Origin of the sequence: Chitinophaga costaii, from assembly GCF_900094705.1 — a bacterium.
Lineage (GTDB): Bacteria > Bacteroidota > Bacteroidia > Chitinophagales > Chitinophagaceae > Chitinophaga > Chitinophaga costaii.
Genome location: NZ_FMAR01000018.1, coordinates 57,672 through 114,825, shown reverse-complemented (window position 1 = coordinate 114,825; position 57,154 = coordinate 57,672). Strand labels below are relative to the sequence as shown.

Genomic DNA, 57,154 nt, shown 5'->3' with positions numbered 1-57,154 from the left:
TATGAATTATGAATTATGAATTATGAATTATGAATTATGAATTATGAATTATGAATTATGAATTATGAATTATGAATTATGAATTATGAATTATGTTTTTAATTATGAATTATGAATTATGAATTTGGTGTATGAATGGCTTTGCATTTTTTTGGCGTGTGGGTGATGGAGTCTGAATGGGTAGATGGCTTAGTAGGTGTCCTTTTGCGTGTATGAGATGGGGTATGTATAGGTAAATGCAAACATCTACACTCCTATAAGTGAGTAGCATTCGCGTTCATTCATAGTTCATAATTAAAAACATAATTCATAATTCATAATTCATAATTCATAATTCATAATTCATAATTCATAATTCATAATTCATAATTCATAATTCATAATTCATAATTAAATTCATAATTCATAATTCATTCAAACCCTTCATCGGTTAGTAAAGGACCATTGTCTGCGGCTTGGGTGGCAAGTTGGTCGCAGCGATTATTGCCTTCGTTGGTGGCGTGGCCTTTTACCCATTGGAAGCGGATCTTATGTTTTTTGAGCAAAGGGATGAGGCGCTCCCAGAGGTCGCGGTTTTTCTTGTCTTTGAAATTGGTGCGTTGCCAATTCCATAACCAACCCTTTTCAATAGCATTTACTACATATTGACTATCTGTATAAAGAACGATATCCAATCCATCACGGGTCAGCGATTCCAGGGCGGCGATAACGCCCATCAGCTCCATCCGGTTATTGGTAGTTTTGCGATAACCCTGTGACAATTCCTTCCGCACCTTACCCCATATCATCACCACTCCATACCCTCCCGGCCCAGGATTCCCCCGCGACGCACCATCCGTATATATAACTAAAGAAGACAAAATAATTATGAATTATGAATTATGAATTATGAATTATGAATTATGAATTATGAATTATGAATTATGAATTATGAATTATGTTTTTAATTATGAATTATGTTTTGGGTTGTGATAGGTTGATTTGATGTATGAAGCTATTTCCATTATGGGTGGGGGCAAAAATAGTGTATTTGCCTATAAATTACGCATTACAAAATATGCTGTAATTAATACAAAGTACATAGCAAAACACCTGCGTCACTATTCACCAGTTCCTTGCACCTAATCAATTCATAATTCATAATTCATAATTCATAATTAAAAACATAATTCATAATTAATCACGTTTGCAGGAGGCCTGTGTTGAAGCGGTCTTGAAGGGGGGATTGGTTGGCGGCGGTGAGGCTTTGGGCGATGACGCGGCGGGTGTCTATGGGGTCTATGATTTCATCTACCCACAGGCGGGCGGCGGCGTAGTAGGGGGAAGTTTGGTCGTTATAGCGTGTAGTGATCTCGGCTAGTAATTGTTTTTCGGCTTGAGGGGTTATTTCTTCGCCTTTGGCTTTAAGGGAGGCTACTTGTATTTGCAGCAGGGTTTTGGCGGCTTGCTCCCCTCCCATCACCGCTATTTTAGCAGTGGGCCAGGCGAAGATAAAGCGGGGATCGTAGGCCTTGCCACACATAGCGTAATTGCCTGCGCCGTAGGAATTACCAAGAATAACGGTGATCTTGGGCACTACCGAATTGGCCACGGCGTTCACCATCTTTGCCCCGTCTTTAATAATGCCGGCGTGTTCGCTGCGGCTGCCCACCATAAAGCCGGTAACATCTTGCAGGAACACGAGGGGGATCTTCTTTTGATTGCAATTCATGATAAAGCGGGCTGCCTTATCGGCGCTATCGTTGTAGATAACACCGCCCATTTGCATTTCGCCTTTTTTATTCTTCACCATCTTGCGTTGGTTGGCCACGATGCCTACTGCCCATCCTTCAATGCGGGCATACCCGCATAGTATCGTTTTGCCATAATCTTCCTTGTATTCATCAAACACAGAACCATCCACGATGCGGGCAATGATGTCATGCATGTCGTAGGCTTTGGAACTATCTGCCGGCATTACGCCGTAAATGCCCTGGATATCTTGCTTGGGTGCTACGGGTGATATGCGGTCAAAGCCGGCATCATCCGGCTTTCCCAGCCGTTGCATAATCTTTTTAATTTGGTCCAGGCAGGCCTCGTCGTTGGGAAATTTATAATCTGCTACGCCGGAAATGCTGGTATGCGTAACCGCGCCGCCCAGTGTTTCAGCGTCTACCTCTTCACCGATGGCGGCTTTTACCAGGTAGGGACCGGCCAGGAAAATAGAGCCGTTACCTTCCACCATCAATACTTCATCGCTCATTACCGGCAGGTAAGCGCCGCCGGCTACGCAACTGCCCATTACGGCAGCGATCTGGCTGATACCCAGGGCGCTCATGCGGGCGTTATTGCGGAATACACGGCCAAAGTGTTCTTTGTCTGCGAAGATTTCATCCTGCATGGGGAGGTATACGCCGGCGCTATCTACCAGGTAAATTACGGGCAGCCTGTTTTCCATGGCTATTTCCTGGAGGCGCAGGTTTTTCTTGCCCGTCATTGGAAACCAGGCGCCAGCTTTCACCGTCATATCATTGGCTACGATCACACATTGGCGACCGCTTACATAACCGATGCCACCCACAGTGCCTGCGGCGGGGCAGCCACCATGTTCGGCGTACATATCGTATGCGGCGAAGGCACCTATTTCCATGAATTCCGAATCGCGATCTATCAGGTATTGGATGCGCTCGCGGGCAGTGAGCTTGCCGCGCTTGCGTACTTTTTCCAACGCTTTTCTTCCCCCACCATGGGCAATCTCGCCCAACTTCACTTTCATAGCACTGGTAGCTAATTTTAAAGCGTCTTCATTTTTATTGAATTCCAATTGCTGTGATTCCATAGCGTGTGATTGTTTTTAAAAATAGACCCTTAAACGACAATTTCCAAAAGACAACTTCCTGTATTCGTTTGTCTCTTGGAAACCGGGTGTTAGCCCTATTAAAAGTCAGTGCTGGCCTTATGGGCTGCTCAACTCCAATAATGGTCCTTATCGTAACGTTGTTCGTAAACATATTTCCCGAAAAGTTGCAGGTACTTCTCTCCGCTTTTGCGGAAACCAGCTTTTTCCAGCATCTCTATCATGGTGGTTTGCTCGTTGGTAACAAATATGTTGATCTTCTGGTAAAGTTTGTCTTTACAGAAATCCAAAGCGTCTTGCAGCATGCGTTTGCCCAGTCCTAAGCCCCGGTAATCGGGGTGTACAAAAAACCAGCGCAATTGTGCCAGGTGGCGGGATTGTGCCAGGATGGCGGCGGCCGCTACAATTTCGCCTTTGTAAGTGGCCATCCAGATGCGGTCTTTTACCGGGTTGTAGGTCTGTAAAAATTCGCTGAACTCCTTGATCACGTATGGTTCGTACGTGTGATTGTACCCCAGTTCGGTGGCCTCAATGCTGCCATGCAGGTAGATCAGGTAGCCCAAGTCGCCGGGTTCCAGGGTATGGCGGAACACAATATCCTGGTGGGCATCGGCGCCAGCACCGGCGGAAAACACATCTTGTATGGTTTTCATAGCCCTTATCAGATGATCGTGCTGGGCTTCCGGCACAGGTTTCAGCAGGTTACTCACCTGCGTGTTCAGGTATTCGGCGGCCAATCCGATCAGTTTTTTACCCTTTCCCGTAAGCTGGATATACTGGGTTCGCGCATCGTTAGGCACTTTGCGGCGGGATACTAACTGGTCATTCTCAAAAGATTTCAGCATACGGCTCAGGTAACCTGGGTCAATGCCCAACTGCTGGATAAGGGTGCTGGACCGGCAGTTTTCCTGTTGATGAATAGCCTGTAATACTTCCAGCTCGGTAGCCGACAGGCGCTGGTCCGGGATGGAATGTTGTAAGGAATTGGATAGTCCGGTAAAAAAACCGTTGAATTGTTTTACGGTTTCGATCAAATCAGGTGTCAAGGGATTCATCTCGTTAATTGTCAGTGAAAAATACAAAATAAGTTGACAACAGCAAATATTTTAATTGACAAAGACAATTTTTCACGAAAATCAGACATTTTATGTGAGGTCATTGCCTCAACAGGATTGAGGCTGAGGGCCTAAGCGCTTGCATCCGACAAATTTGCAGGCCGGCGGTCCCGGCATAGGGATTGCAGGTATTTTGCGGGCAGTTCTCCGTGTGAGCCGCCCCATATTAATAAGACCCTTATGAACGTAAAAGATTATTATAAAATCCTGGGTATCGAGAAATCGGCCACGGAAGACGAGATCAAAAAGGCTTACCGCAAAATGGCCAAAAAATATCACCCGGATAAGAACCCGGGTAATAAGGAGGCTGAAGAAAAATTTAAAGAAGCGAATGAAGCCTATGAAGTACTGAGCGATGCTGAAAAACGTAAAAAGTATGACCAGTTTGGCAGCGACTGGCAGCACTACGAACAAAAAGGTGGCCGACCAGAAGATTTCGACTGGAGCAACTTTGGCGGTGGTGCCTACGGTGGCGGTACGCATAATTATAATTTTGGCGGTGGTGGTGATGAAGAGGGCGGACAATTTTCCGACTTCTTCGAAACCCTTTTTGGGCAGCGATTTGGCGGAGGTGGCCGGCGGACGCAGCAACGTGGTCCGCAAAAAGGCCGTAACCTTAACGCCACTATGGACGTATCGCTGGAAGATGCTTATAAAGGAGGTAGCCGGCAGGTAGAGGTGAACGGATCTCGCCTGAACATTAAACTGAAACCCGGCCTGCACGATGGCCAGGTAATCCGGCTGAAGGGTAAGGGACAGGACAGCCCTAATGGTGGCGAGGCCGGCGACCTGCTGATCACCATACAGCTCACGCCCGATCCCCGTTTTGAATTGCGGGGCCAGGACATCCACACCGAAGCAGCGGTAGACCTGTATGTAGCGGTGCTGGGTGGCAAATCTCAGGTAGCCTTGCCCGGAGGGGCCATCAGCATGACCATCCCTGAGGGTACCGATAGTGGCAAAATATTCCGCCTCAAAGGCAAAGGCATGCCAGACTACCATCACCCTAACCAGGTGGGTGACCTGTACATCAAAGTAATGGTACACATTCCCACGCATCTAACGGACAAAGAAAAAGCGTTGTTTAAACAACTCGCTTCAGAAAGAGGGATTGTGGTGTAAAAGATATACGATAGCCGAAGGTATCGCATTTAAAATAGCTGCATAAAACCTACAAAAGGCGAACATGATTTACATCTTGTTCGCCTTTTGTAGGTAAAGTGTATTATCCGTTAATGTATCATTTCCGGGGCTACTGGTTTTTCCAGCAGGTATTTGTACACAAATTTCATCTTTTCATTTTCAAAATGAACCCTTGCCATACCGGGCCATCCGTGGCGGCCGCCGGGGTAGAACATCATTTCAAAGGGTTTGTTCAACGACTCCAATTTGCGTACGAGTTGTAGGCTGTTTTGCAAATGCACATTATCGTCTATGGTGCCGTGTACGATTTGCAACATGCCTTTGTACTGATTAGCGTAAGTAAGCACAGAGCTGGATTTATAGCCTTCGGGGTTTTCCTGCGGCGTATCCATATAGCGCTCAGTATAATGCGAGTCGTACAGGCTCCAGTCTGTAACGCTGCCACCGGCCATGCCATAATTAAACACGTTTGCATATTTGGTAACGGCCAGGCAGCTCATATAACCGCCATAGCTAAAGCCAGTGATGCAAATCTTCTTAGGGTCTGCATAACCTTTGCTCACCAGGTATTGAACAATGGTGGCATAATCTTTCAGTTCCCAATCACCCAGGTCGCGGTACATGTAGTTTACGCCTGCTTTACCAAACTGACCGCTGGCGCGGTGATCCATGTTTATCTGGATGAGTCCTTCCTTGGCCAGCCATTGTTGATTGGGGCTTACGGAAAATTTATCGTATACCGTGCCTGCATTGGGACCGCCGTAAATGCTGATCAGTACTGGATAACGTTTGCTGCTGTCCATATGCAGTGGCCAGGTGATGATGGCGGGCAGGTCGAACTTCCCGTCGTCGCTTTTTACGCGGATAAGTGTTGTTTTGGTGTAGCTGTATTTATCGTAATCGCTGCCTTTGCTATCTGCGATGGTGGTGATGATTTTGCCGGAATTATCTGCCAGCGCTACCTTCGTAGGGGTGTTAATATTAGAATAGGTAGTAACGAAATATTTGCCGGTAGGCGATACGTTTACATCGTGATAGTAATCGCCAAAGGTGAGACGTTTAAACCCCTTGCCATCCAGGTTCACCCGGTACAGGTCTACCCGTGTGCTATTCTCTTTACGGGCGGTAAAATACACAATGCCGGCCTTTTCGTCGATGCGGGGAACGGCCAGCACGGAGTAATCGCCGGGTGCCAGGCGGCGTATGAGGGCACCGGTCATGTCGTGATAGTACAACTGCATCCAGCCGCTTTTATCGCTGAGATATACATATCCTTTGTTATTGGGCAGGAAATTAAAGCGGTCTACCCGGTCTTCCAGGTCTATCCAGGTTTTTTGTTGTTCGCGGTACAATTCATGTTTGGCGCCAGACTGCAAGGCCACTTCATACAGGTGGTAATCGTCTTGTCCGCGGTTCAGCCACTGCACCCACAGGGCGCTGCCATTGGCATTCCAGTGCGGAGTGCCAAAGTATTGATCCTCTTTATCATTAAAATCGGCCCATACGGTTTGTGCATTACTGATATCGGCGATGCCTATTTTAACCGTAGGGTTTGGGTCGCCGGCTTCCGGGTAACGGGTATTTTCCAGGTAGCCGTGCTGGCCGGTTTCGTCATAGATCGGGAATACCGGTACCAGGCTTTCGTCTGTGCGGAAATAAGCGATGTGCTTACTATCCGGGCTCCACCAATATGCTTTGTACTGGGTGGCACGCCCCAGGATTTCCTCCATGTACACCCAACTGGCGTAGCCATTGAGGATGGTGGCCGTACCGTCTGTAGTAAGTTGGGTTTCCTGACTGGTTTGCAGGTTATACACATACAGGTTATTATCCCTTGTGTAAGCGGCATGCAGGTGATCGGGTGAAAGCGTAGGTACTTTCTCGGCTATGTCGGTATGGGTGAGTTGCTTTTCGCCATTGGCATCTTTGTAAAACACGTCGCCATCTTTCAGGAACACCGATTGTGGGGCGGCAGCAGGTTGCGCTTCCGCCGTGGTGGCGGGGCGGCTTTTGCCGGAGGTGGCGTCATAGATTACGTAGGATGAAGTACCGGCCTTTCGCTGTTCCAACAAAACCTCGTGATCATTAAGCCAGAAACGCGGCAACGGTAGTGGCTGCGTAATGGCAGCGGCCTGTGGGTTGTGGGTGAGTGCATCGGCTGCCAGGGGAAGCTGCGCCTTGGCATCGGATGCCCAAGTCAGCAATACGGCCAGCGATGCTGCTTTGCATATTATTTTTATCATGAAGGATGGAAGGTTTTAGATTTGATGGGGCGTAATTTAATAAAAAAAGATAACGGGTGTATGCGGAGCGCAAAGAGATGTAGCAGCATTGATTAGGAAGGACGGATTTCGCCTGCATTTTGAAAGCCGGAAGCTTTCACTTCTGCACGCGTTTTGGGTAGGCTTTCGGGGTAGTTTTGCTGCACGAAATCGATGAGTTTTTCACGGATGTAACAACGCAGGTCAAAGGCGTTACTAGCGTTGGCTGCGCTCATTAAAGCACGAAGTTCTATGGTATGCTCATTAGTATTAGTCACCTGAATAGCATTCACCCGCTTGTCCCACAGCGGGTTTTCCTGGAGCAGGCGGGTAAATTCTTTGCGTAGGGGCTGGATGGGAATGGAATAATCGAGGTAAAGGAAGGCGGTGCCGAGTATGTCAGCACTATTGTGCGTCCAGTTCTGGAAAGGTTTTTCAATGAAATAATTGATGGGTAAAATAAGGCTACGCTGGTCCCAGATGCTCAACACCACGTAAGTGAGCGTGATCTCCTCTACCCTGCCCCACTCGCCTTCCACCACCAGCACATCGTCTATCCGGATGGGCTGCGTAAAGGCGATTTGAAAACCAGCCAGTAAATTACCCAACGACTTCTGCGCGGCAAAGCCAATGATAATCCCTCCCACGCCCACACCGGTGAGCAAGCCGGTACCCAACTTGCGCAAGTGATCAAAGCTAAGCAGGATGGTGCAGACGGCCAGGACTACAATCACACTGATCAAAAACTTACGGATAAAGATAAGTTGGGTACGGATCTTACGCTCGCGCAGGTTGTCCGATTTTTTCAGGTCATACACATGCGACACATAATCTTCAAACACTTTTACCAGACCTATCAAAAGTGCAGCAAAGGCAGTGGTAAGCAGGATGTCTACCGTTTTATCAAACACGCTCTCATGCTGACGATTCAGCCGAAGATAGGGCTGCATCAGGTTGAGCACCAGAACGGGCAACAGGAAATTTACCGGTTTGCCAAGATAACGCAGTATGGAGCGCAGCAGGGTAAAGCCATCCTTTTTGGGGGCCGTGAGATGGAGAATACCTGTCAGTATAAACTTAATGAGCAGACCTGCGAGGAATGCACTGGCTATTAACAGCAAGTTCCATAGAAAATTGGGTAACCGGTTCAGGGTGTCATAGAGGTGGTCCCACATACTGTGTGCCTTGTTTTTACTTATTGCAACAAAATTTGTTCCATACACTATTTTTCATAGCAACCAGATTGTATTTAAATTCATTTTAGGTAAGGAAGCTGCATCTTTAAAATTAATTACTAGCTTTGCAACGGTTTTGAAACAGTGGTTTGTCATATTATCTGCGGTCATCATAATACTCCAACCTTTTCGGGGTGTGATGGATGCGTTGGCAGTGCGCCAGCAGCATTTTTATGCCGCTTCCAGTCTTACCCTGCATGGCCGTCCGGTGATCTATTGCGGAGATGAGGAATCGCTCCATAAAAAGATGCACAAAGACCAGGACAAGCGTTCTTTACCAGTATCTTCCGATCACCAAAACGGGCCAGTGGCTTTCCCCTTATATTTAGCCGCCTCCGAGCCCTATACTGCTCCCCTTCCGCCTACCATGACCCAACTATTTTCCGCCTTACTGCAAAACAAGCCGGTAAAGGGTTTCCGTGAAATTTTCCATCCTCCCTGTAACGCGTAATAAGGAACGCCGGCGCTCTTTACAGCCGGGTAAATTAATGTGCGCCTGCGATGAGCAGTGGCACCAATGAATCGTATTTCATTATCGCTACCTTATTACTACTTCATGTTTAAATACCCTCTTATCCTCCTGCTATTAGGGGCAGGCCTTGACGCACATGCCCAAACCGTACAAGGGGTGGTGTATGATGCACTAACCCGTGAACCACTGCCCATGGCGGGGGTATGTGATGCGCACCAGCATTGCACCCTCACTGGCGCCAACGGGCATTTTACAATTACTACCTCCGATTCTTTATTATCCTTTAGCATGCATGGTTATCAGTCCATGCGCATACGCCGGACGGCTACTATGGACGTGCCCATGCAGGCCATTTATAAAGACCTGCAAACTGTTGTAGTCTCTGCCAGCCGCACCGCGGAACAACGCAGTGAAGCGCCCGTGGCCATCAGCACCATCAACGCCCAGGCCATTGCCGACACAAAAGCCAACCGCCTGGACCAGCTACTGAACCAGGTGAGTGGCGTGATGATGGTAAACCTGGGCAATGAACAACATGAAATGAGCATTCGACAACCCATGACCACCAAGAGCCTGTTTTTATACCTGGAAGACGGCATTCCTATCCGCAGCACGGGCGTGTACAATCATAACGCCATGCTGGAACTGAACATGGCTGCGGCCCGGCAGATAGAGATCATCAAAGGGCCGGCGTCTGCCCTGTATGGTGCAGAAGCAATTGGGGGCGCGGTTAATATCATCACGGCGGCCCCGCCGGCAATACCTGGCGGTACGCTGAGTGTGCAGGCCAATAACAATGGCTATAAACGCGCCGACCTGCAAGCGGGTGCCAGCCTGGGTAAATGGGGGCTGCTGGTAAGTGGCTACTACGCCAACCGTAAAAATGGCCCGATCGACTACAGCGACTTTCACAAAACTGCCGTAACCCTGCGCGCCGATTACAAAGCCAGCGCCCACACCCTTTGGAGCAACAGCATCACCCTGGTGGATTACTATAGCGATATGACCGGTGCGCTAGACAGCACCCACTTTACGCACAAAGATTATAGTACGCCGTATTCATTTACCTACCGGAAAACATATGCCCTGCGGGCGCGCAGCAGCTTATCCCACCGCTGGAACGAGCATGCGGAAACCCAGGTATCTGCCGTGTTCCGCGACAACTCCGTAAAGCAGAACCCTTCTTATTACATCTACAACGACTATCACAAAACCAATGGCGTATATGTAGGCGATCCACTGCTGGCGCACGGGCAGCTAAACGACAATGCTTTCAGCAGTTACAGTGTGCTTATGCAGCACCAGCAGGGCTTTCATTTCCTGCAAAGTAAGCTCATAGCGGGCCTAAGTGGAGATTTTAGTCCCAGCAATTATTGGGCGAATTACATCCGCATCCAGCGCAGTGCAAAAGGTAACTATATCGGCTACACGAAAACAGATTCCAGTTTAAGTAACTATAGCACCGGTATCAGCAACCTGGCGGCTTATCTGAATTATGAACTAAGCCCGGTACGTGGCTTAAAAGTGGTGGCCGCCCTGCGTTATGACCAATACCGCTATAACTACAAAAACCATTTACCGGCATCTGCCTACTCTGGTGCGCCCTCCACTGTTACCAACTACAGCCGGGTTACCCCCAAATTAGGATTCACCTATAACTACCACCAGGTGGGCGTGTACGGCAATTACAGCCAGGGCTTCGTACCGCCACAGATCACCGATTTGTTTGGCGGGGTGAAGGTACCTTTCCTCGATTCGCAGACCTTTTATAACTACGAAGTGGGCGGATGGCTGTCGCTGTTTCAACAGCGGTTGTATGCAGATATAAGCCTTTACCGTATGAATGGCACACACGAGATCATTTCCGTATTGCAGGACGACGGTACTTTCCGCAACCAGAGCGCCGGCAAGACCCGCCACACGGGCGTAGAATACGGTGTTACCTACCATCCAGCTGCCTCCTGGACCTTCCGCTTAAGCGCTACCAATGCCAAACATACCTTCCAGGATTATACCGATAAGGGTGTGCGTTATGCAGGCAAAGACATGGCAGCTGCGCCGCATTTCACCGCTAACCTGGCAGCTACCTGGAAGCCTGGTTTCCTGAAGGGCCTGCGGCTGGGTGTGGAATGGCAGCACCAGGGCCGCTACTGGATGGACAATGCCAATACCAGCCGCTATGGTGGTTTTGAGGTCATTAATGCGCGAGCCGGTTATCAGTTTAGCCGCTTTGAAGTGTGGACCAATGCACTGAACGTAGGCAATACTTATTACGCCACCATGGCCAGCAGTTCCGGTTACGGTAAGAGCTATAACCTGGGAGACCCAAGAGAATTTAACGTAGGATTTTCCTGTCGTTTTGGTAAATAAAAAAAGCAAGATGGCGGTAAAGCAACAAATATATCAATGGCACCGGCGGTTGAGCCTTATCATCGCCCTGCCCGTATTACTATGGGCTATCAGTGGCCTCATGCACCCTTTCATGACTGCTGTAAAGCCCAAGATAAAACATGGCCCTACCCCACCCAACGTGATAGATACCGGTGAAGTGAAAGTGCCGCTGGCGGTAGTATTGCAGCAACTACATCTCGATTCGGTGCAGCAGGTAAACATTGTGCGCATGCACCAGCAGCCTTTTTACCAGGTGGAGCCAGGCAGCCATTATGTGAGCGCCACAACCGGCCAGGAAATGCCGGACGGCGCTGCGGAATATGCCAGGTCGCTGGCCCAGACTTTCCTGGGCGATCGCAATTGCAACATCAGCCGCGTTACAAGAATCACCGCATTCACCGATCAGTACCGCGATATCAATCGCCTGCTGCCGGTGTACAAAGTAGATTTTGACCGGAGCGACGGCATTTCATTGTACGTAGATGATGCGGGCAGCCGGTTGGCGCTGGCCACCGATCATTTCCGCATTGGCTTCCAGCGGTTTTTTACCCTGGTGCATACCTGGGAGTGGCTGCTTATACTTGGTAAGGGAAGACTGGTAGTAGAAGCAATATTGGCGGGGCTTACTTTCATCACCGCCTTATTGGGCTTATACCTTTTCTTTTGCACCAAGCCACCTAAAGCCCGTAGCAACCAGCGTTTAAAATACCGCGCCCTGCACCGCATCACCTCCATCATTACCGTGTTATTTACGTTGATGTTTAGCTTTAGCGGCGCATTTCACGCACTGGCCAAGTTTAAGGGGGATCATCGCCGCGACTTTTTTGTGGCGCCCTACTTTGCTGCGGGTGATGTGCAGTTGAACCTCCCCCGGCTATTGCATGTGCTGGACCCGAACACGGCCATCAACAGCCTATCCCTGGTAAGCCTGCAGGGCGAAAACTATTGGCGTATAAACCAAACCTGGTTCAACAACACTGCCGATCTGGAGGCCTGCTGCCGCAAGCCCGGGGAGGTAGTGCCGGTAAATGCCCAGCCCAAAGTAACCTACGTGCGTATGAGCGACTACCAGGTTTTGCCTGATGGAGATGCACGGTATGCACGGTACCTGGCCCATACCTTCAGCGGACTTCCCGACCGCGACATACAGGCCACCGATCCGGTAACGGCCTTTGGGGGCGAGTATGAATTTATAGACAAGCGCCTGCCCGTGGTAAAAGTGAGTTATGGGGGCGCAGCGCCAGTGCGGTATTACGTAGAAACCAGTACCGGCGTGCTTTCCGTAGCCGTATCAGACAAAGACCTGGTGGAAGGCTATAGTTTCGCCCTGCTGCACAAGCACCACTTTTGGGACGGGCTGGGTAAAACGGTACGGGATGCCAGCACCATTACGGGTGCGCTGCTGAATGTGCTGGCCGTGGTGATAGGGCTGATATTATATCGCTATACTATTAAAAAGAAAAATAAAAGTTTACGTCACTACTAAATTATTATAAGATGAAAAAAACAATCATTATTTTAAGCGTGTTTTTCCTGCTTTTAATCACGGGTTTCCTGGTGCTGATTGTTCCGAAAATGACGCCACCTTCACAACTGCCCGTACTGGGAAATCCCGGTCATCTCACCGGGAAGTTTTCCTTTACCGATCAGCGGGGTAACACCATTACCGAGCAAACCGTGGCGGGCAAGGTACGCGTAGTGGAATATTTCTTTACCACCTGTAAGGGTATTTGCCCGAAGATGAATGCCAACATGCGCTATGTGTATGATGCTTACCTGCATGACCCCAAGGTGGTTATCCTTTCGCACACCGTAGACCCGGAAACTGATAGTGTGGCGACCATGGCGGCTTACGCAAAAAAATTCAATGCAGACCCGGCGCACTGGATGTTTCTCACCGGCAGTAAAAAAGCACTGTATGCAGTAGCCCGCGAGCAATACCTGCTTTCGGCCGACGAAGCCACGCCCAAGGATACCGCCGGTGACTTCATTCACACCCAGTACTTTGCGCTGGTGGATGGCGAAAACCGCATCCGTGGATTCTATGATGGTACGAACCGCGGGGAAGTAAATCAGCTTATCAGCGATATTAAAACGTTGGAATAGCCTAGCATAGGGTATTTCGTACACTGATGCTATAGAAACTCCTGCATAACTTGTTTGTGCGGGAGTTTTTTATTATCTTAAAGAAAAGAAGCTATTACCCTTGTTGTTTACTTAGCATAAAAACACGTTATGGAAATACTGACTGAAACCACCGCCTATGCCGGTAGTATTCCGGTTAATTACGACCTGTATTTATCATCCCTTCTTTTTGAACCTTATGCGGCAGACATGCTGGACAGATTGAAGCGATTACAACCGGCCTCCTTGCTGGAACTGGCCTGCGGTACGGGCATACTTACCCGGCTGCTCACCGCGGCATTTCCGGATACGCCTATTATTGCATCGGATATTCATCCGGATACTATACAGATAGCACGTCAGAAAACGCGGGAACAAATAAACCTTCGCTGGGAAGTTATGGATGCTGCAAAACTGCCACTGGAAGATGAGCAATTTGGGGTAGTGGTATGCCAGTTTGGGGTCATGTTTTTCAAAGATAAACCGGAAGCTTTCCGGGAAGCACTGCGGGTGCTGAAACCCGGTGGCACTTTGATTTTCAGCGTTTGGGACGATATTAATTTCAATACAGCCTGCAAGCTGGCCAATAATACGGTGGCCAAGTTTTTCCCGGAAAATACGCCCGGCTTCTTCGAGCTACCTTATAGCTATCATGATGACTACATCATAAAACGCTCCCTGTATGCGGCGGGCTTCCGGGAAGTGGATATAGCCGTAGTACCCCTGAGCGGCTTTAGCCCCTCTCCTGCTGATGCGGCCAAGGGATTGCTGGAAGGCACCCCTGCCAATACTGCTATCCTGGAAAGGAACGGACAGGCCTTACCGGCCATGGAGGCCGCACTGGCAGAAGAATTACGCATGCACTTTGGCCAGCACAACCTCCACGTGCCTATGCAGGCTAAACTGGTGACAGCGGTGAAGGCAGGTTATTAACAAAAGGTTAACTATTACTAAATAAATTAGCATAACTTTGCTATTGAAATTAGTAAAGAATAGCTATTTTATTTTTTAACCTTCATTGTTTGACACCATGCAAATGGAACGTTACACCTACGAGGAATTTGCGCATACACCAAATACGCAATACCTCTTTGCTAGCCTTGGCTCCCAGGGGCCTATCAATAAAATGATTACGTTTAGTCATTTTGGGAATGACATTTTTAATATGAGCCTGGAGGACATTGATGAGGATACCGGTGTATTTGACCAGTATGCGGTGACGAATAACGGGGACACGATGAAGATATTGCTTACCGTGGCGGAAATATTGGTTCACTTTACCAGCAAACGACCAGGGGCGCAGATTTTCATTAAGGGCAATACGGTAGTCAGGAACAGGTTATATCGGATTTACATTGCAAAGTTCCTCGACGAGATCCGCCAGTGGTATGAAGTCTACGGGTTGCGGGGGGCGCACTGGGAGGTATTTGAAAGGCAGGGAAAATATGGGGCGTATTTGGTAATCCGGGTAAAATGATATATTTTTGGTTAAATGAAATAAGTAGGTATGAAAGAGTTAAAAATCACTATGGAGCAGCTTTCGCAGAGAAAGTTCATTAGAGATAAAAACATGCCGTATTATGGAAACAGGGCCAGCTTGCAACAAAAAAACGAGGAAGCTAAAGCACTTCTCGATAAGGTAGGTCTTCCAGATTTTGAAAAATTAAGGAAAAAATAATTGAAAGCCGCTACACCAGCGGCTTTTTTACTGTCTGTATATAAGGCTTACCGGGCAACTGGTAAGCTTTTTTTGTTTACGTTCTTACCTGGTTTTTTTCTGTAATGGCGCTGTTACGGGCTATGCCCGGTGCCTTGCCTGCGCCGCTGCGTGTATAACTAAATCTAAGTATTAAAAATTGTGCTGATTCCGGGTAGGACATGACACGTCCTTTGGTTTTAAAAACATCTGTTCCCGTGGCACCTATGTTGGATTTCATGCCCATAAAACGGATAGGATTGATGATGCCGAGCTGCAGGCTGCCCTGGTTGTTGGGCAATATTTTTTTGAAGCCCATGTTTACAGACAGGTAAGGTATATTGCGAATGGACCCGTAATAATTAGTACTGCTGTACCAACCAGAAAGCTCGGCAGCATAGGCTTTGGGGAGCAGAAAGGTTTTCGTGAAATTTAATATGTAACTAAAATAACGCCGGCTGGCCGGCTGGCGAAAACAATCCATTTGCAGGGCGCGCCAGCCTCCTGCAAAATTATAATTCATTTGCCACCAGTGACTCACTTTCAGCGGCACCATAGCCCATACGCCCAGGGCACACTATAGCCTGGCTTATGAAGGAAATGGTTTTCCAGTTGTTACCCTTATACCATGCCGGGGTACAGCAGGCCGGTAATTACAAGGTGCTGGCACGTTGCGCCTGCTGGCGCTGCACGAAATTTTTAAAGAAGTATACTACCAGGCCTAGTGCAATGGCGGTAAGACCGGCAATCATAAACTTTACACCGGTACTGTAGAAAATACCCGCCCAGATAATGATGGCCACGATGATGGGTACGGGATAGAATGGCATATGCCATTTGAAAAAGCTACGCCCTTTCCGTTTACCCAGCAACAACAATCCAATGCCCTGTGCAATAAATTGCACGAGTATGCGCATGGCGATGATGGCTGTAATGACTTCTTCTAATTTGAACGTAAGACTAAAGATAAATGCCAGGGCGCCCAGGAACAATAGTGATACGTAAGGGAAGTGCTTGGTAGGATGCAGGCGGGCAAATATCCTGAAGAAGGCTCCATCCTTTGCCGCAGCGTAAGGTACGCGACTGTAGCCCAGCGTGGCGGAAAATACCGATGCAAACGCCACCCACAAAATCAGTACGGTAACAATGGCCGCCGCCGTATGACCCGATAACTTTTCAGTAAATTCACTCACTACAAATTTGCTCTTTTCTATCTGTGCCAATGGGAGCACCGAAGCCACACTAATATTCATACACAGGTACAACACCGCGATCACCGTAATGGAGATGAACATACTGCGGGGAATGTTGATTTCCGGCTTTTGAATTTCGCCGCCCAGGTGGCATACATTGTAGTACCCCAGGTAGCTATACACGGTTTTTACGCTGGCAAAGCCCAGGGCTGTGGCAAAAGCTGCATTTACCTGCAAGCCGTCGTTGATATGCCTGACTGGTTCCAGAAAATGGCCGTGCACCACCCCACTGCCTATAATCCAGGCCATTGTACCCAACACGCCAATCCACAACGCCACGCTGATCTTTCCAATGGTTTCGATTTTCCGGTAAAGCAATATTATAATAGTGATTACCACGCCCCCGCTTACAAGTTTTTGTGTAAAGGATGTTAATGGGAGCAGAAACTGAACGTATTGTGAAAACCCGATGGCCGCGGAGGCAATTACCAGCGGGGCCATGATCAGCGTTTGCCAGGTGAATAAAAAACTCATCAATTTACCGCCCTTTTCGCCAAAGCCTGCCTTCAGGAAATTATAACTACCACCGGCAGCCGGGAAGGTGGCACCCAGTTCGCTCCAGATCATGGCGTCCATGAAAGATAGCAGGGCACCGGCCAGCCATGCGTATAAAAACCAGGGTCCGTGCATAGTAGCTGCTACTTCGCTCAGCACTACAAAAGGGCCTATACCCACCATGTCTGTTGTATTAATAGCCGTTGCTTGTAATAGGGTAATGCGCCGGGTAAGTTGCTCTTGACTCATATTCCCGGTAAAAATAAATAATTAAGATAGCATTATATGGAGGTAGAAATAAAAAGAAAGCATAAGTTAAACTAAAATGATAATTAAGGATAGGAAAATGAGCCTAAGTAGGTTCGTTGGGGCTTTTAGTTTTTGGGGATGGGGGGACTGGCCTCCATGCCGGTTTGTACATCGTAATTCCTTGCGGCAAAATAATCGACACAACCCAGCGCAAACATCATAGCCACACCAGCCCGCTAAAACAAATCATTGTTGAATTATTGTAGAAATATACATTTTCGAAGAAAACAGTTATCGGGCACTAGCACCTACCGTACCCCTATTGCGATTACCCGTATCCAGCCCGGCTTTCAGTGTCCTAGGCTATTTGGTCGATAATATCTTAAACTATATATTTGTTTACAACAGCCTGGATGTCATATTAAAGAAAGTCTAATGGAACAATTTGAACAAAAAAAGGATGATGGAAGTGCCAAAAAACACCCCAAGGAAACCATTATTATTTTCACCGAAAAACAGATAGGAATACATAAAGAAGTTTTGAATAAACCTTTTCGAGCTGGAGAGGGCGGTTTTTTTATCGTAACCCAGGGCTTTATCCGATTTCAGTGCAACCTGGAAACCATAACCTGTTCAGTAGGACGTTTATACTTTATCCTTCAGCAGTCTGTATATGTAATTGAAGAAATTTCGGAAGACTTTGCCTATACTGGCATTGTGGTTAACATGGACTTTCTTTTGCAAAATGGTATTCATGCCACAGGCAGTGAAATGTTTCTCATTGCAGTTTCAGGTATGGCTCCTCCATATAGCATTAACAAGAGTGAAATGCATGTATTGAGAGATCTGCTTTTAACGATTGAACGTAAACTACAGCCTAATCAATCCCCCTACTTCAAAAAAGAGGTACTTCAACATATGGTCCTCGCTGTAATGTTTGAAGCAACATCTTTGTTCAGGAAATACAATGATATAACCGCTATTAAATTAAACCGCAAAGAGGATCTTACAGGCCGGTTCCTTAATTTATTACAAAAAAATGTTAAAAGCGAACGAGGGCTACAATTTTACGCCACCACATTATCTGTAACAACCGGGCATCTTACCAAGGTAATTAAGCAGGTAATCGGTAAAAATGCAAGTGAGCTGATTGACGCTGCTGTAATAACGGAAGCCAAAATGTTGTTGGGTAATCCGCAATTAGGGGTCACACAGGTGGCCGAAGAATTGCAGTTCAGCGATCAGTCATTTTTTGGTAAATATTTCAAAAAACATACAGGGATGTCCCCCACAGCTTATAAAAAATGGGTTAGAAATGGAGACAATAACCTGTTTTGACCAATTATTCCTGAAATCAGACCTTTCCCAATTTTTATTTTTCAACCAATTTTGCACCATCGGTTTTATCCTTTGATGGGTACTGTAGTGAATGATAGTGTATAATAGCTTAACCAATTATTTTACTGCCAACCGTACCATAATAATTCAGACAAATGGGCCTGAAAGTAGGTATGTTTTCTATTGATCATACAGAACGCCTACGCTAACAAATCATGCTAAAATACTAGGATTTTACTTTCGCCATAAAAATTTGACATGCTCCGATATGGAGCTTGTACCGTATTACCTGAACTATAGACAATGAATAAACGGCTTAATTATATAATAGAATAAAATGAAATATAATATTGCACTAAGAACAGTAACCGCCAGTTACTTTTTGTGTTTTTCTGTATTGGTAGTAATGACAGGGTGTAAAGGGAAAGGCCAAAATGCAACCGCCACCCCACCTCAAAAACTACCGGTAATAACGATAAAACCAGGATCTGCTACCGTTACAAAAGTATATAGCAGCGCATTGGAAGGAGTAACAAATGTAGAAGTAAGACCGCAGGTAGCAGGCAGCCTTCAGAAAATATTTGTGGATGAGGGAGCGTATGTGCGTGCTGGCCAGCAATTGTTTTTTATCGATGACCGGGTATATAGGCAACAGTTGAATACCGCTACTGGTGCATTACATAACGCGGAAGCAAATCTGGAGGCTGCACGTATAAACGTGGCCAAAACGGTACCATTGGTACAGAACAAAGTATCTTCTGAAATCAATCTGCAAACCGCCCAAATGGCTTATGCTGCCGCGAAAGCAACGGTAGAACAGGCACAGGCTGCCGTGGAAAGTGCGCGTATCAACGTTGCGTATTGCACCATTACAGCACCGGTAAACGGATACATTGGCCGTATTCCTTTTAAATTGGGAAGCCTGGTATCTTCTGCAGGTGCACAACCATTAACCCTATTATCGGACATACACAATGTAAATGCCTACTTCAGCATGGCTGAAGGAGACTTTGTAAATTTTGAAAAACAGTATCCCGGCAATACAACTGAACAGATGCTGAAGAAAACGCCTCCTGTTTCACTACAATTGGCCGAAGGCAGCATTTATCAGGAAAAAGGAAAGATTACAGCAATAGAAGGCCAGTTTGATAAAACAACCGGTTCTATCACATTGCGGGCTACTTTTCCCAATGCCAAATCTATGCTCCGCTCTGGCAATACCGGGAAAATTTTGATTGATCAGCAGTTTGATAATGTGATATTATTCCCTATCGCTTCTTCTATAGAAGTACAGGATAAAATATATGCTTTTACCGTTGATGATAGCAATAAGGTAAAACAGGTGATGTTACAAACGGCTGGCAAAACAGGTACAGACTATATTGTAACAGCAGGACTGCAACCCGGCACCAGAGTAGTTTCAAAAGGATTTGAGCGTTTGCAGGATGGAATGACCATCGTGCCGGATACAACGAAATAAAATTCCCCTTTATAAGGGATAAACATATTCATATTTTATGCTGAGAAGATTTATAACAAGACCAGTACTTGCTACGGTGATCTCGCTGATACTAGTGATATTGGGAGTAGTGGGTATGACTTCGCTTCCGATAACGAAGTTTCCCGACATTGCTCCGCCATGCGTGTCGGTAACGACGGTATACCCGGGTGCCGGTAGCGACGTGATAGCCCGCTCAGTGGCCCCTCCATTAGAGGACGCCATTAACGGTGTGGAAGACATGACGTACATGACCTCAACGTCGAGTAATGACGGCACTTTGACTATTAGTGTATATTTTAAACTGGGGGTAAACCCTGATCAGGCGGCTGTGAATGTACAAAACCGGGTGTCACAGGCCACCAGCCAGCTACCGGCTGAGGTAGTGCAGTATGGTATTACTACTGTAAAACAGCAGAACAGTACCATCATGTTCTTAGGTATCAAAGCAACTGACACTACTTACGATGAGACTTTCTTGCAGAACTATGCCAAAATAAACATCGTTCCGGAGTTGAAGCGTATCCATGGAGTTGGGCAGGCTACCGTATTTGGCAACAAAGACTATTCCATGCGTATCTGGCTAAAACCTCAGATAATGGCCTCTTATGGTATTACACCGCAGGAAGTGGCTGCTGCTATACAGGATCAGAATCTGGAAGCAGCACCGGGCAGATTTGGTCAGAGTTCTGATGAGGCGATGGAGTATGCCATTAAGTATAAGGGTAAGCTAAATAATCCGGAGAGTTATGAAAACATTATCATTAGAGCGGGCACAGATGGAACGGTTTTAAAACTGAAAGATGTAGCACGGGTAGAATTTGGCGCATTTAACTATACGGTAGGCGCTTCATTTAATAAGGACAAATCGGTGATGATGGGCATATATCAGACCGCCGGATCTAATGCCAATGCGATAGAAATTGAGTTGCAGTCAAAGATGAAGGAATTATCAAAATCTTTTCCTCCCGGGATAGCCTATGAAATTCCCTACAGCTCTAAGAAATCTTTGGATGAATCAATAGATCAGGTTGTTCATACACTGATAGAAGCGTTTATACTGGTATTTATTGTAGTATTTATTTTCCTGCAGGATTTTCGTTCCACCCTTATTCCAGCTATTGCCGTACCGGTGTCTATTGTTGGTACATTCTTCTTCATGCAGGTGTTTGGGTTTTCTATTAACATCCTAACCTTATTTGCGCTGGTACTGGCTATCGGCATTGTGGTGGATGATGCTATTGTAGTAGTAGAAGCCGTACATGCCAAAATGGAAAAGCGTAAGCTTCCAGCACGGGCTGCCACCATCTCTGCTATGAGCGAGATTACCGGGGCTATTATATCCATTACACTGGTAATGTCTGCGGTGTTTTTACCGGTAGGTTTTATGGACGGCCCCACAGGCGTATTTTACCGGCAGTTTGCATTAACATTGGCAATAGCCATTCTTATTTCTGCGGTAAACGCACTTACGCTAAGCCCCGCCTTGTGTGCGTTGTTTCTAAAAGACACCCATAGTCATGATGATGGTGATCATCCACAAAAAACCGGGTTTGGCAAACGTTTCTTTGCGGGGTTTAATGCAGGGTTTAATAAACTTACGAACAGGTATGGCTTATCCGTCTTGTTCCTGATTTCCAAAAAATGGATTGCATTTACGGGACTGGCGTTGGTATGCGCCACCCTTATCTATATGGCTAAAACAACACCCACTGGATTTATTCCGGATGAAGACCAGGGATTTCTTATTGCTACCGTAACGCTTCAACCGGGTGCTTCGCTGAAACGTACCACCGAAGCGATGGAGGAAGGTCGCGCAGCACTATCTAAATACCCGTTTGTAAAAAATGTGATCTCAATTTCCGGTTTGAATTTGCTCACCGCCAGTACCACTTCTTCTGCCGGCGTATTAATGATTCAGATGAAAGACCTGAACGATCGCGGTGAAACAAAGGATATTAATCAGATTGTAGGCATGTTGCAAGGCGCGTTGGGAAATATAAAAGAAGCATCATTCTATGTGCTGTCATTACCAACGGTACAAGGGTTTGGCACCACCACTGGTATCGACATGGTAATGCAGGACAGAACTGCAGGTAGTCTTGACAAATTTAACCAGGTAACACAAAGTTTCCTGGGGGAGCTGATGAAACAGCCTGAAGTAGCACTTGCATTTACCACTTTCAATACCGGGTATCCTCAGTATGAAATGGAAATAGATGAAATGAAAGTAAAACAGCTTGGCGTGAATGTGAAGGATCTGATCACTGTAATGCAGGGCTATTATGGCAGCATGCAGGCGTCTGACTTTAACCGCTTCGGTAAGTATTACAGGGTTATGCTGCAATCAGCAGCGGAAGACCGCGCCGATCTTGCTTCACTTGATGGAATAGCTGTATCCAATAAATCAGGCCAGATGGTACCTATCAATACCCTTATTCATATGAAAAAGGTATACGGTACAGAAACCATTGATCACTTTAACCTCTTCAATTCTATCAGCGTAACGGTGATACCTAAACCTGGTTTTAGCACGGGGCAGGCCATTGAGGCTGTGAACAGGGTGAAAGCGGCTAACCTGCCTACCGGTTATACAACAGATTGGAAAGGATTAACGAGAGAAGAACAATCGGTGGGTGGTAAAACAGCCTTTATATTTATCCTATGTTTGATTTTCGTTTACCTGTTACTTTCAGCCCAATACGAAAGTTATATCTTACCATTTGCAGTCATGCTGTCTATCCCAACAGGTTTGATGGGTGTATTTCTGGGCATTAAACTCGGTGGTGTGGACAACAACATTTATGTACAGGTAGCATTGATCATGCTGATAGGCTTGCTTTCCAAGAATGCTATTCTTATTGTAGAATATGCGGTGCAGCGCAGACAGGCCGGTAAAGGATTGGCAGCTTCGGCTATCGATGCTTCAAAAGCCAGGTTAAGGCCTATTATCATGACTTCACTGGCCTTTATTGCAGGTTTGTTACCGTTATTACGTGCCGTTGGGCCATCGGCACTTGGCAACCATTCCATCGGTTGGGCAGCGGTATTTGGCATGTTGAGCGGTGTTGTACTGGGCATCTTTATTATACCTGTTTTGTTCATCGTATTCCAATACATCCAGGAATCAATAAGTGGCATACCTACGCAGTTAGAGGAAGATATGCAAGAGCATGTATAGTCATTTAATTTTAAACATTGGCAGATATGTATAAATATAAGAAAACTGGTTCGTTGCTGTGGGCTATTATGCTTACCTGTTGTACCAGCGCTTGCGTAACAAGCAAGTATAAAACACCGGCATTGGATCTGCCGGACACATACCGGACAGATAGTGCTAGTGTAGATAGCAACTTATCCGACTCCGGTATAGCTACGATTCCTTATCATGATTTTTTTACAGACACTATATTACTGAAGCTTATAGATAGCAGTGTAACAAGAAATTATAACCTGCAGATTGCGTTAAAGCAAATAGCATATGCCCAGCAGGCTTTCAAACAAGCTAAATGGGGGAATGTACCAACCGTGAGCCTTACGGCAGGACAGGCTTCCATTACCCGCTCTTCAGATAACAGCCTAAATGGTTTGACAACCACCACATTTTTAGGGCAGAGTTATATTGAAGATTATAACAGCAATTTCTCCATATCCTGGGAAGCTGATATATGGGGCAAAATTAAGAGCCGGAAAGATGCCGCGCTGGCGAGCTATCTGCAATCCAAAGAAGCGGTTAAAGCTGTAAAAACAAAATTGGTATCTGATGTAACGCAGGGGTATTATAACCTATTGATGCTGGATGCGCAACTGGACATAACGAAAAAAAGCATTTCCCTTTTCGACAGTTCAATCAGGGTTACCACATTTTTACGCGATGCCGGCAACGTAACAACACTGGCTGTAGACCAACTGGAAGCAGCGAAAGAACAAGCGATAGCCTCCTTGCCTTTACTAGAACAACAATTATTGGCACAGGAAAACGCATTATCTTTTCTCACTGGTCAAAATCCACAAAAAATAGAACGGACGGCAACACTTTCATCCATGCAGTTGCATGCTCAACTGCCAGTAGGAATTCCCGTAAACATGGTAAGTCAACGTCCTGATATCCGTGAGTCGGAAATGACGTTGATGCAGGCACATGCTATGGTAAATGTGGCGAGGGCCAGCCTATACCCTACTTTAAGTATTTCAGGCCAAGGTGGCGTAAATGCCTTTGAAGCCAGTAACTGGTTTAAAATACCGGGTTCCTTGTTTGGACTTGCTAGTGGCTCCCTCGTACAGCCTATTTTACAGAACAAACGGCTGCAAACGCAATACCAACAGTCCAAAATAGCCAGAGAGCAAGCTGAGTTACAGTTTAAGCAATCTGTTTTATCCGCTTTAATTGAAGTCTCCAATGCATTGTCACAGATAGATAAGCTAAAAAATCAGGAATTACATATTTCCAAACAGGTAGCTTTTCTTGAGCAGGCAGTGAAAAACTCCGGATTGCTTTATAATAATGGGGATGCCACCTATCTGGATGTACTCACCGCACAAATCAATAAACTCCAGGCAGACCTGAACCTTGCCAGTTTACAACGTCAACGTTTAAGTGCAGAAGTCATATTATATCAATCTCTTGGAGGAGGTTGGAAGTAAAAAATTATTGTTATCGCTTATCATAACAATTGTAGGTTAAGCAATACACCGACCACTCCTGGTTAGTGTTTTTTATTAATATTAATTTGTAATCGAGCCAATGTAGGTTTCATGCTGAACTGGTTATATACTCAATAGCTATAAGTATAAACGTTCCACTAGATTATAATGGGCGTAAAGTAAAAAAGCGCAAGGAATTTAATTCCATTGCGCTTTTCTTTAAAATATTGACATCAGGTTATTCTTCTACGGCTTCGTCGTTAATAGACGATTTGGCCACTGCTGTTAGTGCTTCATCGGTTGCTTTTTCGTTGTCCAGCGTTTGCTGCAGCATTTGCTGTACATCGCTATGACCCATACATTCAGCAAAAGTGCGCAGGGTGCCATAGGTACCTATTTCATAGTGTTCTACTTTCTGTGCAGCCAGGATCAGTCCTGCGTCCCGTACCATGGTGCCTTCTTCGGTATCTTCAATAATGCTGTTAGCTTCTTCCAGTAAACCGGCCATGGCATCGCATTTTTTGGCGGCTGCTTTTTCACCAAGCATTTCAAATACTTTTTCCAGATTGGTTACATGTCCTTTGGTTTCTTCCGTGTGTTTGCGGAAGGCCGCTTTCAGCTCTTCACTGGTGGCAGCTTTTTCTAATTTAGGCAAGGCGGTGGCCAGGTGTTTTTCTGCCCAGTAAATATCTTTTAGTTCATCTATAAAAAACTGATGGAATTCTGAGTTTTCCATTTTACCAGTCTTGCCGGTTTTGGAAGTGGATTTAGTCCGGGTAGTTGTTTTAGTAGTCATAGTATTAATTTTTTGGTGTTGATTTTAATACCATTAATCAACAATGGGGCCACATGAAACCGGGAGATTGAGCGACAGCCAAAACACATACGTATTTCCCGGAAACGTTTCTTTTTTTCTCACCAAACACAGGTACACCCACGTGTCGCTGTGTAGCAAAAGCAATCCGTATATGAATTATAAGCGCAGACATCCGGTTTATAATTTTAACATTCCATAAGCACATAGTATCATAGGAATATTTCTATGTATGTGGAAATATTTGCCAGTTGTACAAGTCACTCCCCAAGTGTGTGGGCGGCGTACTATTTATTTTTTATTTCTATCCACACGGGCGCATGATCGCTTGTTTTTTCCCAGCCCCGGACGTTTTTATCTACGCCTGCTTTTAAGAGGCGGGGTACTACTGGCGGGCTTAGCAGAAAGTGATCTATGCGCAGGCCCGCATTGCGGCCATAGGCATCCCGGAAATAGTCCCAGAAAGTATAGATCTTTTCATCGGGATATAGTGTACGGATAGCGTCTGTCCACCCTTGTTCCACCAATGCTTTAAATGCTGCGCGGGTTTCCGGGCGAAACAGGGCATCCTCCACCCAGCGCTCGGGTTTGTACACATCCAGCTCGGTGGGCATCACATTATAATCGCCGGTAAGTATCACCGGTGTACCGAGGTCCAGTAAAGTTTGCGCATGTGTCTGCAGGCGTTTAAACCAAGCCAATTTGTAATCGAACTTGGGGCCTGGTGCCGGGTTACCGTTGGGCAAATACAAACAGCCAATCACGATACCCGCTACCTGGGCCTCTATATAGCGACTGTGGGCGTCTTCCTCATCGCCGGGTAATACACGGCGCAGTTCTTTAATGGGTGCTTCACGGGAAAGAATGGCTACGCCGTTCCAGCTTTTTTGCCCATGCCAGATGGCTTTGTAACCAGCGGCATTAATGGCTGCTTCCGGGAATTTTTCTTGTGGGGCTTTTAGTTCCTGTAGGCATACCACATCAGGACTGGTTTCCGCTAACCAGCGCAAAAGGACCGGCAGCCGGCCATTTACGCCGTTTACATTGTAGGTAGCTATTCTCATGACGGTTTATTTTTTTGAAGGAATGACAGCATAGACCTGCTTTCCGGATAAACCTCAAAAATGGGATAAATGTGCCGGATAAGCAATTAAAAATAGACTGCTATTACAGACCGTATCATTTTATAGAAGTACAGATTATAAAAAAAGGCCCGCCATCGCGCGCCTGCATGTAAGTAAATGTTATATCTCTGTTTTTACTGCCACCATAACAGGGGTGGCTGGGTAGCGTTACGGGCTGCTTTGAAGGGCTTGTTGTGCGGTGGCGTGGCGGTCATGTAGTGCGGGGGGTGGCCTGCTTGCACTGCCGCAATAACTGCATTAAGTTCACTCAGCTGTTGGTAGTGAATGGTACTATCATCCCGCTTTACCGGGCCATTGCTGTAACAGTTGCTCACCGACAGCATAATGCGGTTTTGAATTTCATCGGTGGCAATGGCACCTGCATTGGCAGCACCGGCACCTTCTATGGTAGTGAAATGCACATAACAATTGCTGATAGAAGTGGGTATGGTAGCATCGGCGAGGTAAGTGAAGTTTAAAATGCCTGCGATCATGCCATCGCTTTTCGCCGCAAAATTGGCGTAACACATATTTACATCGGTATACAACATATCTCCAACTATCCCTGCGATCTTATTGCCTTCCAGCCTGCCGGTGAAAGAAGAACCTACAATATGCGCATGCTTGGCTTCTGCTACCAAACCACCGGCTATGCCCGTGTTAGGATCTGTAAACACAATATTTCCCTTCACACTGCAATTCATGATAGTGCCGTAATGCATGGTAACCAGGCCCGCCGTATAAGAACTGGGATTGGGATTTTGGATGCCCTGGCTGGAAAGCACCAGACACACATTTTTCAACACCGCTCCTTCACCCAGGGTATCAAACAACGCTACGTCGGTAGAGGCTTTGGCGGTATATTCCGGGGCGATGGTGAGGTTGGAGATCAGATGACCCTGGCCATTATAAGTTCCAGAAAATTTTACTGGAATGGGGGAATCGCGAAAAATGGTATCGGGGAAAGCAAAGTCGTTTTCCTGCACAAAAGTAGCATTGCTATCCATTTCCTGCTGTTCCTGACCTATAGCCAGGAAGTCGCGGTAGTTTTTAACCAGGAACTGCTCTTTCAGGGAAGTGGCGCTCAGCGTATCAGCTGGATGGATACTGCTGGCAATGCGGAGCGTAAGCAAACCATCCCTGTAAGCCAGCAGTAGCAGGGATAGCTGTTTCCAGGCATAAGCACCTGCCGCATCGGTGGTGAAAGTACCGCCAAATGTGGCATCTACACCGCTTTTAAGGCCAGCGGAGCTACTTAGGTGAAAAGTATAGGTAGTGAAGGGAGTACCGTGTAAAAAAATCGCCACCGTATCGTCGTGATCCGCCATATACGCAAGATCGCCACCACCGTAACGGGGCTGACTAAACGAAAGAGAAGGGGCCTGGACCAATGTAGCTAACACCTTATGGGCAGCCGGTTTGGATGGCTTTGACTTGCTATCTTCCACTTTACAGGTAACGCCCGCCAGTAAGCAAATGCATAACAGGAGCAAATATCTGAGTGTCATAGGTAGTAGGGATTAGCACCACGAAGATATTAAATTATTTTAATTTATAATATATTTTTTATTATGGCCTCGCCTATATTGTGTACCTCTTCCCTGTCATGGCTGCTGCAGTAAGGTCTGTGTCCGGCGCAGGTTGTCGGTGGTTTGCAGCACCTGGTTCTTTAGCCGGGGGTTATAGTTGGGGTGTTCCTTCAGGAAGGTAGTTACCACCTGCCAGGCAGCCGCACTTTGGTAGGTGCCAAAAGTGGCGGCCAGCCACGATTGCGGGAAAAATATGTCGCCGGTGCGCTGCAATTCTTCCAGCAGCGCCAGGCTTTGGGGCAGGTATTTTACGGATACCTGCTGGCGCAGGGGATGGTGCAGGTAATAGAGGGCAGCAATCACCCAGGCTTCTTTGCGCCGGTTTTGCTTATCTGCCAGGGAGGCAAAGAAATGATCGCGTACGGTACTATCTGGTGAAAGGGCCGGTTGCAGAAACAGGAGGCGCTGGCGGCGATCCGGGTCGCTGATGCGGGCTAGTTGTTGGTCAATCACCTGGGTAGCAGTAGCTGTTTTAAGGGCGATAGACAGCGCCAAGTTAGTGTAATCTTCTTCGTTGAGTGTTACCTGACGGGGCGGATTTTTGTTTTGCCAGATCTCGTATATGCGGGCCTGAGCGCCTGCACTGGCGTAAACATCCTGGTAGGCTTTGAATAATATCTTTTTATTGTTGGGCAACGTTTGCTGCTCCATGGCCGCCCACAGCGCTGTTTCTAACCTACCCGTGTAAGAGTCCCGTTGTACCGCAGGGATAAACTCCCAATAGGTGCTGGTAATATATCCTGCCAGCAAACGCAGGTTCATTTCATTTTGCTCGGCGGGCAGGCCGCTGGTAAATAATTGCAGCAGGTCCGCTGGCTTGTAATAGCGGCCAGCCAGCATATTCTCGTAATCGTTGATGTAAATAGCGGCGCGTTGCAGTTCATTGGGCAGGGCAAAGAGATGCTCCTGCAGGCTACTGTCTGCCGGAAATAGTCCGTACCCCATTCCATCCGAATTAAAGAGTACATAACTGGGTGTGGCGATGCCTTGGGGAAAAGCCAGTTCGGTGTGTGCGCCGTTGGTTTGTACGGCTATCACCGTATCATGGCCGGGATACATGCAGGTAATGTTAAAATGTTGTGGCCACACGCGGGCAGTACCTGTTTCGGGCTGCTGGTCTATGCTCAGTTTTGTAACCAGCGGGCCATTATGCTCCAGGTGGTAAGTGAATACAGGACGACCGGTTTGGTTTACCCACACGTCGTTCCATTGCTCCAGATCTTGGTGCGCATATTTGCTGAGTATTTTTATAAGATCGGGCCAGGCCGCGTTGCGGTAGGCATAGGTTTTCAGGTATTCGCGCAGGCCTTGCTGAAAGTTATCGGCCCCCATCAGCAGCTCTAGTTGGCGCATAACGATGGGCGCTTTGTGATAGATGATATTGCCATACAGCGAACCTGCATCCTGGAGGTTTGCCAAAGGCTGGCGAATAGGATTGGCGCCAGGGGTACGGTCTACGGCATATGCTGCGGGATAGTGATCCAGCAGAAATTTTTGGTGAAAGGTTTCAGTGCCCATAACTTTTTCGGTCACCTTATCTGCCATAAAATTGGCAAATACTTCTTTCATCCATACATCGTTGAACCATTGCATGGTGACCATATCCCCAAACCACATATGTGCAGTTTCGTGCGAGATGAGGTTAGCACGGGCAATGAACTGGTCTTTGGTGGCACCCTGGTCTAAGAACAGGCTGGCAGCTTTGTACTGCACTTCGCCGGGGTGTTCCATACCGCCAAACTGAAAGTCGGGTACGGCTACGAAACCTACTTTCTGGAAAGGGAAGACAATGCCGGTCCATTGTTCCAGGAAATTGATAGCGTATTCGTGGGCCTTAAAGATAGAGTCCAGGCTGAGTTTTATTTTTACGGAATCTGTTTCCCGGTAAAGGAAATCGGCCTTGCGCGTACCTACCGGGCCAGAGGCAAAGTGGTATTTACCGGCGGTGAAAGAAAACAGGTAGGTGGGCAGCAGGTCTGAGCCAGCAAAGTGATAAATGGTTTGATCGCTACTGGCCACGGAGTCGCGCAGGCTTGCATTGGCCAGCACCTTCCAGTTGTGGGGTACGCGCAGGGTAAGCAGGAAGCGGGCTTTAAGGCCAGGCTGGTCGAAGCAGGGAAACACCGTGCGGGCGCGGTCTGGCACGAAGAGGGCGTACAGGTATTCCTCGTTACGGTTCAGGGATGCATCGCCGGCAGTGAAGCGGATATCGATCTTATTAATGCCTGCACGCAAGTGCCGGGGGGCAATGATAATATGTTCCTCCCGGAGATCTACTACCACCGCATGCCCGTTTACTGAAAGTGCCTGCACAAATTCCGGTGCCTGCTTAAAATCCAGAAAGAGGGGTGCATGGCTGTCCGTAAGCCGGAACGAAATTGTTTCGGTGGCATGGATGGCGTCGCGCTTTTGTGCGGGGATATTAAAATCGAGGGAATAATGAATATCATTTAATACCGTGCTGCGGTAGCTGGCCAGTTCGTTAGAAACGCCTGGTAACAGCGCTATTGAGTCGCCGCTTTGCTGCGCCCTGGACGACACATTCAGGGCCATACAAGCCATTGCCAGTATCAGTGCTTTGTTCATGCCATGTTTTTTGGAAGAGTCGCTAAGATACGGGACGCAAGGGGATTTCACAACCGATGCGGATATGGAGGCCTGCCATTTTCTTTTCTTCCGGCAGCATCTTCCGGCAGCAAGTCATGAGAATGCCAACACTTTACTATATTTAAAGCTGGACAGTGCCGGCATGGTCCGGCTTATTGTGTGTTTTTAATGGTTGTTTTATGCGCGTTTTCTGTGTGCTGTTTATACTGGCGTGCGGCCTGTTTTCTGGTAAGGAACATGCCAGTGGCATGGCTGCCGACCATGATACCAGTATTTATTTTGTGCGGTTGCAAGGTGTGGAAACATTGCTGAACCTGCGCCAAGATACCACCCACACCCTGGCCAGTGTGATCCATGAAGGCACTGGCCAGCTGGTGCTGCTGGATTTCTGGGCCAGTTGGTGCGCCCCCTGCCGTGCAGAAATGCCGGCGCTGAAACAACTACAGCAGCAGTTTGCCGGCCAGTCTATCGACTTCATCTCCATTTCTGTGGACAACCGGCAAAGCGACTGGAAGCGGGCCAGCCTGGAGGAAAAACTGGATACAGCGTGTAACTTTTTACTCCTGCACCACGGTACTTCTGCTTTTCTGAAAGACTACCGGATAAACCTGATCCCCCGCTTCATGCTACTGCGCCGGGATGGTGGGATCATTTCTGAAGATGCGCCCTTGCCCAGTGATATACATCTTCAAAAAATGATAGCGCGTTACCTGCGGCCATAACGGGAACCTATATACGTAGAAAATAACAAGTCGGCACCCGCCTATAAAAGAATAGCAACATATGCGCACCACCAAACCGCAACCAGATTACCAGCTCATAGAAAAAGTAGATTTTACCCAAATACCCCTACCCGATTCGGAATTTGAATTCACAGAATTCCGGAACTGTATATTTTCCAGCCTTACCAACCTGACTTTTATAGACTGCCGTTTCACTGCCTGTAACCTCGGCAATGCTGTTGTAAAAAACACCAAGTTACAGCTCGTAAGATTTTCAGACTGTAAACTCATTGGCATCAACTTCTCCGAGGCCCGGGATTTTGGACTGGAGCTGCATTTTCACCAATGTGCACTGCAATACGCCGGCTTTGGAAGGATGAAGCTGCACCAAAGCGTATTCCAGGATTGCAAACTACAGGGTGCCAACTTTGCCATGGCCAATATTTCCAAAGCCATCATGACGCACTGCGATTTTGACCAGGCCGTGTTTTCAGATACAAACCTGAGCGGCATGGATTTTTCCACCAATTATAATTTCGTGATACACCCGGTTAGTAACAATGTCCGTAGGGCTAAGTTTTCGCGGCATACGGTGGAGGGGCTGCTGGCTGGGTTTGAAGTACAGGTGGTATAAGCAGATAGGCTATCGCTGCATGCGGGCCTGTAATTACTGTCCTGCAAATGCTTCGGTGCTTTACAGCTTTTGCAGCTTACGCAGGCGTTGCATATGATTTATCTTACCTGGCTGTAGGTACTTTTGCGCGTAGGTGGTAAAGTAGCGGTGGGATTTTAAAAAGGTAAACGTTTTTTCCGGCCAGTGTACCAGCGTAGTCTGCAGCCGTAGTTCCATCTCCTCTTTCACACGCTGGTCTACCTCCCGAAATTCGGAAGTACCCAGGTGGTAAGTATCTGCATCACAAAGAATTTCTTCCAGTAAATTATGAGGCTGGGCTGGCAGGCGGGTGGCTTGTATGCAGCCTGCAATAGACTCGGTTACGGCGGCTGGTATGGAATGCCGGGAGAAATAGTTGCGCATAATCGTTATACTTTCCGCTTCATGCACTGCCATGTCTGCAAAGAGATGGCCGGTATCATGAAACCATGCAGCCGCCAGCAGGATAAAACGGTTATATTCATCCAGTTTATACACTGCGGCCATTTCAATAGCATGCAGTACCACATCGGCGGTGTGGAGGGCATTATGATATACGAGGTAAGGTTGGTTGTTCTGCTCAAACAGCTCACATACATAAGTGGCGATATCGTATAGCGCCGTATCCGTCATTTGCATAGCTAAAATTAGCAGCAGATTTTGGGGTAATTCTGAAGAAGCCGCAGTAGCCATTCCGGTGATTCATAAAAGGGTGTTAACCCTGCGCAACAGGCATTGGCAGTTACCCTCAGTGCAGGTTAGGTGTAATCACACCTGCCTCGCAGTGTACAGCACATAGCCCATATATGCAGGCAGGGTTTTGCCGGAATGGTATTGGTTTTCCGTTTTGCGTAAAACTTTTTCCCGATCCCGATGCGATGGGCGGGGCGCTTTTTGCAGTTTTGCAGCGACTATTTTTTGCTGTAGACCGGGGAGCCGCCTTTGCTTATGCCAACGATGAGAAGGACACTATTTATTGCTTATATCTTACTGCTAATACTGGGTGTTGCTTCCAGTGCTTATGCCCAGCAGGGCGTACTGCGGGGCAAGGTAACCGATGAAAAAGGAAAACCCCTCCCCTATGTATCGGTGTTATTAATGCCGGAAGAAAGTAAAACCTATACACTGGCCGATGGCAGTTTTGCCTTAATGCTGCCGGCAGCATATCCCGCAAGCGGGCAGCCCGTACTGCGCTTCAGCTATGTGGGCAAGCGTACCATGACCCTGCCGGTGCGCTGGCCGCAAAGTGCTACCCTGCCGGTTTTTATTTTAAAAGACGATAACCTGAAACTGCCCGATGTGGAAGTAAATGGTGTGCGCAAAAAAACTGCCTCCTCTAATTCTTCTATACAGTTCGACCGCGAGGCCATTGAACAAACCCAGGCCCTGAGCCTGGCCAATGTGCTGGATTATTTGCCCGGACAGACCATCCTTAAGCCCAACGTTTCTACCCAAAGTTTACAAGCCCTTACCTTACGCACCGTAGTGCCGGCCAACACGGTGAGCGCACTCAATAACGCCTTCGGGATATCCATGCAAATAGATGGTGCCACTCTTTCCAACGATGCCAATATGCAAATCATGGGACCTGGGCGCATGGGATTTTTCGGCGGCAACAACCCTCAAAATCCTGAATCCAGTTTCCTGCCCGACCGGGGCGCGCGCAATGGTACCTTGTATAAAAGTTACGCCACGATGGCCCAGGCCAATAATGGCATAGACCTACGCAGTATACCGGCAGAAAACGTGGAGAATATTGAAGTAGTAACCGGCGTCGCTGGTGCGCGGTATGGTGATTATACCACTGGCTTAGTAATTGTAAACCGCCAGGCTGGCATTACCCCCCTGCGCATTAGCGCCCGCACCAACGAAGGCACACAAAATCTAGGCATCAACAAGGGCGTGCAGCTATCTCCAAGGATGGGGATAGTGAATATCAGCTTCGACTACCTGAATAGCCTGGACGATCCGCGTGATAAATTAAAAGGCTATCAACGGGTGGCCGCCAGCCTGTTATGGACCGTGCAAACCAAAGGCCGTTCCAGGTTTCGCAACACGCTGAGCCTAGATGTAAACACTACCCTGGATCAAACCAAACGCGATCCCGACCAGGGCGAAGAACAAATGTCGAGGTTTAACAACCGACTGTTTTCCGTGAACAACCGTGGCGAGTGGCAGGTAAAAAAAACCTGGCTCAATACCCTCTCGCTACAAGCCAATTACAGCCGGGGCAAACAAGTCTCTTACGAGCAGCGCTACCTGAACTCCACTACCGTGATCGGCATATCCGATGCCATGACCACCGGCATACACGAAGGTTATTTTGCACCGGGTTATTATTTATCGGTAAAACATATCATGGGCGAACCGGTAACAGCAGGCGGCAGGCTGGAAGCCAGCAGCAGCTTTAAACTGAAGCAGCACACCACCTACCGGTATACCCTGGGTGTAAACTTCAGTTACAGCGCTAACCGTGGCCCCGGTATATTGATAGATCCATCGCGGCCACGCTTTGCGGGGAATAATTATACCAACGACCGCATGCGCTCCTACCGCGACCTGCCTGCCCTGGCAAATGCAGGCGTGTACCTGGAAAATACTCTTAATACATTGCTGCTACAACGCCCACTCAGCCTGAATCTGGGCCTGCGTAACGACCTCCAAAATAAATACAGTACCCTGTCGCCCCGGCTAAGCATGAACTACCGGATCGCCCAAAACCTGAGCTGGAATGCTGCCTACGGCATTGCCACCAAAGCGCCTTCCTTATCGCAGGTAAGCCCAGGCAATGTGTACATAGACGTTCCCATGGTCAGCGTATACAATGGCTCTTCTACCGAAAGCCTTTACCTCGTATACACCCAAGTACAAAAACTGGAAAACCTGCCCATTAAACCTTACCGCAGTGTCACCTACGAAACAGGTTTTAACCTCGATGCAGGTCCCTTGCAGGCATCGTTATACGGATTTCACCGCGTGTCGGCTAATGGATTTTCTGCCATTAGTGAACTGGTGCCGCTAGACCTGCCCAACTATACGGTGACCCCCGTAGCCGGCGGCCATCCCACCTATACGCCAGATGGCACTACCACCCATTACGTGGCCAGCTACCAGCGTATGCAAAACGGCAGCTATGACCGTTCGGAGGGCTTGGAAATAATGCTGAGTACCCGCAAGATCCGCGCTTTACAAACGTCTTTTAACTTCACCACTGCTTACTACCTTACGTATACGAAAAGCAATTTCTCCTCCATTAAAACAGACAATCCCCGCTACGATCTTACCGCCACCTATGGGGTGTTCAGTGCTACGGCTACCAGGGCTTCTAACATTAAAAGCACTCTTACCAGCACCACCCACATCCCTGCCCTGCGCATGGCGGTGATGCTAACCGGCGAACTGTTTTGGGTGAACCGTTCGGAGCTGCTGCCTTCCAGCATATACCCGGTGGGGTATTACACCAAAGACATGCGCTACTTCGCACTTACGCCGGAACAGGCCCGCTCTGCGGAGTATGCACACCTAATACAACTGAACGAAAACAATAGCCCGGTTACCTACACCCCGTCTTTTGTATATCCAAACGTTCAATTGCGGCTCAGCAAGGAAATAGGCGATTACCTCCGTTTTTCCTTCAGCGCCTACAACGTGTTTTTCATTCGCCCGGTTAACAGAACGCTGACCGGCACCGACTACTACAACGGGCAACCTACTTACAGCGCAGAACTTATTTTCAATATCCGGTAAACATTCAACTACTATAAACATGAAACGATTCATACCCATCGCCTTGGCCCTGCTACTGGCCATTTTATTCCAGGTAGCCTGTAAAAAATCCGACCTGAAGCCATCAGTGCCACCTATTAATGTAATTGTAAAGGTGGCTTACGATAGCGCCGGCGGCAGCTATGACTTTCCGCTTACCGGCATATCGGTGGTGGTAAAAAACACCGTAACCGGCAACACCATCACCCAGCAAACAGACAACACGGGCCTGGGTATTTTTAATAGCATCAGCGCCGGCATATACGACGTGCAGGCCACCATTGCTATCCCCAGGGCTACCTATGAAAGTGTAACAGGGCTTACCTCGGATAAAGATTCCGTGGTGTTCAACGCTGCCCTGTCTAACCTTACGCTGAACGCCACGACCAACAATACCCTGTCGCTGAAACTGGCCCTGGGCAAGATAGGCGACTGGGTGATCAAACAGATTTATTACGCAGGCAGCAACACCCAGAACGGGGCTTTGTACCGCGATCAGTTTATCGAGATCTATAACAACGCTAACCAGGTGCTGTATGCCGATAGTCTTTACATAGCCCAGCTTTCCGGCAACAATACCGGCACGGCCAAGACCGACCTGACCAAAGGTTATTACCTGAGCGATGCATCGGACCCGCTGTATAAGCAATACGACTGGAGTAAATCCATTGGCATAAGCCCTGCTACGGACGGCGCCAACCGCAATTTTGTGTACACCAAAACCCTCTTCCGCATACCGGGCAATGGCACGCAATATCCCATACAGCCCGGTGCCAGCTTTGTAATAGCTGCCACTGCGCAGAACCACAAAGCGCCCTTTGTAGGGGCCGACGGCGTGGCCATCAGCGTAAAAGACCCCTCCCTTACCGTAGACCTGAGCGGGGCAGATTTTGAAGTATACTTAGGCGATGTCATTTCCAATGCGCTTAGCTCTGATGTAGATAACCTGAACGTACCTAACCTGCTGGTGAATGATGCCGGTGGCAACCGAGATCTGATCCTGGACAATCCTGGCCGCGATGCGATCGTAATCTTTAAGACAACCGCACATTTGCCCCTGCTCAGCAAAGCCGGCACCGACGTGGGGGACGCCTCCACCTATAAAAAATATCCTGATCCTTCCGTAACGACCATCTCTAATACTACCTCGGTGTTTTACCAGGTGCCCAATGCGGCGATCATCGATGCGGTGCAAATGCAAAACCCCAGTCCTTCCTCCAGCCAGCGTGTGCCACGGAAGCTGGTCAGCACCCTGGATGCCGGCGCCGCCAATGTACCCGATGGTGCTTATTCCTCCGAATCCATCATCCGCAAAACGGCCAAAACTGTGGGTACCCGCGTGATCCTGATGGATACCAACAATGCGACGAACGATTTTGATTACCTGCCCAAGGCATTGCCCGGCATATTTAAAAACTAAACAGGCCGGCGGCTGGCCGCCGGTACTTCATACGGTATGCGAACTTATTTTCTTTTACTCCTCCTGCTCACGGGCACAGCCATGCGGGCGCAAGACACAACGGTGCATGCGCAGGCGGAGCAATTTGTGCAGCAATACCGGTTTTTTAATGAAGCCGTTATTACCCAGCCGCTACGGCCTTTGGCCCGCTATGCGCAGGTAGAAGGCGGCTACCGGCAAACGGGTGGTGGGTATATGCTAGCCCAGGACGCGGCAAAACAAAACGAATACTTTTTCCAGACCGCCGGTACCCGTACTATTAAAAAATGGCTGGTGAGTGGCGCATTTTCTTATCGCAATATCCGGAAAGACAGTGTAGGCTACACCCTGCGCGATGCGCTGCAAGACCCTGCGCCTTATTATTTTTATGCGGGGAAAAAAGGCAACTGGCAAAGCATTGGCTACGACTTGCAGGGCATCCTTAGCCGCCCGTTCCTGCATGAACGCTTTACGGCTGCTGCCGGCATAGATTATCATAGTGATGATGGCTGGCGCAGTAACGATCCGCGACCGGAATATTTCACCTATCGCCTGGGGGTCAATGCCAGTCTGCTGTACAAGTTGCTGCCTGGCCACCAGCTTGGCCTGGGTGGCGGCATTATCCGCAGGAATAGTGATAGTAATATTGAGTACCGCAAAAAAGATTACCAGTACAGCTATACGCAACCGGAATACATTACCTACTTGCAAGATGGCTATGGTTATATCGAGTTAAAGAGTGGCTCCAGCACCGACGTGGCCAGCGATACCAAAGGATGGAAGTGGAATGCCGTATACGACGGGCATTTCGGCATTGGCAGCCTTACGCTGGAGGGCGGTCATAGCAGTGCCAGCAGCCGATTTTATGACAAGGGGTTGTATGTGAATGAGCAGCAGTTTGCCTACGGTTATTTTCATGAAGACGAATGGACGGGCAGCGCTTACTGGCAATACAAACAGGGGGCGCAGCAATGGAGCGCCACCCTTCATTATTCCAAACACGAAGGCAGGGATTACAACACCCTGCTGGCAGGCAATAACTACGTATATTCGTTAACGTGCCTCCGCGCACAGCCTATGTACGCCCATTACAAAAACCAGCGCCTGCAATATGAGCTGTGCCTGGATGCGGCCATGACAGACCTTTACCGGGCAGATGGGTCGGCAGGGCAAACGGCAGAATATCAATATGCAGCCGTGGGCGCACTGGCGGCCTGGTATGTGCCGGTTATTGCTGGCCACAATACCCTGAAACTGTTGCTGGGCGTACAACACCAGCTGCCGGTATCTACCACCATTACCCAGCCGGCGCAGCAGCCGGATTTTACCAAGGCAGTTATATTCCGGGATTATTATTACTACCACGCTACGGTAAATACCTGGCGGGTGGAAAGTCAATACCTTTTTTCCGTGCATACTGTGCGCGCCTTTGTAAAAGCCGGCGCATTATACCACCAGGCAGCGCTGCCCACCTTTACCGTGCCGGCATCCAGCTTACCGGGTACGGTGCGCTGGCAATGGCAATTAAGTACCGGCATAAATTTTTAAGATGAAGCAATGGCTCGTAATATTCCTGCTGCTGATCGGCATGACACTCATGATCTCTTTCACCAATAGCACCTACATTTTGCAGGGTGGCGATCCTTATACGGATAGCCTGCGTACCCTGTATGCGCAGCCCAGCCGCTACTGGCCGGTGCCGGATGTAGATGCAGGCGTGCCCTGGCAGGAACTAGATAGCCTACCAGACGCTCCCCTGAAACCACTGGCCGATTCGCTGAAGGACCTGATAGCACTGGGTAAGCTATTGTTCTTTGATCCAAGGCTGAGCAGTTCGGGGCAGATTTCCTGTGCCAGTTGCCATGCGCCAGACCTCTCCTGGGCCGATGGGCGCGAAAAGGCCGTGGGCCACGATCAGCAGGTGAACCAGCGTAACACCCCCTCGCTGGAAAACGTGTGGTATTTTAAAAAGCTGTTTTGGGATGGCCGCAGCAGCGGGCTGGAAGACCAGGTATTTGGCCCGGTGAATAATGCGAAGGAAATGCATGGAGATATGCAACTGCTGCCTTCCAAACTGAAGGCCATTAAGGGGTACCAGGTATTGTTCCGTGATGCTTTTGCTTCAGATAAGATTACCGCGCCCCGCATTGCCAAGGCCATTGCTACGTATGAACAAACCATTACCAGCCGGAAAACGCGCCTGGACCTATTTCTGGCTGGTTATAAAAATGCACTATCCGACGGGGCGGTGCGTGGCCTGCATTTGTACCGCACCAAAGCCCGCTGCATGAACTGTCACTATGGCCCCCTGATGACGGATAACGATTTTCATAATATTGGACTTACCTATTACGGAAGGCTGTACCAGGATCTTGGGCGCTATAACGTAACCGGCAGGGCCGCAGACGTGGGCAAGTTTAAAACGCCCTCCCTGCGGGATGTGATCCGCACCCGGCCCTGGATGCACAATGGCCTGTTCGACGACATTAACGGGGTAATAAACATGTACAGCGCCGGCATGCCACAACCCAAGCCCCGGCCAGACCAGCTGGGAGATACTTTGTTCCCAAAAACCGATCCTTTGATAAAACGCCTGAACTTAACGAAAGTGGAAAAAGAAGACCTGATCGAATTTTTAAACGCGGTGACCACCGTACCCTGGAAAGTACGCATACCCGCATTGCCACAATAAGAAAGCGCAGGGCGGATGCCGGGGAAAGGCGTCTGTCCTGCTTATATTTACCCTATTGTTTCAAAACGGCCTGTACGCTCGCCCAAACGAATGCGGTATACGATGGGTTTTAGCTGATCTGGTTTAGTTGGCACCAGCTCTTTTTCCGGTAGCCGGGCAGTTTCACTCAACTGGAGGTGCATCAGCCGGCTCACTAAAAATTTCATGGCATAATATCGTTCCCTTTCCTGTAATACTTCTTCATAAACGCCCCAGGCAATTACGCTGCGCCAGTTTGCCTGATCCTGCATCTCATCTACCTCGAAACATACCTGCGGATTTTTCCGCATGATATTAATCTTCATGCCCTCGTGGGCATGTGCAATAATATATTTATCATTATATGCGTAACTCACCGGCACCACATATACCCTGCTGCCATCGTAGCAGCCAATGCGGCCGGTAACATTGCGCAAGAGTACTTCCTCTATTTCCTGTTCATTTAAATTCCCTAGCATAGGCGGATTTTACTCCCTACAAATTGAATGTTTATTCCAACCCGGCGAAATGACGACCGTTTTTAAACAGCATGATGCAGGTCATAGTTGCGCTGGTATTGCGTCATTGAGTCGCCGCCGCTCCCTAGCTAATTTTGGCTAAAATTAAGTTATGAAAGCGCTAGTATATCACGGACCTGGCAATAAGGCTTGGGAAGAAAAGCCAACACCCGGCATTAACCTGCCTACGGATGCCATCGTTAAAATTTATAAGACCACCATTTGTGGCACAGATCTTCACATCCTGAAAGGCGATGTGCCGGCCGTAACGGATGGCCGCATCCTGGGACATGAAGGGGTAGGAATTATAGTAGAAACCGGCAACGGCGTTACCAATTTTAAGAAAGGGGACCACGTATTAATTTCTTGTATTACCTCCTGCGGTAAGTGCGATTATTGTAAAAAGAATATGTACTCCCACTGCGAAAACGGCGGCTGGATATTAGGCCACAAGATAGACGGTACACAGGCGGAATATGTGCGCATACCTTATGCAGACAATAGCCTGTATAAGATCCCGGCGGGCGCAGACGAGGAAGCGCTGGTAATGCTCAGTGACATATTGCCCACCGGTTTTGAATGCGGCGTATTAAACGGGCAGGTAAAACCTGGCGACGTGGTAGCCATTGTAGGCTCCGGCCCTATTGGACTGGCTGCACTGCTCACCGCGCAGTTCTATTCACCTGCAGCGATTATCATGATCGATATGGACGATAACCGACTGGCTACTGCCCTTCAATTTGGTGCTACCCAAGTGATTAATAGCAGCACCACAAATGTATTGGAATCCATAAAATCGCTGACTGCCAACCGGGGAGTAGATGTAGCGATAGAAGCCGTAGGCGTGCCCGCCACATTCGACCTTTGCACGAACATTATAGGCCCTGGCGGACATATTGCCAACATAGGCGTACACGGCAAGCCCGTAACGCTGCACCTGGAAACGCTGTGGGCGCAAAACATTACCCTCACCACCCGGCTGGTAGATACCATAACAACGCCCCTGCTGCTGAAGTCTGTATTGTCTAAAAAACTAGACCCGCAGTTACTCATTACGCACCGGTTCAATTTATCCGATATCCAGCAGGCATATGACACCTTTGGCAATGCCGCGCGGGAAAAATCATTAAAAGTTATCCTAACTGCCAACTAGGTAGTACGTATGCTGCCTAAACAGGTTGTATCTTACAGATGCAACCTGTTTTTTTTAAGTGGGAATTGAATACGGCTATTATGCAAAAAGAAGATATACCAGGGTTTGAAACCCTGCAAGCCCTGGCGCTAGACATGCGCTGGTCGGGCAGCCATGTGGCCAATGAGCTCTGGGCGCAGCTAGACCCGGAAGGCTGGGCGCAAACGCGTAATCCCTGGATCATATTACAAACCATGTCTGCCAGCCGCCTGCAGGAGCAACTTGCCCTCCCGGCGCTGCGCAACCAATTGAATGCCCTGCGATCTTTGCGGGAAGAGGCTGTTGCCGCGCCTTCCTGGTATGCGCAGCAGGCCGGCGCCCCGTTGCTGAACGGGGTGGCTTATTTCAGCATGGAGTTTATGCTCAGCGAGTCATTGCCCATTTATGTGGGCGGGTTGGGAAACGTGGCCGGCGATCAGCTAAAAGCGGCCAGCGACCTGGGTGTACCGGTTACCGGCATTGGCCTGCTTTACCAGCAAGGTTATTTCCGGCAGGTGATAGACGGTGATGGCAACCAGCAGGCCTATTATCCCTTTAACGATCCCGGCCAGCTACCCCTGCAACCTTTGCTGGGTGCCAATGGCGAATGGTTGCGCATACAAGTGCCGCTGGCACAGGCTACCCTGTGGCTGCGCACCTGGGAAGTGCAGGTAGGCCGGCTGAAGTTATATTTGCTCGATAGTAACGACCTGGCCAATCCCCCCTATTACCGTGGCATTACCAGCCAGTTGTACGGTGGCGACACCGCCCTGCGGCTGCAACAGGAAATAGCACTGGGCATAGGCGGATGGCGGTTGCTGGAAGCCTTGGGCCAGTCGCCCGCCGTATGCCACCTTAACGAAGGCCATGCTGCCTTTGCCATCCTGGAGCGGGCGGCCAGTTATATGTCCCGCTACCAGGTGCCATTTGAAACGGCCCTGTCCATCACCCGGGCGGGCAATCTTTTTACCACGCATACCGCCGTGGCCGCAGGTTTCGACCATTTTGAACCTCCCCTGCTGGCCTACTACCTGGGTGGCTATGCAGCAGAAAAACTACAACTTTCCATCCCGCAATTGCTGGCCCTGGGCCGGCAGCGCCCGGATGATGAACAGGAACGGTTTAACATGGCCTACCTGGCCATCAATGGCAGCGGTGCCGTGAACGGGGTAAGCAGGCTGCATGGCCAGGTAAGCCAGGCCTTATTTGAACCCCTGTTCTACCGCTGGCCCCCGGCGGAAATACCCGTGGGTTATGTGACCAACGGTATTCATGTACCCAGCTGGGAAAGCCTTGCCGCCAGCCGGTTCTGGGGAAATAAAGGAAATGCCTGGGTGAGCCAGCCGCAAGCCCTTGCCAGCCATGCGATGCAGGCCAGCGACGCCGCGCTCTGGCAATTACGCAACGAAGCCCGCAGCGCTCTGGTAGATTTTATCCGGCGGCAAACCGGCCATGCTAGCCTGTTTAACCCCACTGTGCTTACCATTGGGTTTGCCCGGCGTTTTGTGCCTTACAAGCGGCCAGACCTGCTGCTGCACGATCCCCAACGCCTGGTACGCCTGCTTACCAATCCTGCGCGGCCCCTGCAACTGGTGGTGGCTGGCAAGGCCCCTCCGTCCGATGAGCAAGGCAAAGCCCTCATACGCCACTGGGTGCAATTTATCCGGGATTATAAAATGGAGGCGCATGTAGTGTTTTTACAGGATTATGATATGCAACTGGCAGCACAGATGATTGGCGGTGTAGACGTGTGGTTAAATACCCCGCGCAGACCCTGGGAAGCCTGTGGTACCAGTGGCATGAAGGTGCTGGTAAATGGGGGGCTGAACCTGAGCGAGCTGGATGGCTGGTGGGCCGAAGCCTATGCGCCTGACACCGGCTGGGCCTTGGGCGATGGGTACGAACATGGCGACGATGCTGCCTGGGACGCCGCCGAAGCAGCTTCCCTCTACCAAGTGTTGGAACAGCAGGTAGTAACATCATTTTACGAACGCAATGAGGCACAGCTACCTACCCAATGGACGGCCAAAATGCGCCAGAGTATGACCACCCACACCTTCCGCTTCTCTGCTACCCGCGCGGTAAGCGAGTATACAACCAAATATTACTTACCGGCAGCGGCCCGCTACCAGGAAAGAACAAAAGATAATGCGATGGTGGGAAAAGCCATTGTACAATGGCAGGCATCCGTGAACCAAGCCTGGCCCAGCCTGGAAATCGGGGATACGGCCGTACAGGAACAATCATCCGCCGTAGGGCCTACTTTCATATTCTCCGTGCCGGTACACCTCGCCGGCCTGGATACTTCTATGGTGCAGGTAACCCTGTATGCAGCCGAAGCCGATGGTCATCCCCAGGCGCAATACAACCTGCAAGCCGGCGCGAAAATAGCCGCTGCCTCCGTGAAGGAATGTACGCTGTACACAGTAACCATACCGGCTACCAGGGCAGCCAGTGACTATACCGTGCGGATTACCCCCGCACATGTGCAGGTAGCGGTACCATTGGAGAACAGGAACATCCGCTGGCAACACTGACAACAGCCCCCCCGTGGTGTTGTCAAAACGCCCAGGATAAAGCGTACCAATACACTTTCGCCCCACCTGGTTTACCGGTGAGTGGGGCAAAATGACTGGTCATATATCCTAATAGAAAGGGAATGGCAACCAACTGATAGGGTTATAAAGCAATGCCCCTGGTCTTTTTGCCAAGTTCATTTTGCACCTCCAGGGTGAGATGATCGGTGCGGGTAGTTTCCAATTTGCCATGCCGTGCCTGGCGGAACACCTGCACCGACAAGCCAAACAATTCATAAAATTCTTTTTCCACCTGTGCCACCGGCTTATTGCCGCTTATATCCAGCCAGCCAAAGGCGTGTACAATACGGATATCATCTATAGGCGTACTGCCGGGAATGTGGTCTGATGGCAGGGAGGGTTCTCCCTCGCCATGGGGCATATGAAAGAATTCAATAGACAGGAAAGGATAAACGGCCGCAAAACGCGCCTGTATATTTTCTACCAGGTCTTCCTCGCTGATATAGATAGTTGTGCTCATGCTGGTGGATGTACCCATTTGGATAACCATCTAAAATACCCAAATCCACGCCCGCCTGCAATGACGTTGATTACAGCCCTCCTTGATCCCAGTCAACACAAACCTCCCCCACTACAATCGTCATGCGCAGCCATGATGGCCATCATAGGTCACCCTACAGGTTCCCTCTACCTTTACAAAAAACACAAACATTTCCTAATACCTCTCCATAAAATTCATAATTATTAATTATTAATTCATAATTATTAACTGCTGTTTGTATATGAAAAAGATAATCGTTGCCTTTGATGGCCTTCAGTATTCAGACAATTCCCTGCAATATGCACTCATGCTGGCAGCCAGCACCCCGGCCCACCTGGTGGGTGTATCGCTGGAAAGTATGTTGTATAATAGTTATAGCCCCTATGAAGTAGCCACGGAGCCTCCTGCCGGCAAAGCAGATACCGCACGCCTGGCACAGTTAGACCAGCAAAGCCGCAATATAGCCGTAGATTTTTTCCTGGAAGCCTGCCGTCAGGAGGGGGTGAATTGCAGTATTCACCGCGATAAATATTTTGCTTTGGACGACTTATTACGGGAAACCATCTATGCAGACCTGCTGGTAATAGACACCCAGGAAACCATGTCGCGCGAAAGGGAAAACGCTCCCACCACCTTTATCCGCCGCCTGCTGGCAGATACGCAATGCCCGGTATTTTTGGCCAATGGGGGGTATGAAGCTATCGATAAAGTAGTGTTACTATTCGACGGATCGCCCGCGGCCGTACACGCCATTAAAATGATTCACTACACCCTGCCTGGCCTGGACACCTTGCCAGTAGAAATTGTAACGGTAAATGATGCCGATGAAGGCAACCACCTGCCAGACCAGTATTTGATGAAGGAGTTTATGAAACGTCACCATCCCGGCGCGCACTACACCGTATTGCGTGGCAACGCACCCAAACAGATATTGGAACACCTGCGGGAAAATAGCGAAAATACGCTGGTGGTGATGGGGGCTTATCAACGCGGCGCCCTCTCCCGCTTCTTTCATGAAAGCCTGGCCGATGTGCTGATAAGAAATATAAGGTGTCCCTTATTCATTGCCCATAAATAAGGGTGTAAAAGCTGCGCACAAAAATGCCTGGCGTATAGACCAGGCATTTTTAATTAGTTCATCATACGTTCCAGTTTGGAACGGTCTGTTATAAAAATGCAGCCTTCGCGGATGGCGATTAATTGCTCATCCCGGAAATCGCCCAGGGTGCGGATCAGCGATTCTTTGGCTACACCGGCCACCGCCGCCAGGTTGTCACGGCTTACGTCGAGGCTAAACTGCGGATTGTCGTTAGCGTTATACTTACGCCATAATGTGAGCAGTGTATCGGCTACTTTTTTGCGCAGGGAGTTATAGGCGATGCTAAGCAACTGGGCCTCTTTTTCCATGATATTCTTGGTGAGAATACGGATAAACTTTTGCATCACCGTGGGGTTACTACCAGCCAGTTCATCAAAATCTTCGCGGGGAATGATGGCCAGTTCTGTATCGTCCATAGCCTCCGCGCTGTCTTTATAGATGCCCCCTTCCAGCAAGGGCAGGTAGCCGATAAATTCTCCATCGGTATACAGCCCGGTGATGAGTTCTTTGCCATCTTCATTGCGACGATAGGTTTTTACCTTGCCTTTCAGCACATAAAAAAGGCTGGAGGGATGATTGCCTTCACTGTACACCACCTGCTTCTTCTTGTAGCGGTTAATGTTGCGGTCTTCTTTCAGCTCCTGCAAAATATCTTTGCCCGATACAGCGGCCATCAGCGTACTAAGGCCATTAATATCCGTACTGGTTTCCTGCTTTATGCGGGCCGATTTTTTCAGTTGGCTTTCAATGGCATTCAATAGTTCCGTGGCATCAAAGGGTTTGGTAATGTAATCGTCTGCTCCCAGTTCCATGCCCCGGCGTACATCGGAACGTTCTGCCTTTGCTGTTAGGAAAATGAAGGGCATATTTTGCAGGGAATTATTTTTGTGCAGCAGGTGCAGCACGCCATAACCGTCCAGTACCGGCATGGTAATATCGCAGATCACCAAGTCTGGCCGCTGCTCCAGCGCCACTTGTACGCCGATCTTACCATTTGGGGCGGTAAAGACTTTGTAATTAGCTAATTCCAGAATTTCCGCGGTGTTTTCGCGGATGTCGTCATTGTCTTCAATGAGTAAAATAGTAGCCATAAAAAATTAAATGGTATGGTTATTTTGAAACTGAATGGTAAACTCAGCACCGCTTCCTAATTCGCTTATACAGGTTACTTGCCCGTGCAGTAGTTCGGCGTAACGGGCCACAATATGGAGTCCCAGCCCTGTGCCCTGGATATTAGACACGTTACCGCCCCGGAAAAAACGTTCGAACAGGTGTTGTTGGTCTTCTTTAGCAATGCCAATGCCGTGGTCTTTTACCAGCAGGGTAAAATATGCAGGTGTTACCGTGGTATGCACGGTGATCTCCGCACCTTCCGGTGAAAACTTGATAGCATTAGACACCAGGTTCATGACGATGTGGGTGAGTAGTGCAGGATCCAGCACCAGCATCGTTTCTCCTTCATGGTTATAATTGATGGTTTGCTTTTTTTTCTGCAGGCCATGCATTTCCGAAATCACATTACTGATATGCGCATTCACATTAAAGCGGGAAATACGCACCTGTATTTTCCCTTCTTCAATTTTACCTACCGAGAGGAAATCATTGAGGATATCAGTAAGCATGTTTACAGAAGAAATAATACGTTGCAGGTGCTTTTGGCGCTGCGGCTGCTCTTCCTGTTTTTCGTATTTGGAAATGAGGTAGGCGGAAGAAAGTACGGTACTTAGTGGGGTGCGGAACTCGTGGGAGGCGATAGATACAAAGCGGGATTTTAGCTCATTAAGTTCCTTTTCTTTCTCCAGGGCCACGCGCAGGTCGTTTTCGGCGCGTTTGCGTTCCGAAATGTCGGAGCCTATGCAGAGGTAACCGGTAATGTTACCCTCCGCATCGCGCAGGGCAGATACATTGACCGACACAGACAAGGTAGTGCCGTTTTTACGATAATACAGCCATTCATATTCATTGGGCAGATTATAGATTGCTTTGATAGTAACGGTTTCCATCCCTTCCAGAATAGGCTGGCCCAGTTCTTTGGAAAACTGGTCATTGCGGGCAGCAATTTCTGCCGGATCATGAAATACGAGGGGTGTTAAGTGGTCGATGGTTTCTGCCGCCGTGTAGCCGAGCAGCCGCTCGGCGGCTGGGTTAAATAATTTGATCAGTCCTTTCTTATCAGTAGACACTATTATAGCCTCGGCATGGTTCCAGATGCTTTCCAGGTAACCGTTTACCCGCTGTAATTCAGTGTCTTTAGTTTGTACCTCCTGCATTTGCTCACCTAACTTGGCTACCGTTTCGGTGAGCGACTGGGTGCGTTCTTCCACTTTTCTTTCCAGGTCGGCATTGAGTTGCTTCAGGGCGGCCTCCGACTGTTTGCGATAGGATATGTCGCTCACGAAAGCGATCACGAAATGACCTTCTTCGGTACCATAAGCGCCCAGGCTCACCTCCACTGGAAATTCCGACCCATCGTTACGCACGGCAAAAAGCTCCATGCTGGCGCCCATTGGCCGGCTCCGGGGGTGTTGCTGAAACTTGTCGCGATGCCCCACATGACGTTCATGAAAGCGGGCGGGAATCAGTTTCTCCACCTTCTGTCCTACCACTTCCTTATCAGTATACCCAAACTGATTGAGTAGGAATGGATTGGCTACCATGATTTGACCTTGGTCATTGGTAACAATAATACCAATTGTTGCGTGGTTAAATAACACGTCAAAATTAGATTTATGGTGCTGACTCGAATCTCCCATAAGCTTTTAGATGCAGTAAAGAACGGTTAACCAATCTTGGAGGTACTTCACCGACCTATAAAGCTATAACATCCTATTGACATGTCCTATACTAACATGTCCACATTTTCCCAAAAATACCAGGGCATATGGCCGGGCGCATTGACCGGCATCAGGCTTATGAATGATATTGGTCATCGCCCGGAACCAACACTGCTTGTAATTTTGTTTATCCTAAAAAAGACCGGGTACTATGCCATCCGGTAGCAGATATATCATCGGGAGAAACAGTTATTGATACTTGTCAGTCCACCACTTGACCGGGTTCTTATAAGCCAGGAAAATAGCAGGTATCATTCTTAAAATGTACGACCATGAAGCAAATGAGTAAAAGTGCGGCATTCGCGCACCTGGTTGGCGCAAATGAAATTGCAGGTCTTGAAGCAAAGAACATTTATTTTAAACATACCCTGGCCGAAACTTTAATGTCGGACACGCATAAAGAACAGTTGGATTACTTTGAATATTTTCAAAACCGCTTCCTTCAGTTAGACGAGAAAATTGGTTTGTTAAAGATAGATATGACACTATTTGAAACGCCCTCCCTATATCCCCTGCACATGACCCAGCACCTGAACAACGAGCCGCAGGGGCTGGCTTACAGCATTAAAACCCGGTACGATATGATTTGCTGCGAAATACAAATGCTGGAAAAAGAGTTTAAGCACTTTCTGCAAGAAACGCATCCACTATAAGCGTCCACTATCCCTATCACCCCAGTCATAAGAGGGTCGGCATCATGAGTGCTGGCCCTTCTTGTAATGGGCTTAACTGCCCTGTCAGCTAAAACGGTGATTGTCAAAGTAATATTTGCCTGTTTACATTATTTTCAGAAGACAAAAAGGGACGGCATAACGCCGTCCTTTTTGTAGTTGTGTCCCCGGAGCTTGCCCGCCCGGATGGTATTTTATTAGGGATGCATAATACATTAGGGAGTAATGGATACCCATAGCAGTAAATAGTACGTGTATTGAATAGTGGAAAGCTACGTTAACACCTTCACCCCTACACTGACAGTGCTTAGCGCCGTGAATGATTTTAATCAGTATTTAGAAAACCCGCCTGCTTACAGGGATCAGTATCTTTTGTGAGGGTAGTTATTGGTCACCGGCTCCAGGCATATTAACTTTTCAGCAGGATATAAAGATCACTCACTTATAAAACCATTTTATGAAAGTCGAAGAATATTCCATTATGGTAAACTACGGGGGGCAGCCAATAAACGTGCCTGTGAAAATAGTGGAAAGCGGGTTGCTTTGCCGGATTTGCGCCCTGGTGGATGGCGCGGAGGTGTATTACGTGCGGACACCCCACGACGAACTGATACCTATGTGTCATACCCGGGATTTTGACCCGGAATTATTGTACCGCATCGGCCATGAAATACAGCGGCAGCACAGCGCATCCACCTGTAATGTTTGAATGGACATTGCCTTAATTTATGTAATAGCTGCCATGGCCCGGACTGATCCGGGCCTTTTTCGTGCCCGGAAAAACTGGCGCTTTTTTGGGTGATCACGATCAGGGATACAGATGAGGGGGATTACCGGGCCTACTCATTCACATCATAGGCCAACCTCCTATTCCTGCCTAATTTGAGCCTTCATTCGTAAGCCCTCCATTGGGCAGGTTGTTTCTTCACTTGCTAATTAATTTGCTATGTGGTTATCCGTTAAGATCTCTGCCTTTGTCATCATGGTGTTGGGTATGATCGCTTTTATGCGCCGCTACTTTCACCAGCGTTTTTTTCAGCGCACCCTGCGGGAAAAAAACCGGTTGCTGGCGCAGGCCCCGGCCTATGCGCGCACTGCCGCAGACCATGCAGCCCATCATTGCCCGCTTATTGTGACCCGCTGGTTGCAGCACAGCGGCGCCTTGGAGCATGATCTGGCACAAACGGTACACCTTTACCAAAGCGGTATGCTGCGTGCCACGCCCAATGGAAAATGGCTGCCTTTTCACGCGGAACAGTGGTACACCGTCCCCAATCCCGGCTTTCTCTGGACGGCCACCGTGCAGGCTGCACCAGGCATACCGCTATTGGCTAGGGATTTATACTTTGAAAGCCGGGGCGACCTCCAGATAAAACTTGATGGAATTTTCCCAATGGCACATTCCCAGGGCTTTCCAGTAGACCAGGGATCGCTGATCCGTTTCCTGGCAGAAATTGTGTGGTTTCCCAGTGCCGCTTTATCGAATTATATTGAATGGGAACAGATAGATACTGTTACCGCAAGGGCAGCCATGTCATACGGGCGAATTACAGATGGTGTGATATTTCATTTTGATGCCTTCGGCGATGTGGAGCGCCTGGAAGCAGAACGGTATTATTCCCATGGCAGCCTGGCTACGCTGGAAAAATGGACCATGCGGGTAATACCGGGCAGTTACAAAACATTTTCGGGCATCCGGGTACCCACGGAGCTGGAAGTAACCTGGGGATTGCCGGAAGGCGATTTTACCTGGCTAAAACTCTGCATCAGCGATGTTGAATACAATATAGAGCTGGATGGCCTGCGCCTGCGGCGTCAGGTAGCGGTGGCGTATTGATCCACTATCTTATTTTTTAATCATCCAGCTATGACCATGTGGCACCTGCGGCTTTGTAGTGAAAAATGGTGGTAGATTTAACATTATTTAGCGATCAACTGGTCCAGTACCGGCTGGTTGGTGGTTTTTAATACCGCCTGTTGCGCCGCATTAATTTGCTCAAATATTACAACTTCGTTGTCTCCCCTTTTCAACCAACAACCCGGCACGTATAAAGTTTGCTGTGGCCCTACTTTCCAATAGCGGCCCAGGTTATGGCCGTTTACAAACACAATGCCTTTGCCCCAGGCTTTCATATCTAAAAACGTATCGCCTGTTTTGTTCAATGAAAAATGACCACCGTATAATACGGGATGACCACTTACATAGTTGTTCGCGGTTAATACTGGTGGCTGCTCCATAGGCAGGCCATACATATTCCAGTGGCCCGTAATTTCGTTACCGTTTATCAGTACCGGGCTAATAATACCTTTCGTGTTATGCACAATATCTCCCCCATAATTAATACGGCCCATGTTCTCTACCAAAATGTCTAGCGTAGCGTTAAAAGGAATATCAATATCGCAATCGTATTGCTTGTAATACCGGTTCAATTCTCCCACCAGCTTTCCGTTCACGTATACCAATGCATAATCGCGCAGGCCTTTGATAACAAGTTTTCCAGCTATAGGCTGCTTAAAATTACGGCTATATAACACATAGCCATGGCCCTGGTTCAGGTCTTCAAAACTCATGGGTGTATCGGCCACCACGGGTTTTATCTTTTGTTTAAATGTGAACAGATCCACAGCCTTATCAAAACGAATATCTGGTATGGTTATAATGGGCAGCGGCGCGGGCACGGGGGGCAGCGGCGTTTTACTATAAGCCTGAAACAGCGTGCGCAGCGCATTGTATTTAGGCGTGGCTACTCCTGCTTCGCTAATGGGCGCATCGTAGTCGTAGCTGGTCATATCCGGCTGTATGTCGTGATCATTATCATAGTTAGCGCCGCTGGTGAAGCCAAAGTTCGTACCGCCATGCACCATGTAAAAGTTGAACGACACACCTTCTTTTATATATTTTCCCGTTTGTTTTACCACATCATCCGTACTCACCTTCGGAAAAGGTTCCGCCCAGTGATCCAACCAGCCGGGATAGTATTCAGCCACCATGTAAGGCCCTTCATCATGGTGATATTGGTTCACCACCTTTTTAAGGTTGTCTACGTTGTCTTCCCCGTTTGCCGTGGGCAAGGTACCGGCTATAGTTCCGCCTTCAAAGAGCCAACTGCCATCGGAAGTAAAGAGCGGAACCGTGACACCACCAGCCACCAATGCGTCTTTGATAGCGAGGGAATAAGCCTTGTGGGTAGTAAGCGAAATATCTTTTCGCTGGGCCACGTACGAGCCAAATTCATTTTCTGCCTGTATCATGATTACCGGGCCACCTTGCGTAATCTGCAAGTCTTTTACCTGATTCATTAATTCTTTTATATAGTTTCGGCAGGAATCGAGGAAAGGCGCATTATTTGTGCGGATTTCCAGCGATTTTTCTTTTTGCAGCCACCAGGGATAGCCGCCAAACTCCCATTCAGCGCAAGCATATGGGCCGGGGCGCAAAATCACCAAGAGCCCCTCCTCACCGGCAGTTTTAATAAAAGCGCGGAGATTATGATTGCCCGTATTCCAATCCCATACACCCGGCGCTGTTTCCTGGTAGTTCCAGAACACGTAAGTGGCCACTGTATTAAGTCCCATGGCTTTCATCATCTTCAGCCGGTGTCGCCAATATTCCTGTGGCACCCTTGCAAAGTGCATCTCACCGGAATGTATCTGGATGGGCTGCCCATCATACTGAAAAGCACCATCGCGTACCTCAAAACGATGTTGCTGTGCAAATACAGGATGAAGGCTTGCACACAGCAAACCGGCAAAAAATAATTTCTTCATACAGTTGAATTAAGCGATCCTGTAATGTTAGTCAAAAAAAAACAGATCCTTTCTTTATTCACCTCAAAATGCGCAAACGATTGTGTGCAGTTCTCCTGTAAAAACAGGTCTTATATTGCGTATTGCTTCCATAGCTATCATTTCACAATGACTTCTTGCAGCGGGATGCGGCTTATCTTATAACATGGCCGCTCCGCTCTGATCCGGTATAAAGCCGGTATCTGTTCCTTCCGGAAAAACCACATAGGCACGTTTCCAGGGTTCGTCGTTAATGAGCCGCCACTTGTGTCCTGTGCCAGTGGTGTCTGTTGCCACGAGTATGTCGCCCGGGTGGATGATGCAGGTTTCACCACCGGAGGTCGTAAATTCCAGCACGCCGGCCAGCGTGATCACGTATTGTGTAGCAGGCGCGGTATGCCAATCGTAGGCGCCATGGGGCGGGGTTTCTTTAAAATGAGCCGTGGTAGTACCTACCCGTATATCTGTGCGAAGGTGGCCAGGTGTTATATGCGAATGGCCATCCGGGCCGGTATATAAAAGGAATGCTTTGATCATGGTATGAATATAATGTCTATGGTGGTGATATCAGGGCAGTTTGGCCACTAATCTTTCCGGCATCCATTTCAGCAGCAGGTAGATCAGCTTCCACTTAAAACCTGGCACAATGGTAAATGCTTTGCCTGCCTGTACCACTGCGCGGGCAATGAAAGCGGGCTCCAGCAGCAGGGCCTCCGGCAGTGATAGCCCTGCCGTCATTTTACTGCGGATATAACCGGCCACGATCACATTCACCGTAACCCGGCGGGCAAAGAGGTATTGCCGCAGGCCGGCCAGGTATTGGGTGAAGGCCGCTTTAGTACTCCCGTATATAAAATTGCTCTTCCTGCCCCGCACACCAGACAGCGAGGAAAGGCCAATGATCCGCTCCAGGCGATCGTTCCCCATATCGGTAACGATGATGTTGAGGATGGATACAGCGCCCGCATAGTGTACCTGCATCATGCGGAAGCTGCCATCAAAATCGTGTAAGGCAACTTCATTGGGTTGGAGATACCCTGCCGCATATACCACGACGTGTGGCTTTTCGGGCAGTTGGGCATAAAAACCGGCATGGCTTTGAAAATCGGTGGCATCGAAAGGAAGGATGGTCACTTCGCCGGGTTGGGAAATTTCCTTTGCTACAAACAGGCGTAGCGCTTCGGTGCTGCGGGATGCAGCGATCACGCGATAACCTAATTGGATGTATTGCAGGATGGATGCTTTGGCCACATCGGAATTGGCCCCCAGCAGGAGTACGGTTTTACGTTGCATCATCAAAGATAAAAGCCTTCCGGGATTCCCGGATCAACTGCCGGAGGTTTTTAGGAATAACCCTTGTAAAAACAGGTAAAGCCACCTGACTGAACCTACATAAACCCTCTTCGTATACAGCGGTATAATTCCTTACTATCCAGAAGGATACCGCTATCCCACAGGAAAGTAGCATGCTACCGGAACCAAAGAAAGATAGCTTTGTTGAAAACTTTAGCAAATGAAAATCTTACACTTGGTGACGAGTTCGCGTGGCGCCCAATCCTTTAGTAAAAAATTAGGTGTTGCCATTGTGGAAAAACTGCAAGCCGCTGAAGCAGGCAGCACTGTGCAAACGCATGATCTAACGGCTACGCCCTTCCCACACCTGGAAGAAGTGCATATCAATTCTTTCTATACCCCCCTGGAAGCACGCACACCGGAGCTGAATGCAGCCGTAAAACATTCTGATGAGGCCATTGCCGAACTACTGGCCGCCGATGTTATTGTGATCGATGTACCGATGTACAACTTTAATATCCCTTCAACACTGAAGGCCTGGATAGATCACATTGCCCGCGCAGGAAAAACCTTCCGCTATGGCGAAGGTGGCCCCGAAGGACTGGTGAAGGGCAAAAAAGTGTACCTCTCTATTTCCACTGGTGGCGTATACTCAGAAGGGCCCATGAAAGCCTATGATTTTACGGAGCCTTACCTGCGGTTTATGCTGGGTTTCCTGGGCATGACAGATATTACCGTATATCGCGTGGAAGGCGTGAACCTACCCAGCCTCCAGGATGCTGCCCTGCCGAAAGCAATTGCAGCGATTGCAGTGTAGGGTGCGGGCGTGCATTTGTATGTCCTCATGGGTAGCGGACTATCAGGCCCGCTAGCCGAACATAAGGCTTTTATAAACAGCGGGTGTTTCTTATTCATGAAACACCCGCTGCTTATTTATTAGGGATGCGTTATTTTAATAATATTCACCTCTCAAAAAGCCGTTTACTTCTATTAACTCGAGGTTATTGGTCCAGAAGAACAATACAATTTTTTGATAAAAAATGTACACTGCCTGATTAATGCGAAAACCCTCAAAATACAGATTGCCATTTCTTTCACGGCTCACATAACGTAATTATACCTTATTCTTGTAACAGTGATGCTCGCGCTATCATTCAGGCTGTACGCTGCTGATCTGTAACTTTTGCCCGCGTTCGCTGAACCACCTCGACTGCGTTTATACAATGGCATTACCCGCTGTCATCATTGACCCACAGCCTTTTATGACGACAGTGGAAAATAAAACCGTAATTTTGAGGTCAGTCGTTTTCGAATCTTACAAAGGCACCGTCGCATGGCGTTGTTACACCAAATAAGATAAGCCGATTGAAAGATAACAAAGCATCAATGACTGAAAAAAAGAATAAATCAGCTATAACCAGAAAAGGCTGATCTCAGCAGCCTGTCGCGATTAATAACTATAAGTAACACATGAACTCACATACACTTGATAATCCAGTATGGAGCGCGTTGACTTCCGGAAATAATAACCTGGCCCTGGGTAATGAGGCGGTCAAATATTTTCCTGGCGAGGTTTCCTCTTTTGCTGCGATTGCTGCATTTGATCCGGCTAACTTTCAACGCCTGTATGATATTATACCGTTTAAGACACCTATAGCTATTTTCACCATTAACAAAGCACTGATCCCGGATCCCTGGAAAATTGCAGGCCGCATTGATTGTGTGCAGATGCTGCTGCATGAAACAATTAAACCGGTGAAAAAAGATGCATCCATAAAAACCCTGGACGAACTGCACATACCCGATATGTTAGCATTAACAAAACTGACCAATCCAGGACCTTTTTTACAAAGGACCATTGATTTTGGCCATTATGAAGGCATATTTGATGAAAGAAAACTGGTAGCGATGGCAGGTCAACGGTTACATAGCGGCCACTTTGCTGAAATAAGCGCGGTATGTACACACCCTGATTACACAGGCAGGGGTTATGCCAGTCAATTAATCCTGCATCAAGCGCAAAGAATACAGTCGCTGGAAGAAACACCATTTCTGCACGTAAAAGATGATAATGTAAGAGCCATCAAAATTTATGAAGCCCTGGGCTTTTCGATCCGGTGTCCAATAGTTGTTTACTTGCTCAAGAAGTAAGCAGCTACTACATAAATATTTCACATCATTTCAAATTTTACTATTTTTAACATCCCTGCCATTATATGTCTTAAAAAAGGAGCGGGTGGTTCATGATGCAGCTTATCTCAAACGACACAGACAAAGCGTTATTAAACGGTATTGCTGCCGGAGATGAAGTTGCTTACAGCCTATTATTTGAACGTTACTGGGATGTCATTTACTCTGCCGCCCTCCTGCTAACCAAATCCCCCGAAATTTCAGAAGACATTACCCAGGATGTTTTTGTCATGATTTGGGAAAAGCGGTGCGAGCTGGCCCGTGTAGATAATCTCCAGGCCTTCCTGTTTGTGAGTGCCCGCAACAAAATCTTTAGCCGGCTACGCAAACTGGGCAGCCAGGA

Annotated in this window: 46 protein-coding genes (1 of these 46 running past the window's edge); 27 read left to right on the top strand and 19 right to left on the bottom strand. The window is 48.3% G+C overall.

Translation table 11 applies throughout. From position 1 onward, the window contains the following. Nucleotides 1-410: 410 nt before the first annotated feature. From rnhA to GA0116948_RS19200, 3 genes are all read right to left on the bottom strand, one after another. Nucleotides 411-860 carry a ribonuclease HI gene (rnhA, locus tag GA0116948_RS19210; RefSeq protein ID WP_089715237.1) on the bottom strand — a complete coding sequence of 150 codons (450 nt, stop codon included), beginning with the start codon at nucleotides 858-860 and terminating at the stop codon, nucleotides 411-413. Nucleotides 861-1,180: 320 nt separating this feature from the next. Continuing rightward, the gene (locus GA0116948_RS19205) at nucleotides 1,181-2,818 is read right to left on the bottom strand and encodes an acyl-CoA carboxylase subunit beta (protein WP_089715236.1); all 1,638 of its coding nucleotides are present in this window, start codon (nucleotides 2,816-2,818) and stop codon (nucleotides 1,181-1,183) included. Nucleotides 2,819-2,946: 128 nt separating this feature from the next. Continuing rightward, a complete protein-coding gene (locus GA0116948_RS19200; protein ID WP_089715234.1) occupies nucleotides 2,947-3,891 on the bottom strand; it encodes a GNAT family N-acetyltransferase in 945 nt (314 codons plus the stop codon). 240 nt (nucleotides 3,892-4,131) lie between these two features. Between GA0116948_RS19200 and GA0116948_RS19195 the strand changes: the two genes are divergently transcribed. After that, on the top strand, nucleotides 4,132-5,073 hold the full coding sequence (locus GA0116948_RS19195) for a DnaJ C-terminal domain-containing protein (protein WP_089715232.1): 942 nt from the start codon (nucleotides 4,132-4,134) through the stop codon (nucleotides 5,071-5,073). A 110-nt stretch (nucleotides 5,074-5,183) separates the two neighbouring features. Here GA0116948_RS19195 and GA0116948_RS19190 read toward each other — a convergent pair whose 3' ends face one another. Both GA0116948_RS19190 and GA0116948_RS19185 read right to left on the bottom strand, forming a co-directional pair. Further along, entirely contained in the window at nucleotides 5,184-7,337 is a 2,154-nt protein-coding gene (locus GA0116948_RS19190) for a S9 family peptidase (protein ID WP_089715230.1), read from the bottom strand. A gap of 92 nt (nucleotides 7,338-7,429) precedes the next feature. Then, nucleotides 7,430-8,530: a mechanosensitive ion channel family protein gene (locus GA0116948_RS19185; protein WP_089715228.1), complete on the bottom strand. Its 1,101-nt coding sequence runs from the start codon at nucleotides 8,528-8,530 to the stop codon at nucleotides 7,430-7,432. Between the two features lie 196 nt (nucleotides 8,531-8,726). Between GA0116948_RS19185 and GA0116948_RS19180 the strand changes: the two genes are divergently transcribed. From GA0116948_RS19180 to GA0116948_RS21335, 7 genes are all read left to right on the top strand, one after another. Then, nucleotides 8,727-9,041: a hypothetical protein gene (locus tag GA0116948_RS19180; RefSeq protein ID WP_123891848.1), complete on the top strand. Its 315-nt coding sequence runs from the start codon at nucleotides 8,727-8,729 to the stop codon at nucleotides 9,039-9,041. A 105-nt stretch (nucleotides 9,042-9,146) separates the two neighbouring features. Continuing rightward, nucleotides 9,147-11,432 (top strand): TonB-dependent receptor, encoded by a 2,286-nt coding sequence (locus GA0116948_RS19175; protein WP_240619239.1) that lies wholly within the window; start codon nucleotides 9,147-9,149, stop codon nucleotides 11,430-11,432. 10 nt (nucleotides 11,433-11,442) lie between these two features. After that, entirely contained in the window at nucleotides 11,443-12,939 is a 1,497-nt protein-coding gene (locus GA0116948_RS19170) for a PepSY-associated TM helix domain-containing protein (protein ID WP_123891847.1), read from the top strand. A gap of 11 nt (nucleotides 12,940-12,950) precedes the next feature. Beyond that, a complete protein-coding gene (locus GA0116948_RS19165) occupies nucleotides 12,951-13,559 on the top strand; it encodes an SCO family protein (protein ID WP_089715221.1) in 609 nt (202 codons plus the stop codon). 129 nt (nucleotides 13,560-13,688) lie between these two features. Beyond that, the gene (locus tag GA0116948_RS19160; protein WP_089715219.1) at nucleotides 13,689-14,510 is read left to right on the top strand and encodes a class I SAM-dependent methyltransferase; all 822 of its coding nucleotides are present in this window, start codon (nucleotides 13,689-13,691) and stop codon (nucleotides 14,508-14,510) included. Nucleotides 14,511-14,613: 103 nt separating this feature from the next. Beyond that, on the top strand, nucleotides 14,614-15,054 hold the full coding sequence (locus tag GA0116948_RS19155) for a DUF6934 family protein (protein ID WP_123891846.1): 441 nt from the start codon (nucleotides 14,614-14,616) through the stop codon (nucleotides 15,052-15,054). A 30-nt stretch (nucleotides 15,055-15,084) separates the two neighbouring features. Continuing rightward, entirely contained in the window at nucleotides 15,085-15,255 is a 171-nt protein-coding gene (locus GA0116948_RS21335) for a hypothetical protein (protein ID WP_165798516.1), read from the top strand. A gap of 76 nt (nucleotides 15,256-15,331) precedes the next feature. Here GA0116948_RS21335 and GA0116948_RS19150 read toward each other — a convergent pair whose 3' ends face one another. Together GA0116948_RS19150 and GA0116948_RS19145 are read right to left on the bottom strand one after the other, a co-directional pair. Further along, on the bottom strand, nucleotides 15,332-15,829 hold the full coding sequence (locus GA0116948_RS19150) for an outer membrane beta-barrel protein (RefSeq protein ID WP_089715215.1): 498 nt from the start codon (nucleotides 15,827-15,829) through the stop codon (nucleotides 15,332-15,334). A 97-nt stretch (nucleotides 15,830-15,926) separates the two neighbouring features. Continuing rightward, nucleotides 15,927-17,270 carry an APC family permease gene (locus GA0116948_RS19145; RefSeq protein WP_089715213.1) on the bottom strand — a complete coding sequence of 448 codons (1,344 nt, stop codon included), beginning with the start codon at nucleotides 17,268-17,270 and terminating at the stop codon, nucleotides 15,927-15,929. A 435-nt stretch (nucleotides 17,271-17,705) separates the two neighbouring features. On the opposite strand from GA0116948_RS19145, the gene GA0116948_RS19140 reads away from it, so the two are divergent. From GA0116948_RS19140 to GA0116948_RS19125, 4 genes are all read left to right on the top strand, one after another. Further along, entirely contained in the window at nucleotides 17,706-18,608 is a 903-nt protein-coding gene (locus tag GA0116948_RS19140) for a helix-turn-helix domain-containing protein (protein ID WP_089715211.1), read from the top strand. Between the two features lie 337 nt (nucleotides 18,609-18,945). Beyond that, entirely contained in the window at nucleotides 18,946-20,088 is a 1,143-nt protein-coding gene (locus tag GA0116948_RS19135) for an efflux RND transporter periplasmic adaptor subunit (protein ID WP_089715209.1), read from the top strand. Nucleotides 20,089-20,125: 37 nt separating this feature from the next. Next, nucleotides 20,126-23,287 carry an efflux RND transporter permease subunit gene (locus GA0116948_RS19130; protein WP_089715207.1) on the top strand — a complete coding sequence of 1,054 codons (3,162 nt, stop codon included), beginning with the start codon at nucleotides 20,126-20,128 and terminating at the stop codon, nucleotides 23,285-23,287. Between the two features lie 26 nt (nucleotides 23,288-23,313). Beyond that, nucleotides 23,314-24,750, top strand: coding sequence for a TolC family protein (locus GA0116948_RS19125; RefSeq protein ID WP_089715205.1), 1,437 nt, complete (start codon nucleotides 23,314-23,316; stop codon nucleotides 24,748-24,750). Nucleotides 24,751-24,988: 238 nt separating this feature from the next. Here GA0116948_RS19125 and GA0116948_RS19120 read toward each other — a convergent pair whose 3' ends face one another. The 4 genes from GA0116948_RS19120 to GA0116948_RS19105 all read right to left on the bottom strand — a co-directional run bounded on the left by GA0116948_RS19120 (nucleotide 24,989) and on the right by GA0116948_RS19105 (nucleotide 30,863). After that, nucleotides 24,989-25,546, bottom strand: a complete 558-nt coding sequence (locus tag GA0116948_RS19120; RefSeq protein WP_089715203.1) for a YciE/YciF ferroxidase family protein — start codon at nucleotides 25,544-25,546, stop codon at nucleotides 24,989-24,991. 305 nt (nucleotides 25,547-25,851) lie between these two features. After that, a complete protein-coding gene (gene xth / locus GA0116948_RS19115; RefSeq protein WP_089715202.1) occupies nucleotides 25,852-26,628 on the bottom strand; it encodes an exodeoxyribonuclease III in 777 nt (258 codons plus the stop codon). Between the two features lie 194 nt (nucleotides 26,629-26,822). Continuing rightward, the gene (locus GA0116948_RS19110) at nucleotides 26,823-28,196 is read right to left on the bottom strand and encodes a hypothetical protein (RefSeq protein ID WP_123891845.1); all 1,374 of its coding nucleotides are present in this window, start codon (nucleotides 28,194-28,196) and stop codon (nucleotides 26,823-26,825) included. Between the two features lie 96 nt (nucleotides 28,197-28,292). After that, nucleotides 28,293-30,863 (bottom strand): M1 family aminopeptidase, encoded by a 2,571-nt coding sequence (locus GA0116948_RS19105; RefSeq protein ID WP_240619237.1) that lies wholly within the window; start codon nucleotides 30,861-30,863, stop codon nucleotides 28,293-28,295. Between the two features lie 200 nt (nucleotides 30,864-31,063). Here GA0116948_RS19105 and GA0116948_RS19095 point away from each other — a divergent pair, with 200 nt between their 5' ends. Continuing rightward, nucleotides 31,064-31,606 (top strand): TlpA family protein disulfide reductase, encoded by a 543-nt coding sequence (locus tag GA0116948_RS19095; protein WP_089715196.1) that lies wholly within the window; start codon nucleotides 31,064-31,066, stop codon nucleotides 31,604-31,606. A gap of 61 nt (nucleotides 31,607-31,667) precedes the next feature. Continuing rightward, entirely contained in the window at nucleotides 31,668-32,240 is a 573-nt protein-coding gene (locus GA0116948_RS19090; protein WP_089715194.1) for a pentapeptide repeat-containing protein, read from the top strand. Nucleotides 32,241-32,300: 60 nt separating this feature from the next. On the opposite strand, the gene GA0116948_RS19085 is transcribed toward GA0116948_RS19090, so the two are convergent. After that, the gene (locus tag GA0116948_RS19085) at nucleotides 32,301-32,897 is read right to left on the bottom strand and encodes an HD domain-containing protein (RefSeq protein WP_123891844.1); all 597 of its coding nucleotides are present in this window, start codon (nucleotides 32,895-32,897) and stop codon (nucleotides 32,301-32,303) included. 318 nt (nucleotides 32,898-33,215) lie between these two features. Between GA0116948_RS19085 and GA0116948_RS19080 the strand changes: the two genes are divergently transcribed. The 4 genes from GA0116948_RS19080 to GA0116948_RS19065 are packed head-to-tail and all read left to right on the top strand — an operon-like array spanning nucleotide 33,216 to nucleotide 40,153. After that, entirely contained in the window at nucleotides 33,216-36,005 is a 2,790-nt protein-coding gene (locus GA0116948_RS19080) for a TonB-dependent receptor (RefSeq protein WP_165798514.1), read from the top strand. A 19-nt stretch (nucleotides 36,006-36,024) separates the two neighbouring features. Beyond that, nucleotides 36,025-37,443, top strand: coding sequence for a DUF4876 domain-containing protein (locus tag GA0116948_RS19075; protein ID WP_089715188.1), 1,419 nt, complete (start codon nucleotides 36,025-36,027; stop codon nucleotides 37,441-37,443). 36 nt (nucleotides 37,444-37,479) lie between these two features. Continuing rightward, nucleotides 37,480-39,009 carry a DUF6850 family outer membrane beta-barrel protein gene (locus tag GA0116948_RS19070; RefSeq protein WP_123891843.1) on the top strand — a complete coding sequence of 510 codons (1,530 nt, stop codon included), beginning with the start codon at nucleotides 37,480-37,482 and terminating at the stop codon, nucleotides 39,007-39,009. Nucleotide 39,010: 1 nt separating this feature from the next. Beyond that, complete coding sequence (locus GA0116948_RS19065) at nucleotides 39,011-40,153, top strand: cytochrome-c peroxidase (RefSeq protein ID WP_089715185.1); 1,143 nt, start codon at nucleotides 39,011-39,013, stop codon at nucleotides 40,151-40,153. Between the two features lie 47 nt (nucleotides 40,154-40,200). Here the strand turns inward: GA0116948_RS19065 and GA0116948_RS19060 are convergent, their stop codons facing one another. After that, a complete protein-coding gene (locus tag GA0116948_RS19060) occupies nucleotides 40,201-40,650 on the bottom strand; it encodes a pyridoxamine 5'-phosphate oxidase family protein (RefSeq protein ID WP_089715183.1) in 450 nt (149 codons plus the stop codon). Between the two features lie 151 nt (nucleotides 40,651-40,801). Between GA0116948_RS19060 and GA0116948_RS19055 the strand changes: the two genes are divergently transcribed. Together GA0116948_RS19055 and glgP are read left to right on the top strand one after the other, a co-directional pair. Then, nucleotides 40,802-41,842, top strand: a complete 1,041-nt coding sequence (locus GA0116948_RS19055) for a zinc-dependent alcohol dehydrogenase family protein (RefSeq protein WP_089715181.1) — start codon at nucleotides 40,802-40,804, stop codon at nucleotides 41,840-41,842. A gap of 80 nt (nucleotides 41,843-41,922) precedes the next feature. Next, complete coding sequence (gene glgP, locus GA0116948_RS19050; RefSeq protein ID WP_089715252.1) at nucleotides 41,923-44,397, top strand: alpha-glucan family phosphorylase; 2,475 nt, start codon at nucleotides 41,923-41,925, stop codon at nucleotides 44,395-44,397. Nucleotides 44,398-44,539: 142 nt separating this feature from the next. Here the strand turns inward: glgP and GA0116948_RS19045 are convergent, their stop codons facing one another. After that, nucleotides 44,540-44,917 (bottom strand): hypothetical protein, encoded by a 378-nt coding sequence (locus GA0116948_RS19045; protein WP_123891842.1) that lies wholly within the window; start codon nucleotides 44,915-44,917, stop codon nucleotides 44,540-44,542. A gap of 262 nt (nucleotides 44,918-45,179) precedes the next feature. On the opposite strand from GA0116948_RS19045, the gene GA0116948_RS19040 reads away from it, so the two are divergent. Next, complete coding sequence (locus GA0116948_RS19040) at nucleotides 45,180-46,016, top strand: universal stress protein (protein ID WP_089715177.1); 837 nt, start codon at nucleotides 45,180-45,182, stop codon at nucleotides 46,014-46,016. Nucleotides 46,017-46,069: 53 nt separating this feature from the next. Here GA0116948_RS19040 and GA0116948_RS19035 read toward each other — a convergent pair whose 3' ends face one another. Together GA0116948_RS19035 and GA0116948_RS19030 are read right to left on the bottom strand one after the other, a co-directional pair. Continuing rightward, nucleotides 46,070-47,128: a response regulator gene (locus tag GA0116948_RS19035; protein WP_089715174.1), complete on the bottom strand. Its 1,059-nt coding sequence runs from the start codon at nucleotides 47,126-47,128 to the stop codon at nucleotides 46,070-46,072. A 6-nt stretch (nucleotides 47,129-47,134) separates the two neighbouring features. Then, on the bottom strand, nucleotides 47,135-48,790 hold the full coding sequence (locus tag GA0116948_RS19030) for a sensor histidine kinase (protein ID WP_089715171.1): 1,656 nt from the start codon (nucleotides 48,788-48,790) through the stop codon (nucleotides 47,135-47,137). Between the two features lie 353 nt (nucleotides 48,791-49,143). Between GA0116948_RS19030 and GA0116948_RS19025 the strand changes: the two genes are divergently transcribed. The 3 genes from GA0116948_RS19025 (at nucleotide 49,144) to GA0116948_RS19015 (ending at nucleotide 51,379) form a co-directional block, all read left to right on the top strand. Next, the gene (locus tag GA0116948_RS19025; protein WP_089715170.1) at nucleotides 49,144-49,524 is read left to right on the top strand and encodes a hypothetical protein; all 381 of its coding nucleotides are present in this window, start codon (nucleotides 49,144-49,146) and stop codon (nucleotides 49,522-49,524) included. A gap of 475 nt (nucleotides 49,525-49,999) precedes the next feature. Then, on the top strand, nucleotides 50,000-50,251 hold the full coding sequence (locus GA0116948_RS19020) for a hypothetical protein (RefSeq protein ID WP_089715168.1): 252 nt from the start codon (nucleotides 50,000-50,002) through the stop codon (nucleotides 50,249-50,251). Nucleotides 50,252-50,488: 237 nt separating this feature from the next. Continuing rightward, complete coding sequence (locus GA0116948_RS19015) at nucleotides 50,489-51,379, top strand: DUF6544 family protein (protein ID WP_123891841.1); 891 nt, start codon at nucleotides 50,489-50,491, stop codon at nucleotides 51,377-51,379. An 83-nt stretch (nucleotides 51,380-51,462) separates the two neighbouring features. On the opposite strand, the gene GA0116948_RS19010 is transcribed toward GA0116948_RS19015, so the two are convergent. The 3 genes from GA0116948_RS19010 to GA0116948_RS19000 all read right to left on the bottom strand — a co-directional run bounded on the left by GA0116948_RS19010 (nucleotide 51,463) and on the right by GA0116948_RS19000 (nucleotide 54,624). After that, nucleotides 51,463-53,310 carry a beta-galactosidase gene (locus tag GA0116948_RS19010; RefSeq protein ID WP_089715164.1) on the bottom strand — a complete coding sequence of 616 codons (1,848 nt, stop codon included), beginning with the start codon at nucleotides 53,308-53,310 and terminating at the stop codon, nucleotides 51,463-51,465. A gap of 177 nt (nucleotides 53,311-53,487) precedes the next feature. After that, a complete protein-coding gene (locus GA0116948_RS19005; RefSeq protein ID WP_089715162.1) occupies nucleotides 53,488-53,865 on the bottom strand; it encodes a cupin domain-containing protein in 378 nt (125 codons plus the stop codon). A gap of 30 nt (nucleotides 53,866-53,895) precedes the next feature. Beyond that, the gene (locus tag GA0116948_RS19000; protein ID WP_240619236.1) at nucleotides 53,896-54,624 is read right to left on the bottom strand and encodes an SDR family NAD(P)-dependent oxidoreductase; all 729 of its coding nucleotides are present in this window, start codon (nucleotides 54,622-54,624) and stop codon (nucleotides 53,896-53,898) included. Between the two features lie 217 nt (nucleotides 54,625-54,841). Here GA0116948_RS19000 and GA0116948_RS18995 point away from each other — a divergent pair, with 217 nt between their 5' ends. The 3 genes from GA0116948_RS18995 to GA0116948_RS18985 form a co-directional block, all read left to right on the top strand. Continuing rightward, nucleotides 54,842-55,438: an FMN-dependent NADH-azoreductase gene (locus GA0116948_RS18995; protein WP_089715161.1), complete on the top strand. Its 597-nt coding sequence runs from the start codon at nucleotides 54,842-54,844 to the stop codon at nucleotides 55,436-55,438. Between the two features lie 653 nt (nucleotides 55,439-56,091). Then, entirely contained in the window at nucleotides 56,092-56,772 is a 681-nt protein-coding gene (locus tag GA0116948_RS18990) for a GNAT family N-acetyltransferase (RefSeq protein ID WP_089715159.1), read from the top strand. Nucleotides 56,773-56,864: 92 nt separating this feature from the next. After that, nucleotides 56,865-57,154: the 5' end (the start) of an RNA polymerase sigma-70 factor gene (locus tag GA0116948_RS18985; RefSeq protein WP_089715158.1), read on the top strand. 304 nt of this gene lie beyond the right edge of the window; 290 of the gene's 594 nt are visible here — the first part of the coding sequence; the start codon lies at nucleotides 56,865-56,867; its stop codon lies off the right edge, out of view.

Bases quoted from the DNA above. Each gene is read 5' to 3' on its own strand.
- GA0116948_RS19205 (WP_089715236.1), bottom strand. From the start codon at position 2,818: ATGGAATCACAGCAATTGGAATTCAATAAAAATGAAGACGCTTTAAAA.
- GA0116948_RS19200 (WP_089715234.1), bottom strand. From the start codon at position 3,891: ATGAATCCCTTGACACCTGATTTGATCGAAACCGTAAAACAATTCAAC.
- GA0116948_RS19195 (WP_089715232.1), top strand. From the start codon at position 4,132: ATGAACGTAAAAGATTATTATAAAATCCTGGGTATCGAGAAATCGGCC.
- GA0116948_RS19190 (WP_089715230.1), bottom strand. From the start codon at position 7,337: ATGATAAAAATAATATGCAAAGCAGCATCGCTGGCCGTATTGCTGACT.
- GA0116948_RS19185 (WP_089715228.1), bottom strand. From the start codon at position 8,530: ATGTGGGACCACCTCTATGACACCCTGAACCGGTTACCCAATTTTCTA.
- GA0116948_RS19175 (WP_240619239.1), top strand. From the start codon at position 9,147: ATGTTTAAATACCCTCTTATCCTCCTGCTATTAGGGGCAGGCCTTGAC.
- GA0116948_RS19170 (WP_123891847.1), top strand. From the start codon at position 11,443: ATGGCGGTAAAGCAACAAATATATCAATGGCACCGGCGGTTGAGCCTT.
- GA0116948_RS19165 (WP_089715221.1), top strand. From the start codon at position 12,951: ATGAAAAAAACAATCATTATTTTAAGCGTGTTTTTCCTGCTTTTAATC.
- GA0116948_RS19160 (WP_089715219.1), top strand. From the start codon at position 13,689: ATGGAAATACTGACTGAAACCACCGCCTATGCCGGTAGTATTCCGGTT.
- GA0116948_RS19155 (WP_123891846.1), top strand. From the start codon at position 14,614: ATGGAACGTTACACCTACGAGGAATTTGCGCATACACCAAATACGCAA.
- GA0116948_RS21335 (WP_165798516.1), top strand. From the start codon at position 15,085: ATGAAAGAGTTAAAAATCACTATGGAGCAGCTTTCGCAGAGAAAGTTC.
- GA0116948_RS19150 (WP_089715215.1), bottom strand. From the start codon at position 15,829: ATGGTGCCGCTGAAAGTGAGTCACTGGTGGCAAATGAATTATAATTTT.
- GA0116948_RS19145 (WP_089715213.1), bottom strand. From the start codon at position 17,270: ATGAGTCAAGAGCAACTTACCCGGCGCATTACCCTATTACAAGCAACG.
- GA0116948_RS19140 (WP_089715211.1), top strand. From the start codon at position 17,706: ATGGAACAATTTGAACAAAAAAAGGATGATGGAAGTGCCAAAAAACAC.
- GA0116948_RS19135 (WP_089715209.1), top strand. From the start codon at position 18,946: ATGAAATATAATATTGCACTAAGAACAGTAACCGCCAGTTACTTTTTG.
- GA0116948_RS19130 (WP_089715207.1), top strand. From the start codon at position 20,126: ATGCTGAGAAGATTTATAACAAGACCAGTACTTGCTACGGTGATCTCG.
- GA0116948_RS19125 (WP_089715205.1), top strand. From the start codon at position 23,314: ATGTATAAATATAAGAAAACTGGTTCGTTGCTGTGGGCTATTATGCTT.
- GA0116948_RS19120 (WP_089715203.1), bottom strand. From the start codon at position 25,546: ATGACTACTAAAACAACTACCCGGACTAAATCCACTTCCAAAACCGGC.
- xth (WP_089715202.1), bottom strand. From the start codon at position 26,628: ATGAGAATAGCTACCTACAATGTAAACGGCGTAAATGGCCGGCTGCCG.
- GA0116948_RS19110 (WP_123891845.1), bottom strand. From the start codon at position 28,196: ATGACACTCAGATATTTGCTCCTGTTATGCATTTGCTTACTGGCGGGC.
- GA0116948_RS19105 (WP_240619237.1), bottom strand. From the start codon at position 30,863: ATGAACAAAGCACTGATACTGGCAATGGCTTGTATGGCCCTGAATGTG.
- GA0116948_RS19095 (WP_089715196.1), top strand. From the start codon at position 31,064: ATGCGCGTTTTCTGTGTGCTGTTTATACTGGCGTGCGGCCTGTTTTCT.
- GA0116948_RS19090 (WP_089715194.1), top strand. From the start codon at position 31,668: ATGCGCACCACCAAACCGCAACCAGATTACCAGCTCATAGAAAAAGTA.
- GA0116948_RS19085 (WP_123891844.1), bottom strand. From the start codon at position 32,897: ATGCAAATGACGGATACGGCGCTATACGATATCGCCACTTATGTATGT.
- GA0116948_RS19080 (WP_165798514.1), top strand. From the start codon at position 33,216: ATGAGAAGGACACTATTTATTGCTTATATCTTACTGCTAATACTGGGT.
- GA0116948_RS19075 (WP_089715188.1), top strand. From the start codon at position 36,025: ATGAAACGATTCATACCCATCGCCTTGGCCCTGCTACTGGCCATTTTA.
- GA0116948_RS19070 (WP_123891843.1), top strand. From the start codon at position 37,480: ATGCGAACTTATTTTCTTTTACTCCTCCTGCTCACGGGCACAGCCATG.
- GA0116948_RS19065 (WP_089715185.1), top strand. From the start codon at position 39,011: ATGAAGCAATGGCTCGTAATATTCCTGCTGCTGATCGGCATGACACTC.
- GA0116948_RS19060 (WP_089715183.1), bottom strand. From the start codon at position 40,650: ATGCTAGGGAATTTAAATGAACAGGAAATAGAGGAAGTACTCTTGCGC.
- GA0116948_RS19055 (WP_089715181.1), top strand. From the start codon at position 40,802: ATGAAAGCGCTAGTATATCACGGACCTGGCAATAAGGCTTGGGAAGAA.
- glgP (WP_089715252.1), top strand. From the start codon at position 41,923: ATGCAAAAAGAAGATATACCAGGGTTTGAAACCCTGCAAGCCCTGGCG.
- GA0116948_RS19045 (WP_123891842.1), bottom strand. From the start codon at position 44,917: ATGAGCACAACTATCTATATCAGCGAGGAAGACCTGGTAGAAAATATA.
- GA0116948_RS19040 (WP_089715177.1), top strand. From the start codon at position 45,180: ATGAAAAAGATAATCGTTGCCTTTGATGGCCTTCAGTATTCAGACAAT.
- GA0116948_RS19035 (WP_089715174.1), bottom strand. From the start codon at position 47,128: ATGGCTACTATTTTACTCATTGAAGACAATGACGACATCCGCGAAAAC.
- GA0116948_RS19030 (WP_089715171.1), bottom strand. From the start codon at position 48,790: ATGGGAGATTCGAGTCAGCACCATAAATCTAATTTTGACGTGTTATTT.
- GA0116948_RS19025 (WP_089715170.1), top strand. From the start codon at position 49,144: ATGAAGCAAATGAGTAAAAGTGCGGCATTCGCGCACCTGGTTGGCGCA.
- GA0116948_RS19020 (WP_089715168.1), top strand. From the start codon at position 50,000: ATGAAAGTCGAAGAATATTCCATTATGGTAAACTACGGGGGGCAGCCA.
- GA0116948_RS19015 (WP_123891841.1), top strand. From the start codon at position 50,489: ATGTGGTTATCCGTTAAGATCTCTGCCTTTGTCATCATGGTGTTGGGT.
- GA0116948_RS19010 (WP_089715164.1), bottom strand. From the start codon at position 53,310: ATGAAGAAATTATTTTTTGCCGGTTTGCTGTGTGCAAGCCTTCATCCT.
- GA0116948_RS19005 (WP_089715162.1), bottom strand. From the start codon at position 53,865: ATGATCAAAGCATTCCTTTTATATACCGGCCCGGATGGCCATTCGCAT.
- GA0116948_RS19000 (WP_240619236.1), bottom strand. From the start codon at position 54,624: ATGATGCAACGTAAAACCGTACTCCTGCTGGGGGCCAATTCCGATGTG.
- GA0116948_RS18995 (WP_089715161.1), top strand. From the start codon at position 54,842: ATGAAAATCTTACACTTGGTGACGAGTTCGCGTGGCGCCCAATCCTTT.
- GA0116948_RS18990 (WP_089715159.1), top strand. From the start codon at position 56,092: ATGAACTCACATACACTTGATAATCCAGTATGGAGCGCGTTGACTTCC.